Genomic DNA, 50,839 nt, shown 5'->3' with positions numbered 1-50,839 from the left:
CCCCTTTATTTTGCAAGGACTATTTTTCCCTACCGAGAAACATTTTACGCTTAGGACACATCATGTGTTCCCGCTGGGCCTTATTTCACGATATAGGCGCTCGTGATTTCCGCGATATACTGGATATGACGGTCTTTATTGCCGTTTTTGTCTGCTGGATACCATTTGCCTTCACGTTGAGCAAGGTTTTCCAAGGCTTCGACCTGACGGAAGAGAACCTTGCATTCAAAGGTTAGGGGAAGTTCCTTGAATGCCGGTGCCTTGACGGTTTCGCCCGGCTGTGCCGTCAGGTTCAGGGCCTTGATCTTATCAAGGTCACGCCCCGACTTTGACCCGCAGACCTTTATGATTTCAGGATCCACAGTGCCTAAGGGAACATTTACCGTAAATTCTCCCGATGCGTCGAGAAAGTCCCGGGTCAAGCGGCTTTCCCGCACATAGACTGTGAGGACGGGCTTGCCCCAGTTGGTGCCTAGGGCACCCCAGCCGATGACCATGGTGTTCATGGCGCCTTTTTTTCCCGTTGAAAGGAGAACCCCTTTGGGGAGGGCCTGCATCAAGGTTTCAGCATAGGAAAAAGGTTCAATGTGTTCATTCATGGGAATGTACCTTCTTTCTTATGATTCTTACATTTTCATTATAACAAAAGCTGTCAATGGTGCTTGCAAGGCCGGAAAGCCTTCGTTATACTGAAAGGGAAAATGGAAGGAGGATTCCTATGAAAAAGACTGTCGTTTCCCTTCTGATGGCTGGCCTGCTTCTTATTGGCGTGCCCGCCCTTGCGCAGGAAGGGGATCTGCCCGATCCCCAGTGGCAGGCTGTCGTCACGGAACAGGGCGGCACCCGCTGGGATCTTGATACAGCGACCATCATGAAGCGCGGTGAGGGCCGCGTGGCAGGCTTCCGCAAGACACAGACCGATGGGTCGTATGCGCTTACCCTCGGCCTTTTTATGAAGGACCGCCGTATGGCGCCTATTATGAAGCTTTCTGTAACGAAAGATCATGAAATCAAGGAGCGGTGGCGCGCGGAAAAAGAGGAGTGGGTGACCATTGAAACGGGTTCCGCCTTGGAGAAGGTTTATGACGCTGTCTGGAAGGCCCCCGTTTCTGAAACCCTTTCAAAAGACTCGAGCCACGCCTAAGGAAAGGAGCCGAAATGGGAAAGGAAATCGAAATGAAGCTCCTGACGACCCAAGCGGGATGCCACAGGCTCTTTACTTCAAGAACCGTCACGAAAACCGCTCTTTTGGCAACGAAAAAGCGCCTTACCCTTAACAATACCTACTATGATACAAAAGACGGTGCCTTGAGCCGGGAACGCATGGCCTACCGCGTGCGCGTCACCGATGGCCGCGCTTATGAAGCGACCATCAAGACAAAGGGCACATCCACAGGGGGCCTTTCCGTCCGCGGCGAATTTACTGTGTCCCTAAAGGACGAAAGGCCTGTGACGGAAGGCTTTCCTCCCGATGTGACAAGGCATCTTAAGGACCTGCTTCATGGGGAGTCCCTCCTTCCGACCGTTACCATCACTTTTTTACGCCATGCTATGGACCTTGCAGTAGGAAAAAGCCGCGTTGAGCTTTCCCTTGATGAAGGAATCATAGAAAGCGGCAGCCACTCCCAGCCCCTTAGGGAGGTTGAACTTGAACTCAAAGAAGGCGACCCTGCTGCCCTCTTTGTGCTTGTCAGCCAGCTTGCAGGGGAGCTTCCCCTTTATCCGGAAGACCGGAGCAAGCTCGAACGGGGACTTTCCCTTCTTGCAGGAAAGGAGCCCCTAGAGCCCTGCGGGGATGCTGTCAAAGTGTCCGAAACCTTTGCCGGAGCTGCCCCTTTCCTTCGGGAAACCCTTCACGACCTAGGTGTTTTCTTTAACGGTACCGGCAAGGGCGCACTCATTGCTGACCGACTGGTCCTTGCTGCCGATTTTTGGAAAGAAAAGGCCATGGGCGGGGACGAGGCGGTGCGCCTTCGGGAAGCAACAGACCATTTTGGAACGGATGACGCTGTCTATCTGGAAAAAGATCTTGAAGAGGGGCGGACCGCTGCGCTGCTTTGGCAGTGCCTGGCCAAGGTTTGCAGCAAATCCCATGAGGAAGAAAGCCGTTTCCAGGAGGAACTTCCCCGGGTAAAAAAATAAAAGTCAAAAAATCAAAAAAGTATTTGACATTTTGACTTTTGACGGGTACAATAAACCCAGGAAGTGCGAAATGACTTCCTGGGTCTTTTCCTTTTAAAGATCCTATTTTTTTAGAAGGGATGGGGCGACGTAAACCAAGTCAAGATCATGATGAGTTTTATGATGGCGTCTGGCAGGGCCCAGATGACAGCGACTGCAGCAAGGACGGCCAGAAGTCCTATGATGAGATAAAACTTCTTTGTGAAGCGGTCCATCAGGACTTCCGTATTGAGCAGCTCGTAGCAGCGCTGGAGCACCTTTAGTTTGGTGTCGATGTTTTCCCGCCATACATCAGCCCGCAAAAGATACATGTACCGGGCGTAGACGCGGGCGTTGAAGACATCCTCTGTAACCTGGAGGGCGTTATCCACATTGCTCGTAAGGACACTCATGTCGGCCATGACCTCCATGAGTTCATTGCGGACCTTGCGGAAGGTCTTAGCCTTACCGTGGGATCCGGGTTCCGTTGCTTTGTCGATTTCGTCGTATGTGCTGTCGATGGCCTTCCGGAGGGCATCATCGTAGTAGCGCAGTTCGAGGAACTGGGCATTGGCAAATTCAAGGAGATCTGGCAGGTCCGTGCTTCCCGTCCGGTCCAGCATGATTGCCGTATCCCACGTCAGGTAGATGACATCGTCCTTGCTGTAGGAGAAGCGATTTACGAGGGCATCCTTCCTCGTTTCTTCGCTGAGCGGCGTCTTGTCCTTCATGATGAGGGCCGCCAGGTCCCAATCAGGGAGCTTGTCCTTGAAATAGTAGACAACAAAATCTTCATCAAAGTCGGAAATTCGCATCTTCGTGCACGCCGGACGGATTGTATCTGTGACGGCGTCGATGTATTCACGGACCACGTTTTCCGGCAGGGAGTCGACAGCAATGGTCAGGTCTTGGTATTTTTCATAGGAAATGTTTTCCGGGACTTCTAAATGGAAGATGAGACTGACGACGCCAATGTCGAAGATGCGGGCCTTGATGACCGCTGTGTATTGGTCCCCGGCAAATTCCATATCATGGGTTCCCAGTTCAACAAGGACCGGGGGATTCTGGAAACTGATGGAGTTTGGCGCATTCTTTTCAAAGCGCAGACGGGACGCAATCTTGTTCCGGCTGGTCCAGATGGCTTCCACGACGTTGAGGTCGATTTCATCGGCGACGTCGAAAAGGTGGTAAAGGATAATGGATGAATTCATAAAAGCCTCCTTAACTAGGCAGCAGTTAAAGCAAAGTTCCTATCATCCTTTTTCGACAGCAGCCTTGTTTTTCCTTCCTATCAGGAAGATTACATAAAGGCGTTTTGCGCGCCTTCCCCTTCGGGGGATTGGTAACAGGGGTGTTTCCCCATTTTCGCGGCCCTTGGGCCCTTATCCATAGATATAAATTTTAGGCAGCATGCGGAGGTGTTTATGATGCAGCCAGAACGTTTCAGTGAAGAAGTCAAAAGTTTATTGGAAGCCAGTCAGCAGCAAGCTGTCATGAACTATAACCAAGAGGTGGGAACCGTCCATCTCCTGTCAGCCATGATGAGCGAACCTGATAGTTTCCTCCATTATGTCTTAAAGAGCCTTCATGTCGAGGAAAACGACTTCAGCCGTGACCTCAATCATTTGGTGAAGGCTGTCCCGTCCGTCAAGGGAACCGACCAGCTCAGTATGTCCACGGGGATGGCAAGGGTCTTTGCCCTAGCAGAAAAAGCAGCCGGTCAAAATAAGATTACCGGAGCCCATTTGCTTGCGGCCCTCTGTGAAGACGGCGACAGCGATGTGGTGTCCCTCTGCCGCAAGTACGGCATTACCCGTTCGGCCATCCGCGGTCTCGTCGATCGGTATGAAGGTGGCAAGGACAGCGAGGAAAACCGCAAGACCTTGGAAAAATATGGGCAGGACCTGACGGCCAAGGCCCGTAAGGGCGCCCTTGATCCGGTCATCGGCCGTGACGACGAAATCCGCCGTACCGTTGAGATCCTGTCTCGTCGGAAAAAGAACAACCCTGTTCTCATTGGGGAACCGGGTGTTGGCAAGACGGCTATTGTAGAAGGCCTTGCCCGCCGGATCGTGGCAGGTGACGTGCCCGAATCCCTAAAGAACAAGACCCTCTATGCCCTGGACCTTGCCTCCCTTGTTGCCGGGGCCAAGTACCGCGGCGAATTTGAAGAGCGCTTGAAGAAAGTCCTCAAGATCGTTGCCGATTCGGCCGGTCAGATCATCATGTTCATTGATGAGCTCCATACCGTCGTCGGAGCCGGTGCTTCCGAAGGGTCCATGGATGCTGGCAATATCCTGAAACCGATGCTGGCCCGCGGTGAGCTTCGCTGCATTGGGGCAACGACCCTTAATGAGTATCGGAAATATATTGAAAAGGACAGCGCTCTGGAACGCCGGTTCCAGCCCGTCCTTGTCAAGGAACCGAGCGTCGAGGACACGGTTTCCATCCTGCGTGGCTTGAAGGAACGCTATGAAGTCCATCATGGGGTCCGCATCAAGGATTCCGCCCTTGTGGCCGCGGCTGCGCTTTCAAACCGCTATATCAGTGAACGGTTCCTGCCGGATAAGGCCATCGACCTCGTCGATGAAGCGGCAGCCCGTCTGCGTACAGAAATTGATTCCATGCCGACGGAACTGGATGAAAGCCGCCGCCGTATGCTCCAGCTCCAGATTGAGGAACAGGCCCTTTCTAAAGAAGAAGATAAGCAGTCGGCTGACCGTCTCGAAAAGATCCGTGAGGAACTGAAAGAGATGAAAGCAAAGAATGATAAGATGACGGCTCGCTGGCAGGAAGAAAAGGCCGGTATTGCCAAGGTTCGCCAGGTCAAGAAAGCCATTGACCAGGTGAAGAAGGATATGGAAACGGCCGAGCACGATTATGATCTCAACAAGCTTGCCGAACTTAAGTATGGCCGTCTGCCGGATCTGCAGAAACAGCTCCAGGAACTTGAAAAAGAAGAACATGCAGAGGACCGTCTCCTCAAGGAAGAAGTCGACGAAGACGATATCGCCAAAGTCGTCAGCACCTGGACGGGGATCCCTGTGAGCCGTCTTATGGAAGGCGAAAAGAAGAAACTGGCGCACCTGGATGAAGTCCTCCATCAGCGGGTCATCGGTCAGGATGAAGCCGTGAAGGCTGTCTCCGAAGCCGTTATCCGCGCTCGCGCCGGTATCAAGGATCCTAATAAGCCCATTGGTTCCTTTATCTTCCTGGGTCCGACGGGTGTCGGCAAGACGGAACTTGCCAAGAGCCTTGCCGAGGTACTCTTCAACGATGAAAAGAGCATCATCCGCATCGATATGAGTGAATACATGGAAAAGCACACCGTAAGCCGCCTGATTGGTGCGCCTCCGGGATATGTAGGGTATGAAGAAGGCGGTCAGCTTACGGAAGCCGTGCGCCGTCATCCTTATTCGGTGATTCTTTTTGATGAAATCGAAAAAGCCCATGCCGACGTCTTCAACGTCCTCCTCCAGGTCCTTGATGATGGCCGCCTGACCGATGGCCAGGGCCGTGTCATCGACTTTAAGAATACCCTCATCATCATGACGAGTAACCTTGGGTCCCATGAAATCATGGAACATAAAGGTGAAATCAGCCATGAACAAGTGCGCAGTATGCTGATGAAGTTCTTCCGTCCGGAATTCCTGAACCGCGTGGATGATATTGTCGTCTTCAAACCGCTCGGCGAGGATCAGATCCGCAGCATTGTCCGCCTTATCCTGGGCCAGCTGGGCAAACGCCTGCAAAGTCAGATGGAACTCACCCTTGAGGCCACTGATGAAGCTGTCAATGCCCTTGCCAAGGAAGGCTTCGATCCTGCCTTTGGCGCTCGTCCGCTAAAGCGTCTCATCGTCCACAGCGTGGAAACCATCGTCAGCCAGAAGATTGTCCAAGGCGACATCGTAAGCGGCGATCATCTGAAAGTCGTCCTGAAAAACGGCAAGATTGATGTAGTAAAGGCATAAGTCCTGATTGCTGGGAAGGCGTTCTCCTTCCCAGCAATTTTTATGTCTAGGTTTTTTGGGGAAAAACCTTTGTGAACTCGTTGTAAATGAGTTCACAGAGTGGGGGTTCCGTTGTATAATAGAAAGGAATTTGATGAATCGCCAAGGAGGATTTCCATGAAAAAATTACTCACCCTTGTTACGCTTCTTATGACGCTCCTTGCCGTTCCTTTTACGGCAAGTGCAGAGCGCAGCGGCGCCAAAGCAAGCGGCGTTCCTTTCAATAAGACCAAGGTTGTCTATCTCAAGAGCCTCGAAAAGGCTGATGGGGAATTTGTCAAGAATAATCCCCAGTTCAGCCGTGATGAGGATGCGGTCCGCCTGACCTATCTCGGGCTCCAGAAATCCTTGAAGGATGAAGGCGTGACGCTTTATAACAATCCTGTCATGCTGCCTGACCGCTACCTGAGACAGACCCTGACCATGCAGGTCGTTGTCAATTTTGCCGGTACCGTGCCCCTCGAGGGAGAAGCGGCTCAGGAAGCCATCAAGGACAAACGGGAACCTGTGGAATCCCTGGCTTCCCTTTCTTTCCTTGTTACGAAAGGAGATGCACCGGTCTACCGTATGACCGACGTGCGCACGAGCAAGGAAAAGAACCTGGAAGAACTCATTCGGGATATGACAAAAGATGCAGCAAACGAAATCACGAATAATCGCATGAAACTAAAAGACGTAAAATAAGCTTGCCGAGAGGCTGTGAGAAATGAGCGCATCATTTCCTCGCAGTCTCTTTTTGTATGGCCAGGCGGTGGGAGGATTTTGATGCTGGGGTGCTATGACGCTGTGATGTTGGGCCGCTCTGCTGCTTTGTCACTGAAATCGGGGCAGCCGGATTCCTTACGTTGGGATTGGAGTCCCACAAAAGACTGTACTGCCTGCCCCAAACCGCCCCCTAACGGGGAAAAGGGGCCGCATTAAATTCACACCCAACCATGTTTCTTGGACGTTAGCTGTCGCTTCAAAAGCGTCCTTCGAAACTCCGGGCGAATCTGCCTGGCTCCTGCTCGTAAGGAAACGTCACGCTGCTTTTCATCCACTACCGAAAACGGGAAATTTTGTTGATAACTGCTTACGGATATTTTTACACAACATGAGTGCCCATAAATTTTGTTAGCGGCCCCGGCGTACACGAAAACGGGTCCTTTTGCGGCGGAGCATGCCATCATTGGCATCAGATCAATCTTTTAAAAGCCAATGACGACACAGGGCTTCATCGAATCGGCGCGATTTATGCGCCGAGTAAAACGACACACCTCTACCCTTGCGGCAAACCCATTTAAAAGATATAATTCTATGAGTATCATCGTGAGACCAGCCCGGTTACCCGCCCTGTGTCCCCCTTGAGGAAAGGATGGACGATATCTATGCCGATACCTCTTGCTCTTTGGGCTGCTGCCGGAATTGGAGCAGCGGGCATGAAGCTCTACCTGAACCTGAACAGTCCTGAAACCGTCGTGCACAATGCGACAGAGCGTTATAACGAAGAACGCTATAAATTCTATAAACAAATGGAAAGGCTCGTTCCTCTTATCGAGGAATTGGGCCGTTTGAAGTTATCTACGTGGTCCAAGTACACTGCGATGTTTGACACGCTGGATAAGATCATCAATCTCCCCGGTCATTATACCTACAAGAGCCACAAGAACCTCCACATGCTGCCCCAGGATGTGCGTAAGCTGCGGAAGGTGGCAGACGTCGTGAAACGGATCCATACGGACCATCTTGATATTGAAGGGACGGGCATGCTGACCATTGTGGCCCTTCAGGGCGGAGCGGCCAGTGATTACAGCCAGACGGCCCTGGCCGAAGGAGAGTCGCGCCTCATTCTCGAACAAATCATGGAACAGCCTCTTTATACATCTGAATGCGGCGTCCTTGACGAAGAGCAGGTCCTTTGTGCCGTCATGGATTTTCCTAAAGTCATGCCCCGTGGTTATTTCAAGGACCGTCATGGCAGGAAGCGGGAACGCAAGGTTTCCAAACGGGCGGCCCGTCGTTACAAGGAACTGACGGATAAGGAATCGGTCCGCCTTGCCGACGCGACAGCGCGGGCTGATCGCCTCTATCACGTTGTGACCCATGTCCTGGGCTATATGAAGCCGCTCAAGAAGGAACATGATGAACAGCTTGATTTTTTCACGGCACTCATCAAGGAAAACAATGATTACGATCAGTTTACGCTGGAACAGAAGGACCGTCTCAATTTTGGCGTTACCTTGGGTTTTGTCCTGCGTGAACTGGCCCGGACCGATATCATCATCAAAAACGGGAATGTTCCCATCATCAATACTTCGGCCCTGCGGGCGGTTTATGCCCGGGCCAAGGATCTGATGCCTGCGGAAGAAATGCCCTATCAGATATAAGAAAGGAAGAATTCCATGATCAGTACAAAAGGTTTCAAAGCCTACGATATCCGCGGCGTCGTTCCCAGCGACGTCAATGAAGAGCTTGCTTACGCCTTGGGCCGCAGCCTTGCCTTTTATCTCAAGGCAAAGACCCTTGTCGTAGGTCACGACATCCGTCTGAGCGGGCCCAGCCTGCGCGACGCCGCCGTACGCGGGATGCGTGACATGGGGACGAATGTCATCGATCTTGGTCAGTGCGGTACGGAAATGATTTATTTTGCGGTTTTTCATCTTAAGGCTGACGGCGGCATGATGATCACGGCAAGTCATAATCCTGCCGAATATAATGGCATGAAGCTTGTCCGCAGCGGTTCCCGTCCCATTTCGGGGGACACGGGACTGAAGGACCTTGCAGCCATGGTCGTAGATCCTGATTTTGAAACAAAATATCCCAAAGCCGCACAGCAGGGGAGCTATGAGCAGGTAGACATTGTCCCAAGTTATGTGGACCATCTCCTTAGCTATATCGATACCAAAGAGATTGCGACCCTAAACATCGTGGCTAATCCTGGAAATGGCGGAGCCGGTCCCATTGTAAAGGAACTGGCAAAGCACTTGCCCTGCCACTTTACGTATCTTAACGATACGCCGGACGGTCATTTCCCCAACGGCGTTCCCAATCCGCTCCTTGTTGAGAACCGTGATGCCACGAGCGACGCTGTCCGCCGGGAAGGGGCCGATCTTGGCATTGCTTGGGACGGGGATTTTGACCGCTGCTTCTTCTTTGATGAAAATGGACGCTTCATCGAAGGGTATTATCTTGTCGGTCTTTTTGCCTCTTACTTCCTCAAAAAGCATCCTGGCGCCAAGATTCTCTTTGACCCGCGTCTGATCTGGAATACGGAGGACATCATTGCCCGTGAAGGGGGATATCCTGTCCGCTGCAAGAGCGGTCATGCCTTCATCAAGGAATGTATGCGTCGGGAACATGTCCTTTACGGTGGAGAAATGAGTGCCCACCACTATTTCGCCGATTTTTCCTACTGTGACAGTGGGATGATTCCTTGGCTCCTTGTCATTTCTCTCATGTCGACATCGGGCCTTAGTCTTGCTGAAATGGTGGACGCCCGCATCCGCGAATATCCTTGCAGCGGGGAAATCAACCGCAAAGTGGGGGATGCCGATGCCATCATGGAATCCCTGTCGGCACGCTTTAAATCCGGCATCCAGGACCATATGGACGGGCTTAGCGTCGTCTATGATGAATGGCGCTTCAACCTTCGTAAGTCCAATACGGAACCCGTGGTGCGGCTCAATGTTGAAACAAGAGGAGATCGGGAACTTCTCGAACAAAAGACCCGTGAGCTTCTGGACCTCATCCAGGGCGAGAAAGCATAAGGAGGCAGCAGTATGAACGTTCTTGTTACAGGCGGGGCCGGTTACATTGGGTCCCATGTCATTGATGACCTCATCCAATCTGGTTATACACCGATAGTTTATGATAATTTCAGTACCGGCCATGCCGAAGCGGTTCCTGAAACGGTACAGCTCATCCAAGGGGATCTTCATGATTTCACCTTCCTGAAACATATCATGGGCCAATACGAAATCGATGCCGTCCTGCACTTTGCGGCAAGTTCCCAGGTCGGCGAGTCCATGGTCGATCCGGGAAAATATTACTATAACAATGTGGCTGGTACGTTGGGCCTTCTTGACGCCATGCGGGAAAGCGGCGTCGAGTTTATCGTCTTTTCGTCGACGGCGGCCGTTTACGGGGAACCGGACCAGGTTCCCATTACGGAAGACATGCCCCTTCATCCAACGAATGTCTATGGCCGGACAAAACTCATGATCGAAAACATGCTGCGGGACTACAGCATGGCCTACGGCCTTCGTTATGTAGCCCTGCGCTACTTCAATGCTGCTGGCGCGTCCCTTTTGGGAAATATCGGGGAAGACCATAATCCGGAAACCCATCTTATTCCCCTGACCATCCAAGCCGCCCTTGGTAAGCGTGATGCCATTTCCATCTTTGGCACGGACTACGATACCCCTGACGGCACGTGTCTTAGGGATTACATCCATGTGAAGGACCTGGCCTCTGCTCATATCCTTGCCCTGAACCATCTCGTCAAGGGCGGTGCAAGTCGGGTCTACAATCTGGGAACCAAAACGGGACTTTCTGTCCGGGAAATCATCAATGCCGTCAAGGAAGTAACGGGCCGTGACTTCATGGTAAAGGAAGAAAAACGCCGTGCTGGCGATCCTGCACGCCTCATTGCCTCCAGCGAAAAAATTGCAAAGGAACTCCATTGGAAGCCTGAACACAGCAGCGTCAAGGAAATTGTGGAAACGGCCTGGCGCTGGCATAGCGGCCATCCCAATGGATATCGCTGAGCCTTATGGATATCCTGGTAACCGTCGATCATCTCGCCAAAAGCTTTGGTGCCCATGATATCTTTGACAAGGTGAGCTTTACCATTCGCCAAGGGGAAAAGCTAGGCCTTGTCGGCGTCAACGGCAGCGGCAAGACGACGCTTCTGCGCTGCCTCATGGATCCCTCCTTTGCTGATAAGGGAACTGTCCAATATGCCGGAGAAATTCGCGTTGGCTACGTGGAACAGGGATTTGACAATATCGAAGACGAAACCATCTGGGAGTTCATGCTCCGTTCCTGCCCGGATATTCTTTCCCTCCGGGAAAAGATGAAGGACCTTGAGCGGGAAAGCGGCGAAAAGACCGGGGAGGCCCTAAAGGATGTCCTGGACCGCTACGGCCGTGTGGAAGCCCGCTATGCCCATTTGGATGGGTATCACTACGAAAATAACATCAAGCGGGTCCTGATTGGACTGGGCTATCCGGAATCCACTTGGGAGCACAACGCCCTGGCCCTTTCGGGCGGGCAGAAAACGCGCCTTCAGCTGGCGGCAGCCCTTGTCAATTCGCCGGACCTGCTCGTCCTCGACGAACCGACAAACCACTTGGATATTGTCATGAGTGAATGGCTTGAAAAATACCTCCGTGAGTTCCGCGGCGGTGTCCTCATCATCTCCCATGACCGGGCCTTCCTTGATGCCATTGCAGAAGGCATCCTTGAAATGGAAGGAGGGACCCTGCACCGCTATAAAGGAAACTATTCCCGCTATGTGGAGCAAAAAGAGCTCCAGGTCCTTTCCCAGACCCGGGCCTATGAAGCACAGCAGGAAACCATCCGACGCACGGAAGATTATATCCGACGCTATAAGGCGGGCATCAAAAGCAAGATGGCCCGGGGACGCCAGTCCCAGCTGGACCGGATGGAACGCATCGACGCGCCCATAAAGGAAGAATCTTTTACGCTGCGTCTGCCCCATGCCGCCGAATCAGCGGAAAAGGTCATCATGCTGGAACATCTTTCTGTTGGCTATGAAGGAAACGTCCTTTTGAGCGACATTGACCTTGTCCTGCGCCGTGGGGAAAAGGTGGCCATCATCGGGCCCAATGGGAGCGGCAAGTCAACCCTCCTAAAAACCATCCTTCAGGAGATTCCGCCCCTTCGCGGCGAAGCAAAGATTGGAAACCGTGTGAAGATTGGCTACTTTTCCCAAAGCTATGAGCGCCTTGAACCCCAACAGACCATTCTCGACAACTTCCTTACGGAGTATGGCCTGACGGATGAACAGACGCGCCGCCTCTTGGGCAGCATGCTCTTTCGTGGGGAAGACGTCTATAAAACCATCGGGAGCCTTTCCGGCGGTCAGAAAGCCCGTCTGGTCCTGTTGAAACTGGTCCTTGACGGCGCCAATTGCCTCGTTCTTGACGAACCGACAAACCATCTTGACATCATGGCCAAAGAAGCTGTCGAAGCCGCCCTAGAGACCTTTGACGGCACGGTCCTTCTCGTCACCCACGACCGCTATCTCGTTAACGAAGTGGCAGGCCGCATCTGGGCTGTTGAAAAGGGGCGCCTCACGAATTATAACGGCAATTTCGACTTCTATCTGGAAGAGCGGGACAAATGCCAACAGCGGGAAGCGTCGCTTCCAGAAGTCCCTCAGCGGGCACCGAAGGAAGAACCGAAAAAACTTGATGTGCCAAAGCGCCGTCCCCACGAGGAAAAATCCAAGAACCAGCGGATCTATACACCGGCCGAGGCAGAAAAACTCCTGCCCGAAGTGGAACTGAAGATCCGTGAACACGAGGCCCTGCAGAAGGTCCTAAGTCAGCAGATTGCCGATCCTGAAAACCAGATAGACCTCGAAAAAAGTGCGGCCCTTGCCGCGGAATACGAAAAGGAGCAGCAGCTCATTGACGGCTTCATGGAAAAATGGGAAGCCCTTATGGAGGCCCTTGAATGACAGCATTATCCATTGACAGTTTCATAAAAGCCCTGCAGGGCTATCACAGCGATACGGCCTTCAATCCATGGGCCGATTACGACCCCCAGTGTGACCTTGGGCCCCAGGCGCCCCTCATCCGGGCAGCCAATCTGAGACGCTATTTGACGCTCCGCAAGGAGGCCCGCTTTCTTTTCATTGCCGAAGGACTGGGCTACCAAGGCGGCCACTTTTCGGGCATGGCCATGACGAGTGAACGCATCCTTTTGGGTCATCACCCCAGCGTGCGGCCCCTTGTGGTTCTGGGCGAGGATTACCCTTACCAAAGGACAAGCAATCCTAAGTCGCCCCTGTTAAACCGCATGCAACGGGAAAAAGGCTTCAATGAACCGACGGCGACCGTCATGTGGGGGGAACTTGCGGCCCAGGAACTGGCCCCTTTCCAGACGATTTTGTGGAACATCTATCCCTTCCATCCCTATAAACCGTCGGGTATCCTGACAAACCGCACGCCGACGCCGAAAGAGCTTGACGAAGGCATTGTATTTGCCCGCATGATCCTTGCCCTTGTGCCGGGGATGCGCGTCATTGCCATTGGGCGAAAAAGTGCGGACACGCTCCAGAAGTATGGCGTAGCCTGTGAAGCGGTGCCCCATCCTTCCATGGGCGGGGCCACGCGCTTCCGCAGTGCTGTGGACGCCCTGTTTCAATCTAAATAGGCATTTTTGGAGGTAACATGGAAAGCACCATTGCCGGTATGACTAAGGAAGAAGTCCTCAAGATTTCCCTCACGTGCGGGAAACTGCTCCTGACAAGCGGCGCCGAAACCTATCGTGTGGAAGATACAATGACGCGCATCTGCGCCCTCAAGGATATGCAGATTGCTGCTGTCAGTACGCCGTCATGGATCATGGTGGGCGACGAAACCGTGGACGGGACCAGTATGGTCTCCCGCGTCACGCGGCGGGGGACGGATCTCACCCTCATCAGCGAAGTGAACAACATTTCCTATCATATGCCTACGTGGGACCATTCTTTTGCTGAGACCATGGCCATGCTTGATGAACTGAGTACCCGTCCGTCACCGACCGCACTCTACAGCATGGTTTGGTCCGGTTTTGCCGGCGGCTTTTTTGCCGGTGTCATTGGCGGCAATTTCTGGGATTTTGTGGCAGCCTTCTTGGGGTCCTTCCTTTCTATGGCCTTCATCTGCCTCGTGCGGCCCTTCCGCCCCAGTAGTTTTTGGGAAACGACCATGGCAGGCGTCATCATCTGTTTTGTCACCTATATGTGTCACCTGTTCATTCCCGGTGTCACTATGGAATTTGCCATTGGCGGCGGGATCATGCCCTATTTGCCCGGCATGGCCTTTACCAATGGAATCCGGGACTTTATGGCCGGTGACCTCATGAGTGGAACGAGCCGGGCCGGCGAGGCCATTTTCCTTGTTGGCGGCATTGCCATCGGTATTGCGGCCTTCCTTGGCATCGTCTATCTTTAAGGAGGACCGCCATGAACGTCATCCTGACCATCGTGATCAAGACCATCTGTTCCTTTTTCGGAACCGTGGCTTTTGGCAAGATTTTTAACTGTCCTAAACACTGTCTTTATAAAGCGGGATTTGTCGGCGCTGTTGGGTTTGGCGTCTACATCATTCTCCTCAGTGGTTTTGGCGTCAGTTCCATGCTCAGCAATTTTGCTGGAACCGTGGCCCTTTCCATCTGCAGTGAGCTCTTTGCCCGCTGGTACAAGGAACCTGTGCCTGTTTTTTCCATTCCCGGCGTCATTCCTCTTGTGCCGGGGCTGCCCCTTTATCGGGCCATGAACTATACGATGCAAAACGGCTACAGCATGGGCATGCATACCTTTGTTTCGGCGGCCCTTGATGCAACGGCTATCGCCATGGGTATTCTCCTTATCTCAGGTCTTGCCAAGGTTTATAAGACCAGTAAGCGCCTCGTATCGAAAAAGGTCCATCATTCCGATCGCTTGTAAAAAACGATTGCTTATAAAAAGCAGGAGTCCTTCCTTGGAAGGGCTCTTTTTGATTGGGCGCTTTACGATCTTTTGCCTTACCGTCTTTTGGCATCACAGCATCTTAGCTTCCTTCCATTCTTTCGCCTGACAGATAGAGGCGAAGGCTCGTGACAGCCCTTCAGAGCAGGCTATGAAGAAGAAAGCTCTTTGCACCCCGTAAGAAAAAAGACTATAATATCCCAAAAAGGAGGAATGCCCTATGGCCATCTATCATACGCTTACAAGAACCGTAAAGGAAAACCCCCGGACGGGAAGCATCATCAGTGATGCCATCATGGATCCCGAGACCCTCGGCAAGGGAGTCGAGATGTTTGCCCAGGTTACGCTGAAGCCAGGCTGTGCCGTTCCTATTCATCAGCATGTCGGCAACAATGAAACGTATTATCTGATTCAAGGCAGCGGTGAGTATACGGATGAAGATAAAAAAGTCACCGTCAAAGCAGGTGACGTGACCTTCTGCCCCGATGGCGGCACCCATGGCCTTTTGAATACAGGAAAGGACGATCTGGTCTTCATCGCCCTCATTGCTCATACCATCGCCTGAGTCAATGCTTCATATAAATGGCGCTGATATTACCCAAAAGGCCTATTCCGCATCATATAGGATGGATGACGCGCTAAATAAGCCTTTGACCATTCCTTTTAGGACGAAGCATGGCAAGGCGCTTACCGTGACGCCAAATGAAGTGCCAGTGCTTGTGCCGCAAGAAGACAGTAAGGCTCGGCGCACCTCTCGTGAGGAAAGGGGGAGCCATCCTTCTTGGCGAGGGCCGACCGGAGATGATAAGAATCGGCGTTCTTTATCGGGAAGCCCATGATCTTTTGGGTAAAACGGGCCATGAAAAACTCCAGGCCTTGTGCCTTATCAAAAGCCAGCCGGCATCAAAGAAAAGGAAATGATGAAGCGGAGGAGAAAGGATTGTTCTTTCTTTTCCGCTTCAATTTTTTAAAACGTCAATGAAAGTTTTAAATGAATATGATAAAATATATTTAAAATCCTCATAGGCAGCGTAACAATTTTCTTCTATTCCTCCTTAAAAATCCCTGAAATTGCACAGAAAAAGGCCATTTTGAGTGTCATATCAGGTCCGTGGCAGGCATACATGAAACACTAGGAACCGTGTAAACAAAGAATGGCATAAAATAAGGCATACAGCACCTAAAAATTTCTTGACAGGGTACGCGAGGAATGCTAGAATAGCATGGTGTCACAGGAGAAACTATGTCTTGACGGAGGTGCGCAATGTTTTTGGAAGAAGTAAAAAACGGCGCCCCGACTGTGGTTGGAGTGAAACAGACCCAGAAGGCCCTCGTCAAGGGAACTGCCCGCGGCGTCATCGTGGCGATGGATGCCAGTGATCACATCACAGGCCCCGTCAAGGCCTTGTGCGAGATCCATCAGGTTCCTGTGGAAACGGTCCCGACCATGCAGGAATTGGGCAAGGCCTGTGGGATCCACGTGGGAGCAGCCGTGGCGGCTGTTCTTGAAACTCGGTAAAATCTTCCGCTTGGGAGATTTTAATACATTAAATCTTATTCTTGAGAAAGGAGGTGCCGGAATGCCTACAATCAATCAGTTGATTCGTAAAGGTAGACAAGTTATTACTCAAAAATCCACGGCGCCAGCATTGAAAAATTCACCGCAAAAACGCGGTGTCTGCACGAGAGTGTACACCACCACTCCGAAGAAACCTAACTCTGCTCTTCGTAAGGTTGCTCGTGTCCGCTTGACCAATGGTATCGAAGTTACGGCTTACATTCCTGGTATTGGCCATAACCTGCAGGAGCACAGCGTAGTCCTCATCAGAGGCGGAAGAGTCAAGGACCTTCCTGGTGTTCGTTATCATATCATTCGTGGCGCATTGGATACTGCCGGCGTTGCTGACCGCAGCCAGGCTCGTTCCAAATACGGCGCTAAACGCCCGAAAGCAGCTAAGAAATAAGCACAATGCGTGAATGATTCATAACGAAGGAGGAATTACAGATGCCGAGAAAAGGTCCTGTAACGAAAAGAGACGTATTACCGGATCCAGTATATGGTTCCAAATTATTAACCAGATTCATCAACAAGATTATGCTCGACGGCAAAAAAGGTGTCGCTGAACGCATTGTCTATGATGCATTTGATCTGATCCATTCCAAAACGGGCAAAGACCCCATGGAAGTTTTCGATGCTGCCATGAAGAACGTCATGCCTACGTTGGAAGTTAAAGCTCGCCGCGTCGGCGGTGCCAACTACCAGGTTCCTGTTGAAGTCCGCGCTGACCGCAAGACCACTCTGGGAATTCGCTGGCTCGTCAACTATTCCCGCCTGCGTGGTGAAAAGACGATGTGCGAACGTGTTGCCGGCGAACTGATGGACGCTGCCAACAACACCGGTGCTTCTGTCAAAAAGCGTGAAGACACGCACAAGATGGCTGAAGCCAACAGAGCGTTTGCACATTATCGTTGGTAATCTTTACAACCAATCATTACAAGGAGGAGTAATCTGTGGGCAGAGAGTTTCCCTTAGATAAAATCAGAAATATCGGCATCATGGCACACATCGATGCTGGTAAGACGACCACCACGGAACGTATCCTGTTCTATACCGGTAAAACCCATAAAATCGGCGAAGTCCATGACGGCGCCGCGACCATGGACTGGATGGTTCAGGAACAGGAACGTGGGATCACGATTACTTCTGCTGCAACGACCTGTACCTGGAAAGGACATTCCATCAACATCATTGATACCCCGGGCCACGTTGACTTCACAGTTGAAGTTGAACGTTCCCTGCGTGTACTCGACGGCTCTGTTGCTGTATTCAGTGCCAAGGGCGGTGTTGAACCCCAGTCCGAAACGGTATGGCGTCAGGCAGAAGAATACAATGTACCGCGTATTGCGTACATGAACAAGATGGATACGACGGGCGCTGACTTCTTCAACGCCGTCCAGATGATGAAAGATCGTCTCGGCGCAAATGCTGTGCCTATCCAGATTCCGATGGGTGCTGAAGACCAGTTCAACGGTCTCATCGACCTCGTCAAGATGCAGGCTATCGTTTATGGCGATGACCTTGGCAAAGACGAAGAATTCGAACCGATTCCTGAAGAGTACGTCGAAGAAGCCCAAAAATGGCGCCAGAACCTCTTGGAAGCCGTTGCTGAAGGTGACGACGACCTGATGGAAAAATACCTTGAAGGCGAAGACCTCACGGAAGATGAAATCAACGCCACCATCCGTAAGATGACCTGTGCCTGCAAGATGTTCCCTGTCACCTGCGGTTCTTCCTATAAGAACAAAGGCGTGCAGCCTCTTCTGGATGCCATCATTGCTTACATGCCGGCTCCGACCGATGTAGCTGACATCAAGGGTGTGGATCCTGAAACGGGTGAAGAAACGACTCGTCCTTCCAGCGACGATGCTCCCTTTGCTGCCCTTGCCTTCAAGATCGCAACCGACCCCTATGTCGGCCGTCTGGCTTTCTTCCGTGTCTACTCTGGTAAGCTTTCTGCCGGCTCCTACGTCTACAACTCTTCCAAAGGCAAGAGAGAACGTATCGGCCGTATCCTGCGCATGCACTCCAACCATAGAACGGAAATCGAAGAAGTCTACGCTGGCGATATCGCAGCTGCCGTTGGTCTGAAAGATACGGGCACGGGCGATACGCTCTGCGATGAAAAGGCTCCGGTTATTCTCGAATCCATGGTCTTCCCCGAACCGGTTATTTCCGTAGCCATCGAACCGAAGACCAAGGCCGACCAGGAAAAGATGGGCATTGCCCTTGGCAAACTTGCTGAAGAAGATCCGACCTTCCGTGTCCGTACGGATCCTGAATCTTCCCAGACCATCATCTCCGGTATGGGTGAACTTCACCTTGATATCATCGTCGACCGTCTGAAGAGAGAGTTCCACGTTGACTGCACCGTAGGCAATCCGCAGGTTGCTTATCGTGAAACCATCCGCAAGGCTGTTAAGAGCGAAGGTAAATTCGTTCGTCAGTCCGGTGGTAAAGGTCAGTATGGTCACTGCTGGCTTGAACTGACTCCGCTCAAACCGGGCGAAGGCTTCAAGTTTGAAAACAAGATTGTCGGCGGTGCCATTCCTAAGGAATACATTGCACCTGTCCAGGCTGGTGTTGAAGAAGCCATGGAAAACGGTGTTGTGGCTGGTTATCCGATGGTTGATATCGGTGTTACCGTTTACGACGGTTCCTACCACGAAGTCGACTCTTCTGAAATGGCATTTAAGATTGCTGGTTCCATGGGCTTTAAGTCCGGTGCCGCCAAAGCTGACCCTGTTCTGCTCGAACCGTACATGAAAGTTGAAGTTACGGTCCCTGAAGAATACATGGGCGACGTTATCGGCGACCTGAACTCCCGCCGTGGCCGCATCGAAGGCATGGAAGCAAGAAGCGGTGCCCAAGTCATTTCCGCTTTCGTTCCCCTGTCTGAAATGTTCGGGTATGCAACGGACCTTCGTTCCAAGACCCAGGGCCGTGGCAACTACTCCATGGAAGTCGACCATTACGAAGAAGTTCCTAAGAACATCGCGGAAGCGATTGTTGCCAAAAATAAGGGAACGGCTGAATAAGCCCCAATTTTAGGAGGATTAGTACAATGGCTAAAGAGAAATTTGAAAGAACTAAACCCCATGTTAACATTGGTACCATTGGTCACGTTGACCATGGCAAGACGACCCTGACCGCTGCCATCACCAAAGTGCTGGCTGAAAAGGGCGGCGCCCAGTTCATGGACTACAACATGATCGATAAGGCTCCGGAAGAAAGAGAACGCGGAATCACCATCAACACCTCTCACGTTGAATACGAAACCGCTAAGAGACATTATGCTCACGTTGACTGCCCGGGCCACGCCGACTATGTCAAGAACATGATCACCGGTGCTGCTCAGATGGACGGCGCTATCCTCGTTGTTTCCGCAGCTGACGGCCCGATGCCCCAGACCCGCGAACACATCCTGCTTGCCCGTCAGGTTGGCGTACCTGCCATCGTTGTCTTCCTGAACAAATCCGACCAAGTTGACGATCCTGAACTGATCGAACTGGTTGAAATGGAAGTCCGTGAACTGCTGAGCCAGTACGACTATCCGGGAGATGAAATTCCTATCGTAGTCGGTTCCGCACTGAAAGCCCTGGAAGGCGACCCCGAACAGGAAGCCAACATCCTCAAACTGATGGATGCTGTTGACGAATACATCCCGACTCCGGAACATGACCTCACGAAACCGTTCCTGATGCCTGTCGAAGACGTCTTCACCATCACCGGCCGTGGTACGGTTGCAACGGGCCGTGTTGAACGTGGCGTCATCAAAGTCGGCGACACCGTAGAAATCGTTGGTCTGAAAGAAGAAAAGAAACAGACCGTTGCTACGGGCCTTGAAATGTTCCGTAAGACCCTGGATCAGGCTGAAGCCGGTGACAACATCGGTGCCCTGCTCCGTGGTATTGAAAGAAACGAAATCGAACGCGGCCAGGTCCTGTCCAAACCGGGCTCGATCCATCCGCATACGAAATTCAAAGGTCAGGTTTACGTACTGACCAAAGAAGAAGGCGGCCGTCATACTCCGTTCTTCAACGGCTACCGTCCTCAGTTCTACTTCAGAACGACCGACGTTACGGGCGTAGCTGAACTGCCGGAAGGGACCGAAATGGTTATGCCTGGCGACAACATCACCATGGATGTTGAACTGATCACGCCGATCGCTATCGAAAAAGGTCTGCGCTTTGCTATCCGCGAAGGCGGCCGTACCGTTGGCGCTGGTGTTGTTACCGAAATCGAAGAATAATCTTCGGAAAATCTTTAAAGCCCAAGCGAGGGGCTTGACAAAAGCCCCTCACTTCTTTATGTTATTATGGGCCCGCGATGAGGCAAGAGATGGCTTCCGTCCGAGAGGTCAGGAAGGGAACTTTTGCTGAGTATGTCCGTTCATTGAAACGTGGCGATTGGAGGAATTAAGCACAATGGCAAAGACTCAAAAAATCCGTATACGCCTGAAAGCGTATGACTACAAAGCACTGGACCTGAGCGCTTCCAAGATTGTGGAAACGGCAAAACGTACCGGTGCACAGGTTTCTGGTCCGATTCCGCTTCCTACGGAAAAGAACATCTACACGATCCTGCGTTCCCCTCATGTCAACAAGGACTCCCGTGAACAGTTCGAAATGAGAACCCACAAGAGACTCGTTGATATCCTGGAACCGACACCTAAGACGATCGACGCACTGACCCGCTTGGATCTTCCTGCTGGTGTAGATATTGAGATCAAAGCGTAAGGAGGTGCGATGATGGCTAGAGGAATCTTAGGTAAAAAATTAGGCATGACCCAGATTTTCGAAGCTGACGGTACGCTCGTCCCTGTAACCGTTGTTGAAGCAGGTCCCTGCGTGGTGCTTGCAAACAAAACGGAAGAGAAGGACGGCTACAACGCCATTCAGCTCGGATTTGGTGATATCAAAGAAAAACACGTAAATAAACCCATGAAGGGTTTCTTCGACAAGGCTGGTGTCGCTCCTGTCAAATTCGTACGGGAATTCCGTCTTGCTGAAGCTTCTGAATATAAAGTCGGCGATAAGATTGCAGCTGACATCTTTGCAGCTGGCGATCTCGTTGACGCCATCGGCGTTTCCCGCGGTAAGGGCTTCGCTGGTACGATTGAACGCCACAACTTCGCTCGTGGTCCTATGAAACACGGTTCCAAGAGCCACCGTGAACCGGGCTCCAACGGTCCGATGCATTCCGGTCCTGGCGGACGTGTCATCAAAGGCAAGAAGCTTCCTGGCCGCTTGGGTGGTCAGAGTGCGACCGTTCAAAGACTGACGATTGCCAAAGTGGATGCAGAACGCAACCTCATCATGGTCAAGGGTTCTGTTCCTGGTGCCGCTGGTACCTTCCTGATGCTTAGAGACACGGTTCGTCCCGTTGTCAAAAAAGCTGACAAGAAATAATTCGAAAGGAGGGCGTTACAATGCCGAAAGTTGCAATTTACGATCTGACCGGTAAAAAGACCGGTGAAGAAATAGAATTGATGGATTACGTCTTTGGCGTAGAATTCAACGAAGCCGTTGTCCACCAGGCTGTTGTTATGCAGCAAGCCAATGAACGTCAAGGCACCCATGCTACCAAAACCCGCGGTATGGTCCGTGGTGGCGGCAGAAAGCCTTGGAAACAGAAAGGTACTGGCCGTGCCCGTGCCGGTTCCGTTCGTTCCCCTCTGTGGGTTGGCGGCGGTACCATCTTTGGACCGAGCCCCCGCAGCCATGCCATCGATATGCCCCGCAAAGCCCGTCGTCTTGCTATTCGCTGCGCACTGAGCTCCAAGGTTGCTGATGGCTCCCTCGTTATCGTCGATGGTCTTACCTTTGCCGATAACAAAACCAAGAACACCGTTGAAATGCTCAAAGGCTTCGAAGCTTCTGACAAAAAAGCCCTGATCATCACGGACGGTGAAAACGAAAACGTTGAACTTTCTTCCCGCAACATCGAGAAAGTCAAAGCACTCAGCAATGACTGCCTGAATGTTTTCGATATCCTGAATGCAGAAAAAGTACTGCTGGCCAAAGATGCCGTAGCTAGAATTGAGGAGGTGCTCGCATAATGGCTGCTAATCCTCGCGACATCATCATTAGACCTATCGTTACCGAAAAGACTTCTGATATGATGAAGGACAACAAATACACTTTCCAGGTAGCTATGGGAGCTAACAAGACTGAAATCCGCCAAGCCATTGAAGCCATCTTCGATGTCAAGGTTGTTAACGTCAATACTGTCCGCGTTGAAGGCAAGAAAAAACGCATGGGCAGATTTGAAGGTAAGCGTTCCGATTACAAGAAAGCAATTGTAAAGCTCGCTAGTGGCAATACGATTCCGCTCTTCGAAGGAATGTAATTCGTCTAAGGAGGTCAAAACATGGCTATTAAAAGCTTTAATCCGTATTCTCCTTCTAGACGCAGCATGACTGTGTCCACCTTTGAAGAGATTACGACGGATAAGCCCCATCGCCCTTTGGTTGTCAAACTGAACAAACATGCCGGCCGCAACTACACCGGTAAGACCACGGTCCGTCATCAGGGCGGCGGCCACAAGAGACAATATCGTATCATCGATTTCAAACGCACGAAGGACAATATCCCGGCTAAAGTGGCTACGATCGAATACGATCCGAACCGTTCTGCCAACATTGCCCTTTTGAACTATGCTGACGGCGAAAAACGCTACATTCTGGCTCCTCAGGGCCTGAAGGTCGGCGATGTCGTCGTGAGCGGTCCCGAAGCTGATATCAAGGTTGGCAACACGCTGCCGCTCCTTAATATCCCCCTCGGTACCATGGTCCACAACGTCGAAATGAAAATCGGCAAAGGTGGTCAGCTTGGCCGTTCTGCTGGCGCTGGTATCCAGCTCATGGCTAAAGAAGGCAGCTATGCCCTGCTCCGTCTCCCCTCTGGTGAGCTCCGTCAGGTCCATATCAACTGCCGTGCAACCATCGGTGAAATCGGCAACCTGGATCACGAAAACCTGACCCTTGGTAAAGCCGGCCGTTCCCGTTGGCTTGGTGTCCGTCCTGCTAACCGCGGTGTTGCGATGAACCCGAACGACCATCCGCATGGCGGCGGTGAAGGTCACTCCCCTGTTGGTCGTAAGCGTCCTGTTACTCCTTGGGGCAAGAGTGCTTTTGGTACTCGTACCCGGAAGAACAAGAAAGCTTCCAGCAAACTGATCCTGAAACGCAGAACGAAATAACCAAGTACTGGGAAAGGAGGCATAACCCGTGTCCAGATCTGTAAAAAAAGGACCGTACGTCCAGGAAAGCCTGAAAAAGAAAATTGATGCCCTGAATGCTGCAGGGGAAAAGAAAGTCGTCAAGACTTGGAGCCGCAGCTCTACGATTCTCCCTGAATTCCTGGGGCATACCATTGCTGTTCATGACGGCCGCAAACATGTCCCCGTCTACATTACGGAAGATATGGTTGGCCATAAACTCGGCGAATTTGCACCGACCCGCCTCTTCAGAGGCCATGGTGATAAAGCGGCTGCTGTCGCTGGTAAATAAGTAGGGGAAGGAGGAACCATACGATGGAAGAAGCTAAGGCTGTTGCCAAATATATCCGCATCGCACCGCGCAAACTGCGCATTGTGATCAACCTCATCCGCGGCAAGTCCGTGAACGAAGCATTCGCAATCCTCAAGTACACCCCTAAGGTTGGTTCTGAAGTGATTGAGAAGGTGCTTCGCTCGGCTGTTGCCAATGCGGAACATAATTTCGACATGAACGTTGATAATCTGGTAGTGTCCAGCGCATTTGTGGACCAGGGTCCGACCATGAAAAGAATTCATCCACGCTCCCGTGGACAGGCATTCAAGATCCTGAAACGCTCCAGTCACGTGACTGTTGCTGTATCCGAAAAATAATCATCCTGTCAGAAGGAGGGAATGAATAGTGGGTCAGAAAGTTAATCCACATGGTTTTAGGGTTGGCGTAATCAATGATTGGGATTCCAAGTGGTTCGCCGACAAAGACTATCAAAAGTATCTTTTGGAAGATATCAAAATCCGTGAATTCATTAAAGATAAACAGTTCCAGGCTGGCATTTCCCGTGTAGCCATCGAAAGAACCGAACAAAAGATGCGTATTTCCATCTACACGGCTAAACCGGGTATTGTTATTGGCCGTCAGGGCAGCAACATCGAGCTCCTCAAGAAGGACCTTGCTAAACTGACCGACAGCAAACTGGACATCAACATCATCGAGGTCAAATCCCCCGATATGGATGCTACCCTCGTTGCTGAAAACGTAGCTGGCCAGCTGGAACGCCGTATCGCATTCCGCCGTGCCATGAAACAGTGCGTAGGCCGTACCATGCGCCTTGGTGCAAAAGGGATCAAAATTACCTGCTCCGGCCGTCTTGGCGGTGCTGAAATTGCTCGTACCGAATCCTATCGTGACGGCAGCATTCCCCTGCACACCCTGCGTGCCAACATTGACTATGGTACCGCTGAAGCCCATACCACCTATGGCCGTATCGGCATCAAGGTATGGATCTACAAAGGTGAAGTTCTCCCGACTGTGAAAGCAGCCGCTAAGAAAGAAGCTCCTGAAGGGCATGAAGGAGGGGCGAAATAATGTTATTACCAAAGAGAGTACAGCATCGTAAACAACATAGAGGACGCATGAAGGGCCGCGCAATGCGTGGTAATCGTGTAGCACACGGCGAGTATGGGTTGGTTGCCCTGGAACCGTCCTGGATCACCAACCGTCAGATCGAAGCTGCCCGTATTGCTATGACCCGTTACATCAAACGTGGCGGTCAAGTCTGGATCCAGATTTTCCCGGACAAACCTGTCACCGCTAAAGCCGCTGGCTCCCGTATGGGTAGTGGTAAAGGTTCCCCTGAATACTGGGTTGCCGTTGTCAAACCGGGCCGCGTGATGTTCGAAATGGCTGGCGTAACGGAAGAAGTTGCTCGCGAAGCGATGCGTCTTGCTGGCAACAAACTGCCGATCAAGACCCGTTTTGTTAGCAAGGAACAGCTGGATGCCGAAGTCACCGCGCGTGAAAATGGAGTAGGTGGTGAAGCTTAATGAAAACTAAAGAAATCAGAGAAATGTCTGGCAGCGATCTCGATGCAAAGCTGGCCGGCTTGAAAGACGAACTTTTCAACCTGCGTTTTCAAATGGCGACGGGACAACTGGAAAACCCCATGAAGATCCGTGAAGTCAAGAAGTCCATCGCCCAGATCAAAACGATCCAGAGAGAACGCGAGATTAACTCCTAATTGGAGTTATACCTAAGCGAAGGAGGCAACATTTCGTGGCTGAAGAAAGAAACATGCGTGTTACGCGTACGGGCAAAGTCGTTAGCGACAAGATGCAAAAGACCGTAGTGGTCGCCATCGAACGTCTGGTTCAGCATCCCCTCTATAAAAAAGGCGTAATGCATACCATCAAATTGAAGGCTCATGACGAAAACAACGATGCACATGTTGGTGATACCGTTAAGATTGCGCAGACCCGTCCTTTGTCCAAGGATAAGTGCTGGCGTGTCGTTGAAATCGTTGAACGCGCAAAATAAGATTGACTGATAGACTGCTGGGCTGTCTTGCTCAGCAAGGGAGGTAAACCATGATTCAACAACAGACGGTGCTGAATGTTGGCGACAATACCGGTGCCAAGAAGATTATGTGTATCCGCGTATTGGGCGGTTCTTATCGTAGATACGCCAATATCGGTGATGTGATTGTAGCTGCTGTTAAGGATGCAACACCCGGTGGCGTTGTCCAAAAAGGTCAAGTTGTAAAGGCTGTTGTCGTCCGTTCCGTTAAAGGCACCCGCCGTGCTGACGGTTCCTACATTCGTTTCGACGAAAACGCAGCTGTCGTGATCAAAGACGACAAGAGCCCTGTGGGCACTCGTATTTTTGGACCAGTTGCACGTGAACTTCGTGAAAAAGATTACATGAAGATCATTTCCCTGGCCCCGGAAGTACTCTAAGAAGGAGGTATCGCGAACATGACCAAATTACACGTAAGAAAAGGCGATACCGTTGTGGTACTCGCCGGCAAAGATAAAGGCAAGGAAGGCAAAGTCGTAGCGGCTTTCCCTAAAAAAGGCAAAGTTACCGTTGAAGGCGTCAGCGTTGTGAAGCGCCACAGCAAACCGAGCCAGAAAAACCCGCAGGGCGGCATTGTGGAAAAGGAATCCCCGATTTCCTCTTCCAACGTCATGATTGTCTGCCCGGCCTGCAAGAAACCGACCCGTATTAAGAAAGTGGCTGTTGGTGACGGATTCGCCAGAGCTTGCAAGAAATGCGGCGAAGTCATCGATAAATAATACGGGAAGGAGGAGAACAAATGGCAACCAGATTGCAAGAAAAATATACTTCCGAAGTCTGCAAAGGCTTAATGGAAAAGTTCAATTATAAGAATGTCAACGAACTTCCGAAACTGGAAAAAGTTGTCATCAACATTGGCTGCGGCGATGCTGTCACCAACAGCAAAGCCATCGATTCCGCAGTTGAGGACCTGACCGTTATTTCCGGCCAAAAACCTCTCATCACGAAAGCCAAGAAATCCATCGCTGCTTTCAAACTGCGTGAAGGCATGCCGATTGGTGTCAAGGTTACGCTCCGCGGCAGCCGCATGTATGAATTCCTTGATAAATTCATGAACATCGCTCTTCCTCGAGTCCGTGACTTCCGTGGTGTCAATCCCCAGTCCTTTGACGGTCGTGGCAACTACTCCATCGGCCTCAAGGAACAGCTGATTTTCCCGGAAATCGACTATGATAAGGTTGATAAAGTCCGCGGCATGGACGTAATCATCGTTACGACGGCTAAGAGTGACGAAGAAGGCAGAGAGCTCTTGAGACTGCTCGGTATGCCGTTCAGTGCGTAAGGAGGAGTAAAACCGTGGCAAAGACCGCATTGATTGAGAAATGGAAAGCGGAACCTAAGTTCAAGGTTCGTCAATATAACCGCTGCAAGATTTGTGGCAGACCGCACGCTTACATGCGCAAGTTCGGCATTTGCCGTATCTGCTTCCGGAAATACGCTTATGAAGGCGCTATCCCCGGTGTTAAAAAAGCAAGCTGGTAAGAGCGCAAATTCAGGAAGGAGGATATTCGCAAATGACTATGACTGATCCGATTGCCGATATGCTTACGCGCATCCGTAATGCAAACTCGGTTCATCACGATAAAGTTGAAATCCCCTGTTCCAAAATCAAGACTGCCATTGCAGAGATTTTGAAGAACGAAGGTTTCATTAAAGATTTCGAAGTCGTTCCCGGAAAGCATCAAGATGTGATCCGCGTACTTCTGAAATATGGTCCGAACAAGGAACATGTTATTTCCGGCATTAAACGTATCTCCAAACCCGGCCTCCGGGTTTACTCCCAGAAAGACCAGCTGCCTCGCGTACTGGGTGGCCTGGGGATCGCTGTTATCTCCACCAGCAAGGGCATGATGACCGACAAGGCTGCCCGCAAGGCTGGACTTGGCGGCGAAGTCATCGCTTACGTTTGGTAAGATCATCCTAGGACCGGAGGTGCTTATAAGTGTCAAGAATTGGTAAGAATCCGATTACCGTCCCTGATAAGGTTACGGTAACCGTGAACGATAATCTGGTCACCGTCAAGGGACCGAAAGGCGAACTTTCCCGCCAGATCAACAAAGAAATTAGCGTGGAACTCAAAGACGGCATCATCACCGTGAGCCGCCCCAGCGATGATAAGACCCATCGCTCTCTCCACGGCCTGTCCCGTACCCTGATCAACAACATGATCATCGGTGTTACGGAAGGCTATTCCAAGAGCCTGGAAATTCAGGGTGTTGGTTACCGTGTTGCTAAACAGGGCAAGGCCATCAGCTTTACGCTCGGCTTCTCCCATCCCTGCGTCATGGAACCGCCCGAAGGCATCACCTTTGATGTTCCTGGTCCGAGCCAGATCGTCGTATCCGGTATCGACAAGGAAAAAGTGGGTGCTGTTGCCGCTGAAATCCGCAGCCTGCGTGCTCCTGAACCTTATAAAGGCAAGGGTATCCGTTACGTTGGCGAACATATCATCCGCAAGGTTGGTAAAGCGGGCGCCAAAGGCAAGAAGTAATTTCTAGAAGGAAGGAGTGAATCTCTTGCTGAACAAGAAAGATAAGAACGCTGCACGTCAGAAACGTCACGTGCGCATGCGCAGAAATATTGTGGGTACTGCTGAAAGACCCCGTTTTAACGTATATCGCTCCCTGAGCAACATCTATGCTCAGATCATCAACGATGAAACCGGCGAAACCCTCGTCGCTGCTTCCACGGTTGAAAAGGCCAACAAAGAAAACTACGGCGGCAACATCGAAGCAGCCAAGGTTGTTGGTGCTGAAATCGCCAAGAAAGCCCTTGAAAAAGGGATCAAGACCGTTGTGTTTGACCGCGGTGGTTACCTGTACCATGGCCGTGTAGCTGCTCTTGCAGAAGCTGCTCGCGAAGCTGGCCTGGAATTTTAACAGAGGGAGGACATTTAAGTGGCTAATTTTGAAAAACAAGATGACGGCTTCAAAGAAAGAGTCGTCTTCATTAACCGCGTAGCTAAAGTCGTCAAAGGCGGACGTCGTTTCTCCTTCTCTGCTTTGGTTGTTGTCGGTGACGAAAATGGCAAAGTTGGCATGGGCATGGGCAAAGCTGCCGAAGTGCCTGAAGCCATCCGGAAGGGTGTGGAAGATGCCAAGAAGAACCTTATCACGGTTCCGATGAAGGGCTCCACCATTACTCATGAAATCATCGGCATCTTTGGTGCTGGCCGCGTCCTTCTGAAACCGGCTGCCCCTGGTACCGGTGTTATCGCCGGCGGCCCCGTCCGTGCCGTCCTGGAACTGGCTGGTGTCAAAGACATCCTCACCAAATCCCAGGGAACTTCCAACCCGAACAACGTTGTTCGTGCAACGCTGGAAGGCCTGAAGCTCCTGAAAAATGCTGCAGATGTTGCTGCCCTGCGCGGTAAGACTGTAGAAGAATTGTTAGGCTAAGGAGGACAGCGAGATGGCACAAGTTAAAATCACGCTTACCCGTAGCTTGATTGGTTATCCGAAAGACCAGCGCGCAACCGTTAAGGCCCTGGGCTTGGGTAAGATCCGTACCAGTGTTGTAAAAGAAGATAGTGCTTCCCTCCGTGGCATGCTCCACAAGGTCGCACATCTTGTTGAAGTCGAAGAAGTCAAGGCTTAAGGAGGGCTTGCGATGTATCTGCATGAATTAGCACCCGCTCCTGGCTCCAAGAAATCCCGCGTCCGTGTTGGCCGTGGTCTTGGTTCCGGACTGGGCAAGACATCCGGTAAAGGCCAAAAAGGTCAGAAATCCCGTAGTGGCGGGGTAAAACGTCCTGGATTCGAAGGTGGCCAGAAGCCGTTATACCTGCGTCTGCCGAAACGCGGTTTCTACAATAAATTCGGCGCTCATTACACCGTTGTAAATGTCGAGGAACTGAATCGCTTTGACGACGGCGCAGTGGTCGATCCTGTATCCCTTATCGAAGAAGGTATCGTCAAGAACGTTCGCGACGGTATCCGCATCCTCGGTAACGGCGAACTTACGAAGAAGCTCACCGTCAAGGCTTGTGGCTTCAGCAAGACCGCAGAGGAAAAGATCGTTGCTGCCGGCGGTAAAGTAGAGGTGATCTAATTGGCTTCAGCCCTTGATAACCTGATGCAGGCTACAGAACTCCGAAAGAAGTTGTCTTTTACACTTGCGATGTTCATAGTATTCAGGGCTGGAACGCAAATCCCCGTTCCGGGGGTCAATGCAGCCATGATCGAACAGCTTTTCAATAATGGGAACCTGTTCGGGCTGCTCGACTTGTTCTCCGGCGGCGCACTCAGCAAATTCTCAATATTTGCTATGAGCATTACTCCTTATATCAATGCGTCGATCATCACTCAGCTTTTGACCGTGGTCATCCCGACCTTGGAAGAATGGTCCAAGGAAGGAGCAGAGGGCGCCAAGAAGATCAATAAGATCAACCGCTACGCAGCAGTGGTCCTTGGTGTGATCCAGGCAATCGGCATGGCGTATGGCCTCCGCGTTGCCGTTAATAACCCGACCTTCTTCTCCTACCTCACCATTGTCGTCTCCCTGACGGCAGGCACGATCCTTCTCATGTGGATCGGTGAGCAGATTACGGCGCGAGGGATCGGAAACGGGATCTCGCTGATCATTTTCGCTGGTATCATTTCAAGGCTTCCGAGTGGAATGGCCGTTATGTATCGGTACTTACAAGCCGGAACCATCAACATCTTCAATCTCCTGATTTTCGCTGTCCTGGCTGTACTTATGGTGATGTTTGTCGTAGCGATCACCGTCGCTTACCGCAAGATTCCTGTCCAGTACGCCAAGCGTGTTGTTGGGCGCAAGATGTACGGTGGCCATACGACCTATATTCCGCTTAAGGTTAACCAAGCCGGTGTCATGCCTATCATCTTCGCCTCTTCCGTATTGATGTTTCCTGTAACGATTGCCCAGTTTATCCAGGTTCCCTGGGTGCAGAAGGTAGCCAGCTACCTCCAGTGGGGCACTCCGCTGCAGACAACACTGTACGTACTGCTCATCCTGTTCTTTACTTACTTCTATACGGCAGTAAGCCTCAACATCCCTGAGATGTGTGACAACATCAAGAAGTACGGTGGGTTCATTCCGGGCCTTCGCCCTGGCAAGCCGACCATTGCTTACCTTGATAAGATCATGAACAGGATCACCTTGGCAGGGGCCGTATTCCTCGCCTTCATTGCGGTGATGCCAAACCTCATCGTGTGGTTGACGGGAATCTCCGGCATCTACTTTGGCGGTACGGCACTCCTCATCGTTGTTGGTGTTGCCCTCGATACGATGAAGCAGGTTGAATCCATGGTACTGATGCGTCATTACCAAGGCTTCATGAAATAGGAGAGAAAATATGCATATTCTTTTAATGGGACCTCCCGGCGCAGGCAAGGGAACCCAAGCAGAAAAATTAGTTGCCGACTTCCCAATTCCCCATATTTCCACGGGAGATATGTTCCGTGCGGCTGTGAAAAATGGAACGGAACTGGGCAAGGAAGCCAAGAAATATATGGACGCCGGCGGACTGGTGCCCGACGAAGTCACCATTGGAATCGTACGGGAACGCCTGAGCCAGCCGGACTGTGTCAAAGGATTCATCCTGGATGGATTCCCACGCACGAAGGAACAGGCTGCTGCTCTTGATGACATCCTGAAGGACCTCAAGATCGAGCTTGACGCCGCTGTGAACATTGCTGTTCCCGACGCCGACCTTGTCAGCCGCGTAACGGGCCGCCGCATCTGCAAGGCCTGTGGCGCAACCTTCCATGTTGCCTTCAATCCTCCCAAAAAGGAGAATGTCTGTGACAAATGCGGTGGATCTCTCTACCAGCGGGATGATGACAAGGAAACGACTGTAAAGAAACGTTTGGAAGCGTATCATAGCCAAACAGCTCCTCTGATTGCGTATTACAAAGCTGCCGGCGTGTACAAGGAAATCGATGGCACCCAGCCCATTGACAAGGTCTATGCTGACGTTGTCAAGGCTGTAAAGGGTAAGTAAGGAGGCAGGATTGTGTCGAAACAAGATGCTATTGAAGTAGAAGGTACGGTCCTTGAATCCCTGCCTAATGCCATGTTCCGGGTCAAACTGGAAAATGACCACGAAATCCTTGCCCACATTTCTGGCAAAATACGTATGAACTTTATTAAGATCCTCCCTGGCGACAAGGTCACTGTCGAACTGACGCCTTATGACCTCAACCGGGGCCGGATTACTTATCGGTTTAAATAAGAGGATTGGCAAGAGGAGGTTCAGCAACAATGAAAGTTAGACCGTCTGTAAAACGCATTTGCGAAAAATGCAAGATCATTAAGCGCAAAGGCCGCGTTATGGTCATTTGCGAAAACCCGAAACATAAACAAAGACAAGGTTAAGAAGGAGGTGCTTTGAATAATGGCTCGTATCGCCGGTGTAGATTTGCCGAGAGATAAGCGTGTTGAATATGCTCTGCCGTATATTTACGGTATTGGCCTGACCCTTTCCCGCGAAATCCTGGAAAAGACTGGGATCAACCCGGATACCCGTGTCCGTGACCTGACGGAAGCTGAAATCGCAAAGCTTCGTGAGCTCCTGGACCACGAATATAAAGTAGAAGGTGACCTCCGCCGTGAGGAATCCCTGAACATCAAGCGTCTGGTGGAAATTGGCTGCTATCGTGGCCGTCGCCACAGAGCAGGTCTGCCTGTTCGTGGTCAGAACACCAAGAACAACGCCCGTACTCGCAAAGGCCCCAAGAACGTTGGCGGCAAGAAGAAATAATCGTAAGGAGGGATCAGACGAGTGGCTGGTAAGAAAGTTGTCCGTAACAAACGGAAAGTAAGCAAAAACATTGAAGCTGGTGTGGCACATATTCGTTCCACCTTTAATAACACCATCGTAACGATTTCCGATACGACCGGTGCAGTCCTCAGCTGGGCATCCGCAGGCGGCATGGGCTTCCGCGGTTCCCGTAAGAGCACTCCCTTCGCAGCTCAGATGGCTGCCGAAACGGCTGCTAAAGCCGCTATGGAACATGGCCTGAAGAGAATCGAAGTCTTCGTCAAGGGCCCGGGTGCTGGCCGTGAAGCCGCAATCCGTGCACTGCAGGCCGCAGGTCTCGAAGTTGAATCCATCAAGGACGTAACTCCGATCCCGCACAACGGCTGCCGTCCGCCTAAACGCAGAAGAGTATAATGGAGGTGAAGTGTTAGATGGCTATTGATAAGACTCCTGTTCTGAAAAGATGCAGATCCTTGGGCATGTCTCCGGCTTTCGTCGGTGTGATGAAAGAATCCCACCGTCAGCCGAAACGTCAGTTCAAGAAGAAGAGCGAATACGGTATGCAGCTGGCTGAAAAACAGAAAGCCAAGTTCATCTATGGCATTCTGGAAAAACAGTTCCGCGGCTACTATGAAAAAGCAAAGAAAATGGAAGGCATCGCTGGTACCAACCTGCTGATCCTCCTGGAACGCAGACTGGACAACGTTGTGTACCGTCTGGGTCTTGCTCGTACGCGCCGTCAGGCTCGTCAGCTCGTTACCCATGGTCACATTGCCGTAAACGGCAAGCGCCTGGATATCCCTTCTGCGCTCGTCAAAGCCGGTGATGTTGTTTCCGTTATGGAAGGAAGCCGCAGCTCCGCTTACTTCAAAGGTATGGCAGAAACCCTCGGTAAGAGCGCTGTTCCTGCTTGGATCTCTGTAGATGGACAGAACCTCAGCGGAAAGGTTGACCGTCTGCCTGTTCGTGATGAAATCGATGTTCCTATCGAAGAACAGCTCATCATCGAACTGTACTCCAAGTAATCTTATACTGTTCTCCACAATAGATACTGCGTATTGTGGTAATGCGCAAAAGGAGGCTTCCGCATGAAGGAAATTGAAAAACCGAGCCTTGTTATCGACGAAATTTCCCCTGATGGACGATACGGAAAGTTTGTCTGGGAACCTTTGGAACGTGGATACGGTATTACCTTAGGCAACAGCCTGCGTCGTGTGCTCCTGTCCTCCCTGTCCGGCATGGCCGTCACGGGAATCAAGATCGATGGTGTGCTCCATGAGTTCTCCACCATCGAGGGGGTACGGGAAGACGTCGCAGATATCGTTTTAAACATCAAAGCCTTGTGCTTCAAGGTGAACCTGGATGACCAGGGCACCTACGAACCCAAGACTTTCTATATCAAGAAGTCCGGCGAAGGTGAAGTGACCGGTGCCGACATCATTACCGACCAGGATACGGAAGTTCTGAATCCGGAGCTGCACATTGCAACCCTCGACAAGAACGCCAACCTGAATATGGAAATCTATGTCGATATCGGCCGCGGCTACGTCTCAGCTGACAAGAACAAATCCAAGGATCAGCCCATTGGATTCATTCCTGTCGACTCCATCTATTCCCCGATCACGCGCGTCAAGTTTGGCGTCACCGACACCCGTGTCGGCAACGTCACCAACTATGACCGCCTGACCCTGGAAGTTTGGACCGACGGCAGCTTGGGACCGGATGAAGCCGTGACGAGTGCTGCTGAAATCCTGATCAACTACCTGGCCCTCTTCAAGACCACCAACGTTCCCAAGATCCAGGGGAGCGAAGAAAGTGGCAAACCTGATGAGGAAGGAACGAAATCGTCCGTGCTCCAGATGTCCATTGACGATCTGGACCTCACCGTCCGTTCCAACAACTGCCTCAGACGGGCCGGCATCAACACGGTAGAGGATATCATCAACAAGACGGAAGACGAGCTCATTTGCGTCCGTAACCTCGGAAGCAAATCCTTGGAAGAAGTCAAGAACAAGATTGAGGAACTGGGCCTTCACCTGCGCAGCTCCGACGAAGAATAATAGGAGGAAGACGAAACATGGCATACAGAAAATTGGGCCGCAGCTCCAGCAACCGGAAAGCGCTGTTCCGTAGCGTCCTGACCGCCTTCTTCAAAAACGAGAGAATTGAGACCACTGAAACCAAAGCCAAGGAAATCAGCGGTCTGGCAGAAAAACTCATTACGACGGCCAAAACCGATGACCTGGCTAGCCGCCGTAAAGTTCTGGCCTTCCTCGTAGATGAAGAAGCCACGAAGAAACTCTTCGAAGTCATTGCCCCGAAATATAAGGAACGCAATGGCGGTTATACCCGCATCTACAAGACCAGCCCTCGCCGCGGCGATGCTGCTGATATGGCCATCCTGGAACTCATCTGATTGGGTCTCAAGGCATAAGGAACCCCCTGCATGCGTCAGCATGCAGGGGGTTCCTTATTTTGGGGTCAGCCCAAAAATCGGGCTGAATTGATGCTGTGATGCTAAAAGACTAGAGGCAAAAGACCTTGGGGCACCGCCCCAAACCGCCCTTCGGGAGGGGGCGGAACTTAATTCGCCCTCAAACATGTTTCTCGGACTTCCGCTTCGCTCCAAAAGCGTCCTTCGAAACTCCGGGCGAATGGTCCTCACTACCGTTCGTAAGGAGACGTCGCTGCGCTCCTCATCCACCACCATAAAGGAGGTCATGTTATGACCTCACTTGATGGTCTCCCGCCTTGGTAAGGCGGAACGGCTTTCGCCGTCTCTAAGGCGAAAAGACAGTACGGGAACAGTACGATGCAAAATGTATCGTACCTAAAGAAAAAGAATATAAAGTAAGCCCCACCCCGAACTAAGACACGCGTTCGGGGTGGGGCTTTAATTATTTTACTTCATGTACCTTTTGTTTTCTTCGGAGCTTTGTTGTTGCCATGAAATATAGAAACGATACTTCTCCCAGCACTATTCTTCGCCCTACGGTCTTTTGCCTCAGTGATCGATTTCTCCGAAATCGATTCGCCTCGCCAGGGTGGTAAGTCCATCGCCAATCGATTCGCGAGCTGCTAGTATCATCGGACCGGCGGAGGCTCGAGACAGCGTGACGGAGCCTTATCTCCCTCCACTCATCTTTCATAACTCTACAAATCTTGCAATTTTTTAGAAAATTGATTTTTTCATGATTTTCCCCCTTAAAATAATAAAAATAAAAATAGATACGAAAATAGGGCCTAAAATTTCTTTATACGAAACTTTAGAATTTTTCCATTTCTTTTCAGGAAATGAAGGCCCTTTTGACCGGACGGCTGGAAGTAGGTAAGATAGAGACAACCTAAGAGTAATGCGCATTGAACTCTACCTAATCAAGATTGCTCAAATATCCGTTTTCTATGAGGAGGGTTCACATGAGTGGAAAATTAGAAAAGAAAATAGGCATCGGCAACATCATCGGCCTCGGTGTGGGCGGTGCTGTCGGTGCGGGCATCTTCGTCACCTTGGGTTCAGCCATTGCGCTGACAGGGCGCTCTGTAGTTCCTATCACCATCTTGTGTGTATTTTATATGCTCCTGGCTTATTGGTATAATCTGGCCTTATCGAGCATCTTCATCATCAAGGGCGGCGACTACAGTATGCGTGGCATGCTTCTTTCCCCGCTCCTTACGGGCTACGGCGGTTGGACCAATGTCATCTGGGCCTTCGGTTTCACAGGCTATTCCATGGCCTTGACTCACTATCTAGGTAGTCTCTGGCCGGTTCTCATTGAACATGAAATGGCTGTAAGCCTTGTCATTCTTAGTCTTCATTTTCTTTTGACCATTCGAGGTAACCGCATTGTCACCCTTTTCCAGAATGTGGCGACGGCCCTCCTTGTCATGGCCATGGCCCTTTTCATCGTCCTCGGTCTTCCGGAAGTCAACTTTTCTGTTTTCTTTGATCCTGCTGTTGACGGAGGCTTCTTTCACGGCGGCGTTGCGGGCATCATCAGCGCCGTTGCCATCATGGGCTTTGCCTGCCAGGGAACGACAATGGGCCCTGTCGGTGTTGTGCCCATTGCCAAGGACCCGAAACGCTCCATTCCTTATGGCATCATCTATACTTGTCTTGTTGTTTCCGTTATTTACGGTCTCATGAGCCTAGTTGCTTCGGGAATCCTTCCCTATGACCAGATTGCTGGCAAGAATCTCAGTGTTGTTGCTTCGTCCTTCCTCAGTCACGGACTATTTGGCTTCTTTATCATCGGCGGCGGTGTCTGCGCTATCATCTCTTCTTTCTTAAGTGTTCTCGTCATGATCCGCGAGCCCCTTATTCAGATGGGTAATGACGGCTGGCTGCCTGGGTTCCTCAAGCGTCAGAACAAGGATCATTATCCCTATGGTGCCTACCTGCTGGTTTATGTCCTTGCGGCGATTCCTATTATTACGAAGATGGATTTCAACAACGTTATCAGCATGCTCATGATCCCCTGCATGTTCATCAATGCCTATCTCAATGTGGCCTGCATCAAGATTCCAAAACTTTACCCCGAACAGTTCGCCAATCGCTCCCTGCCCCTTTCCCTTGGTGCCTATAAAGCATGCTGCATCCTTGGCGGATTCAGTGCCTTTATGGTGGCCGTGACGCTACTGAAGGATATGCAGGCCCAAGATGCCGTGGTTGCTCTGATTGTCCTTGTCGTTCCGCTCGCACTTAGCTACCTTGCCCTGAAGACGGGTCGTGTGGACCGAGCTGTCCTCTTGAAGCGCCGCCAGGAAATCATTGACGAGGAAACGCGGGGTGCTTGCTAAGGCACGCTGTTACTTAGCTTGTTATGTAAGGAGGAATTACTATGTATAATTTTGATGAAATCGTTGACCGTCGTCACACCAATGCCCTCAATACGGATGGTTTCCGTGGGTATATCTTCCATGACTTTGAAGGAAAAAAGAAATTTCCCTTCAAGGATGATGAATTCATTCGTATGTGGGTAGCCGACATGGAATTTGCCATGTGTCCAGACATCATCCAAGCCATCAAGGATCGTGCTGACAGACGAATTATGGGCTATAGCCAGGTCTTTGAGCCGTCTTTCTTTGAAGCCTACAACAACTGGAACGAAAAGATGTATGGCTGGCGTTACCCACGGGAAGAGATTTGCTTTTCCCTGGGCATCATTCCTGCCCTTTATCAACTGATTGGGATTCTCTTAGGACCGGAAGATGCAGCCATCATCAACACACCGGCTTATGGTTATTTTCAGCACCCCGTTGACTATAACCATAAGCACGCCATTCATAACAAACTGGTGTGGGACAAAGAAGGCAACTGGTCCATCGACTTTGACGCCCTGGAACGCGACGCCGCCAATCCCTTTGCCAAGGTTCTCATTTGGTGCAATCCTCATAACCCGACAGGCCGTGTCTGGACCGAAGAGGAACTGCGTAAAGTCGCTGCTATTGTGGAAAAATATAACCTTTGGATTATCAGTGATGAAATCCACTGCGACATTATACGTCAAGGGGTAAAACACATCCCTATGGCTAAGATTATGCCGGATTATAAAAAGCTCATTGTCTGCACGTCGGCATCGAAATGCTTCAATATGGCAGGGCTGATGTTCGCGGAAATCGTTATCCGGGATAAACACCTCCGTGATATCTATGTGGCCTATACGGACAGCTATGCTATGAACGTTAACCCCCTGTCCATTGCAGCCCATGAAGCAGCCTATCGTCATGGCTATGAGTGGCTTAATGAACTGAAGACCTATCTTGACGGTAACTTTGCCTTTCTAAAGGGCTTCCTCACCAAGGAATTTCCGAAGATTGTATACAATATCCCTGAAGCCACCTACCTTGCCTGGGTCGATATGAACCCATACTTGGGCGATGTCGAAAATATTCCTGATTTCATGGCAAATGAAGCCGGCGTTCTCCTTGAAGGTGGCGATGCCCTCTTTGTCGATAATGCAAAAGGCTTTATTCGCCTCAACCTTGCCATGCCAAAAAGCATCATCAAGACCGGTCTGGAACGGATCCGTGATGCTGTAAAAAAACATAACGCCAAATAAAGGAGGTATAATGATGAAGAAAATTGTAACGGAAAAAGCACCGGGCGCCATTGGCCCGTACTGCCAAGGTGTTGTTCATGGAGACCTTGTGATCACCTCTGGACAGATTCCTGTTGATCCCAAGACGGGTTTTGTGCCGGAAGGCATTGCCCGCCAAGCTGAGCAGAGCTGCCAAAATGTCGGCGCCGTCTTGGAAGCGGGGGGGAGTGACTTTGACCACGTCCTCAAGACGACCTGTTTTCTTGCCAGTATGGATGACTTTGCTGCCTTTAACGAAGTGTATGGCAAGTATTTTGTCTCAAACCCAGCACGTAGCTGCGTTGCCGTAAAGACCCTTCCTAAAGGGGTGCTCTGCGAAATTGAGGCAACGGCTGAAATGAAGTAATCTTTTGGTGGCAGTCTTTTACCTTTAAATGAGGTGCTCCTACAGAAATGCTTTGGGGCATTGCCCCTTTCCATCAGGAGGAACGGTGCGGTTTATTCTCCCCCTTAGGGACCGTACTGAATCCCTCTCACAGAAAAAAGACCTGAGAAGAAAGAACCTTCCTTTCTTTTCAGGTCTTTTGCTGTTTTCTTAGGTTACGGTAAACATATTGAAATATTTCAGACGGCGAATATCTTCTTTGGAGATACGCAGGTTTTTAATAAGAGATTCGTCTTCTTTAAGCGGCCTTTTTGAAAAGAGCATCTTTACAGCAACGGGCATGAAGGGACGGGCGGAGACGCCGTTCCAAAGGCCCCAGTGCGTGTCGGATTCCAAGAAGGATGACGGAATCTGGATACTCGCTTTTTCTGTCGGCGTATGCTCATTTGCAAGTTCCATAATGGATAGGACGTCGAAATGCTCAATGTAGCCAAAATAGATGTTTTCCGCGTTTTGGTAATGGTTCCAATCCTTGAAGTTCATATAGAGGGCCACTTGCTGGCGGTTGGGAGAAAGGGGCGCGTGAAGATCAAAGACGCAGCGCGTGAGCTGATTGTTCCGGCCGTCAAACCAGTAGCTGTAAAACTGGCTGAGGCCCTTGAAAAAGGTGGGAATACCATGCTGCTCCGGCTCTTCATATCCTTCCACTGTGGGCGGAAGGAGCTGCTCCATCCGGACGTGAAGGGCAAGGGCCAGCTGCTTGAGCGTATCAAGGTCGATGGCAATCTCGCCTTTTTCGTATTTGGAGAGGGTGGCCTTGCTCTTATAAATGAGGCGGGCGAGCTCTTCCTGATTGAGGCCGCGGCTCTTTCTGAAATCATGGATCCGTTTACCTATTTCTTTTGTGAGTTCTGACATGGTCGAGGACTCCTTTCAAAGCATAAGATAGAGTGGAGACAAGGCTGGTCGGCGTTCCCGCGTATATTCTTTAGCGGTTCAGCAATCCTTTTCCTCCTGATAGGCTTCATCCCTTTTTCTGATACACCATTTCCCCGCCTACAAAGGTCATCTTCACGTCAAACTTTTCGTCAAAGAGGGTCATGTCGGCCAGTTTGCCTTTTTCAAGGGAGCCCATCGTCTCATAGACGCCCAGTTCCTTGGCGGGATTGACCGTTGCCATGCGGATGACATCGGCAAGGGGAAGACCTGTGGCCTTCAGGAAATGATGGAGACTGTGTTCCATGGTGTCGACGCTTGCTGCAATGGTTCCGTCTGCGAGAAGCGCTCTTCCGCCGAGGACGTAAACTGTCTGTCCGCCGAGTTCACTGATGCCGTCGCCTTCCATGGCAGCCCGCATGGAATCGGTCACGATGACAATCTGGTCCGGTCCCTTGACTTTTGCCAAAAGGCGCAGGACCGCATCGTGGATGTGCAGCCCATCAGAGATGATCTCCGTTGCCACCGGAAGCGTCAGGGCTGCGCCGACCATGCCTGGTTTACGGTGATGAAGGGGACTCATGGCATTGAAGGTATGGGTGATGTGGCTGGCCCCTGCCTTGATGGCCCGGCTGGCTTCTTCATAGGTTGCACCGGAATGACCGAGGGAAACGATGATCCCTTTTTTGCAGCATGAATGGATAAACGCCATGGAAGAAAGTGTTTCCGGGGCGATGACAAGGACCTTGATGACGTCGCAGTAGGGACGGATCCGTTCCATATTGGCCGATTGAATCTCTTCTGCTTTTTGCGATCCCCGGTAACTGCCGGAAATAAAGGGCCCTTCCAGATAGGCTCCCAGGACACGGCTGCCGGGGCAGGGGACTTCCATGGCCTTACGAACGTTTTTGAGCGCTTTTTGAACGATGGGCCATACCCTTGTCATTGTCGTCGGTAAAAATGCCGTAACGCCGCATTCTGGAAGTCTCCGGCAGAGGATTTCCATGGAGGAGCGGGTTCCGTCCATTGTATCGGCCCCGCCGCAGCCATGGATGTGCATATTGATGAAGCCTGGGGAAAGATAGGCCCCCTTGGCGTCAATGCTTTCCGTTCCCTCCGGTAGGGGGCTTCCTGCTGGGAGGATGTCATAGATATGGGTTCCAAAAAGGAGCGTCTGTCCCGATAGGACGGTGTGTGGTAAAATAAGTTTGCTGTTGATGATGGCTTGCATAGCGATACTCCTTTGCAATCTGCCCAATGGCTTATTGATTTCCTCTTAATTATACCCCTGAAAGAGGTCGGAACTTATGCTGAATTTAGAAAAACTTTCGACTGAAGCCCGTAACCCTGCTTCCAGTCGGATTGACAAACTCGATACGCTGTCCATGATGCGTGTCATGAATGATGAAGACCAAAAGACGGCCCTTGCCGTCAAGGCCATCCTGCCGGATATTGCACGGGCTGTTGATGTGATTGCGGACCGGCTCAAAACGGGCGGCCGGCTCTTTTATATGGGAAGCGGGACGTCTGGCCGGCTCGGCATCCTTGACGCTGCGGAATGTCCTCCCACCTACAGTACAGACCCGGAACTTGTCCAAGGGCTTATTGCCGGCGGCAAGGAAGCCATTTTCCGGGCCCGGGAAGGGGCCGAAGATTCACCTGAAGAAGGGGCCAATGACATTACCCGTCATGACCTGACGGAAAAGGACGTCCTTGTGGGCATTACAGCGTCAGGCCGCACGCCCTACGTCCTTGGCGGCATGAAAGAAGCCCGGCGCCGCGGCGCTTTTGTTATGGGTCTTGCCTGTTCCAAGGATCCTGAGATTGCTCGCGTTGCGGACCTTATGCTCATCTGCCTTCCCGGTCCGGAAGTCGTGACGGGGTCGACGCGCATGAAGGCGGGAACGGTGACCAAGATGATCCTCAACATGCTTTCTACGGGCACCATGATTCGTCTTGGCAAAGTGCGGGGCAACCTCATGATTGACGTGAAGGCAACCAATGAGAAACTAAAGGAACGGGCAACGCGCATCGTCATGACCGTGACCGGAATGGACCGGGCCGCGGCGGAAAAGGCCCTTAAGGAATCAGGAGGCTGTGCGCGTCTTGCTGTTGAGCATTGGGAGGAGGCCAGCCATGACTCGTGAAAAAGAGACGGCCCAAAAAATCTACGCCATCGTAGGTCCCAAGGACAATATTGAAACGGTGACGCACTGCATGACGCGTCTGCGCCTGCACCTGGTAAAGGACGCGGACCTTGCTGAGCTGAAAGCCATTCCTGGCGTCCTCGGCGTCAACCAAAACGGTGATGAACTCCAGATTGTCCTAGGGCCGGGAAAAGTCAACCGCGTGGCTGATGCGTTTTCGGCTCTTCTTGATAGTGCGGAAGCGCCCACGTCCAAGGAAACAAAGGAGACGCCCCAAGCGGCAGCCGGTCTTTTTGGCGCCCAAGGAAAGGTGGGGGACGGCAAAGCCCTCCATGAAGCCATTCGGCAAAAAAACGCCACACCGGCAAAGGCCTTCCTGCGCAAAGTGGCGTCCATCTTCATGCCCCTTATTCCGGGCTTTGTGGGCTGCGGCTTTTTGACGGGGCTGTTAGGAATCATCAAGTTCTATGATCCCACCCTGCTCGCACTGACACCGCTTCGCATCCTGCTCCTAGCGGGAAGCGCCATCTTTCAGTCCATGAATATCCTTGTTGGCTGGAACGCGGCCAAGGTCTTTGGTGGAACGCCCGTCATCGGCGGCATCTTGGGAGCCCTCATTTCCCATCCAGGGTTAGCTGAAATTTCCTTGTATGGAGGCCCTCTTACACCCGGGCGGGGCGGCGTCATTGCTGTCCTTCTGGTCACGCTTCTTGCCGCATATGGGGAGCGGAAGCTGCGGAAAATCGTGCCGCCTGCTTTTGACCTTTTTGTGACGCCGACGCTTGTCATTCTTGTCATGTCCCTCCTAGCCCTGTACGTTCTCCAACCTGTTGGCGGCGTATTGGCAGAAACGATTGGGCGGGGTGCTTCCGAAGCGGTCGAGCGGGGAGGCGCCGTAACGGGACTGTTTTTGGGCGGTTTATTCCTGCCCTTTGTCATGATGGGGATCCATCAGGGCCTTACGCCTATCCATGCCGAGCTCATCAACCAGTTCGGCTATACCATCCTGCTTCCCATCCTTGCCATGGCCGGTGCTGGGCAGGTGGGGGCCTCGCTGGCCGTCTATGTAAAGTCGCGGAATCCCCGTCTCAAAAAGATTGTCGCCTCTTCTCTTTTTGTTGGCATAATGGGTGTGGGAGAGCCCCTTATCTATGGCGTGACCCTTCCGTTGGGGCGCCCTTTCATCGGGGCCTGCATCGGCGGGGCCATTGGCGGCGCAATCCAAGCGGCATTTCATGTGGGGGCCTTTTCTTTGGGGATTTCCGGTCTCCCCCTGATGCCGAGTACGACCCATCCCCTGATGTACGCAGCAGGACTTGCCGCAGCTTATGGGGGCGGCTTTATTGCCACTTGGCTCTTGGGGTTTGAGGACCCTGCTTAAATGAAAGGAGAGGCATCATGGAAAAAGGAATTTCCCTATATCCCGGTCTAGGCATGAAGCAGGAGGAACTTCTTCACCGAGTGGAAGCGGCCGCTGCAAAAGGGCTGGACCGAATCTTTTTGTCCCTGCATATTCCGGAGACCGATGGGGACCAGTTTGAGTCCGATCTTTCCGCTCTCTTGGCTGAGGCGCAAGCGCACGGCCTGGCCGTTGTCGGGGATCTTGTCCCGGGCCGGAAGATCCCTGATGCCCTGACCCACCTGCGTCTTGATGACGGGTTTACGGCAGATGACATTTGTGCGTTTGGAAAACACCATCCCCAAAAGACGCTTATTCTTAATGCATCGACCGTGACGGAACCTTTTCTCCAGTCCCTCCTGGCTGCAGGAGTTGACCTAAGTCGCGTGGAAGCGCTCCACAACTTTTATCCGCGCCCCCATACGGGGCTGTCGGCAAACTTTTTGGCTCGTCAAAATGCATGCTGCCACCATTATGGCATTCGGACAGGGGCCTTTGTGCGGAGCTTTGGTCACTGCCGCGGTCCGCTTTTTAAGGGACTTCCCACTCTTGAAAGGCATCGGACCCTGGATTTTTCCCTGGCCCTGCAGCATCTGAGGCTCCTTGGAACCGATGCCTTTTATATCGGGGACGACGGAGCAACGGAAGAAGAACTGGACGCCCTAGCCAAACTGGATGACGTCCTTACCCTTACGCTGGTTACGGAAAAAATCACGGCCCTTCATGAAAAACTCGCCGCCTGTACCTTTACCCTGCGGCCCGATGAGGCCGAAGAGGTCCTGCGTGCCCAAAATAGCCGGGTCCTCTTTAAAGGAATGGATATCCCGCCCTTTACCATGAAATACCGGCCGCAGGGTACGGTGACCCTCGATAACCGTCTTGCCGGCCGTTATGCTGGTGAAGTCGAGCTGACCCTTACAGACCTTCCCGCCGATTCCAGCGTCAACGTCATGGGGCGGGTGCGCGCCGACGAACGGTTCCTGCTGGGACTCATGCGGGGCGGGCAGCGGTTTAGATTCAGCCTCGTCACAAATGCCGCCCCGACTGGAATCAAGAAGTGATTCCCCTGCCTTGGAAAAGGAGGGGGAAGGCAAGGGCCCCAAGGTTTGTCGGAAAAATAGGTAAAGAGAGCGTACCCTATTTTGCGTAACTTGGATTGTCCCCAATAGGGTACGCTTCTTTTTTACTGTTCAGGTTGACTTGAATCTAAAAATAGCCTGTTTTTTCTATAAATCACCTTATTTCCTTTAATTTTCCTGATTTTGAAAATGAATTGCGAATATTTTGCTTCTATATTCATCCTCACGTTGCAAATCTTCTATTTTTGCGATATGATAGGCCTGTAGATGGGACTGCAGAGACCCCATCTTTTTCATTATGGCAAAAAGGAGGTCACATCATGAAAAAGAACAAGAACCAGCATCGCGTGCAGGATATCCTGAAGCTCATCCGTACGGAAAGGGATCCCTACTTTCTGGAACGGGCCCTTGACAGCTACCACGATCACGATATAGCCGATGTGCTCCCTCTATTAAACCCGCCTGAATGGAAGCGGCTGGCAGGTCTTCTGCCGCCTCCCTATCTTGCCGACCTGATGGAATATGTCGATGACAAGGAGCCCCTTTTTGAGGTCCTGCCAGCCGAAAGGGCAGCAGCCATCCTCACCCAGATGGAGCCTGACGAAGCCGTCGATTTTCTGAAGGAAACCCAAAGTGCCCAAAAAGAAGCCTGGATGGCGCATTTGGATGAGGCGACACGGCAAAAACTGACGCGTCTGGCCGCCTATGATGAAGATACGATTGGTTCCCGGATGACGACAAACTTCGTTGCCGTCGAGGAAGGCCTTGACGTTCCTTCCGTTATGCGCACTGTTGTGCGGGAAGCGGCTGATCATGATGAAATTGCGGTCATCTATGCCCTCAATGAACGTGCTCACTTTGCCGGCGCCTTTTCCCTCAAGGACCTCATCATTGCTAGACGGGATACTCCCCTTAGCGAGATCATCGTGCGAGGATACCCTTACGTTTATGCCAGTGAAAAGATCAGTGACTGCCTGCAGCTGATTGAAGAATACAGCGAAGCTTCCATCCCCGTCCTATCATCGGACCATCGGATCCTTGGCGTTGTAACCGCAAATGACGTAGCGCAGCTCCTTGATGATGAAATGGGCGAAGACTACGCTAAATTGGGCGGTCTGTCCGCTGAAGAAGACCTGAATGAACCGCTCATAACGTCCATCAAAAAACGGCTGCCTTGGCTTATTCTGCTCCTTGGCTTGGGCCTTGTCGTTTCAAGCGTCGTCAGTCTATACGAAAACGTCGTGGCAAAGCTGACCCTCATCATGGCCTTTCAATCCATGATTCTTGATATGTCGGGAAATGTTGGGACCCAGTCGCTTGCCGTGACCATCCGTGTCCTCATGGATGAAGAATTGAAACCGGGGGACAAATGGCGGCTCATCCGCAAAGAAGGAGGCGCCGGCTTCTTCAATGGCCTTATTCTCGGATGTATTGCCGTTATTGGCATTGGTCTTTATATCTATGCGGCCAAATCCTACGATGCCTTTACCGCCTTTGGCATATCGTCCTGCATTGGCCTTTCCCTGATCCTTGCCATGTTTATTTCAAGTCTTGTGGGAACGATGGTTCCTATGGGATTCAAAAAGATCCATATTGATCCGGCCGTGGCCTCGGGCCCGCTCATTACGACCGTTACGGACCTTGTGGGTGTCGTGACCTATTATACCCTGGCGTGGGCGATGCTGGTGCATGGATTGGGGCTGTAAGCGCGTAGGCACCAGCAACTAAAGGCGGCAGTCTGCTGAATCTGTGTGCCCCCATTGTCCTATGAAAGAAGCGAAGGAAATGGTGGGGGACTGCATCCCTGATTCAAGGGGCAGCCAGCCATATAACGCGTCATACGCATCAGTGCCCGTTTGACTGCAGGTAGATGATATTTAAAAAAGAATCACCATAAAAAAATAGCCACCGAACACGTTACATGGGTTCGGTGGCTATTTCGACAAAATGAAGCATGATGTATGATGGCTGGGATGGCCTTACTTTGCTGCGAGTGACTGAATTGTTTTGCCGTTTGGTGTCTCCTTCGGACTTTTTCTCACAGTCTATCGCCTCATGACTGTTTGCCTTCAGTGCTTTCGCCTCAGAGACGGAAAACTTCGTTCCGCCTTGTCAAGGCGGAGGACCAAAAGTCATTTGGTGCTGCCTAACAGCAGGACCGCGTGACCAAACATTCAATTCGGTCTCCACACTTTGCCTCTTTTCCTTTCGGTTCCTCTTCCATCCTCTTTTTACAGGGCTTCAGCTGCAATGCATCATGTCCCCATTGCTCTTAAAAGAATCTTTTCCTGAGTAGTGGGGACACGTCATTTCATCGACTCGGCGCATCCTGTGCGCCGAATAAAAAGTGCAGGAAGGGGTGGGGCCAATTCCGCAAATCTTTTCTCCAGCACTTTTGGACCTATCGTTCGCTTTGAAGTTTTTCGGTTTTCTCTTAGAAGTTGAATCTCATGCCTACATTCCATTGCCAGTTTGTGTGGAAGCCGCTGCCAGTGCTGCGTTCCACATCGCAGTAGAAGTGGCTGTTCTTTCCCATTTGGAAGGCGGTACCGATTCCGTACATGAACCAAGTATCACTGAAGTCTTCGTCGATGTGGACACGCCCTTCCGGACTGGTCATCGTTATCCCGCCATTACCGGCAAAGTCATGATACCAGTTGGCCTTGAAATAGACCTTGCTTTTTTCACCCAGATCTTTTCCGAAGTTAAAGCCAATACGCCCGATGGCGCTGCGGATGCCGTCTTGATCGACGTTGACGCCATTGGAGGTCGTATACTTGTCGCCGCCGAAATATCCCAAGGAGAGCTGGGTCTGCGGCTCGATGTACCAACCGTCGCTGGAAAGGGACTTCTTGCGGCCATATTCAGCACTTAGGGCAACGCCTGTATTGGCAAAATCGCCGCGGATCTTTTCACCCTCTTCGGCGTAGGCAGTGTAATCCGTATTGTAGTGGCCTACTTTGAAAACAAGATCGAGGTAGTGTCCCTTATTGCGAATATCCGTGCTGTAAAAGGAGAGGGCACCGCCATGGCTGCCGCCAGTGCCTCTGTGGTAGGAACCGTCGCCATCGAGGTAGCTGAAGGAAACACCCTGGTAGCGGGTCACATCCTCTTTCTTTTTAGTGATTTCGTCGTAGCCCAGCTCATAGTGGCGGTATTTGTTTTCAAAGCCATATTTCCCGTTGAGACCAAGTTCACCGCCCTTAACGCGGGCCCAGATGCCTGTTTCCTTTTCTCCGTTGTGACGCAGCTCACCCATGCGCTGCAGGAGTTTATCTATCTCTGTGCGCCATGTGTAGTAGACAAGGCCATGGGAGGCTGCCGTCTCTTCTACTGTAGGTGTCGGCTTTTCTTCTGGTTCAACGTGGTAGACCCGGTTGAGATACCAGTCTGTTTCATAGCCTTCTTCTTCACTTTCCTTGCTTTGAAGTTCATACCGCGTATAGAAAAGGCTCCCTTCCCTGTCTTTTGCTGTAAAGGTACCATCACCATTGACGGTTGCAAGGACAAGACCATTGCCTTCTGTCGTATTTTCTTCCGGGACGTAGCCATCTTTTTGATAGATATCAAGATACTGATTGCCTGTAAAGTTTCTGCCGACATATACGCGGTCTGCTTCCATGCTGCGCACATCGATGTCTTCCTTGAAGGTACCGCCTTGTCCAGAGAGGGTATCTGCATAAATCCAGCTATAGTCGTTGCCGTCAGCCCGCATATCGACAATACCGTCGTTTTTTATGGTCAGGTTCGTGACTTTGGAGTTCTTTGTCATTTCCCATAGGGCCCCATTGCTGAAAGTGAAGTTAAGGGTCCCGGTTGAGGCACTTCCATTTTTATACATGGACCAGCCGTGAAATCTTGAATCAGCATTGGTAAAGTTCATGTTGATAAGGGCTTCTGCATTTTTATTATTTCCCCCTAAGGCATAAACATTCCCATTTACATTGAGTGTTTTGCCTTGGTCCTTACCCGTTTCATCGCTGTTGATATTGATGGTCGCTGTATCATTTATTCCCCAAGCATAGACTGCGTAAGAGGGAGTATCATTTTTTCCTGTAGCCCTAAGGGTCATTTTATCGGCGTTCAGGTCGATGGTATTTCCTTTGGTCAAGGTCACCGTATCGTCTTTCGGAGGAATATTGGAACGGTTGCCTGTCGCGTAGACGGCAATGACATCATCTGCATCGCTATGGGATGCAATATCAAGTTGGGAACCGTCAATCTTGATATGCCCATTGGCGGCCACCGTTAGTGCAGAGTTTGCATACCAGGGAATGGAAGAGTCATTGGAGTCTGTCGTGATTGTCGTGTTTTCGGCTTGGATATTGATTGTCCCATGATTCCAGGCGTAAAGACCGTTTATGTAGCGGTTGTCATAACCGGATTCTCCCATAGCTTTGGCTGCAATGGTCAGGTTTTTGACTTTATCCGTAAAATTAACATCAGCAATTTGGGTATAAATGCCAAAGACCATGGGCTTTCCTTCACCCGTAACAAATATTCCTGTCGTAGGGCTATTGAATTGGACTTGTTCATAGGGCGAAGCCGCAATTTTTCCGCTCTTATAAACACCCTGGGCATTGACCCCATAAATGCTTTTTCCATTTCCAACCGTATTTTTTGAAGTGGCATTTAGCTGTGTTTCCTCACCGCTAAAGATGATCTTCCCAACATCCACGCTGACAGCACTGCCATTCATGTTGCTATATTCATTAAGGCTTGTTGTCGCATAGACATTACTCTTAAATTCTGCTTTTGAAGAATAGTTAACACGCAGTGCATTTGCTACGGTACCAGGTTTGGTGGGTTTCGTCTTGGAATCATAGGAAGCTGTCAAATAAGTATTTTTATTATTGAAAATAACCGTTGCGTCGTATTCGCTTGCAGAAGGTGACGAATGGCTCCCTTGGACGTAAAGGCCATAGGGGCTGTTGTTTCCAAATTGGCTGGGATCATCTGCATCAAAGGTGCCCGTGAGGTGGATGGTGTCTCCTTCAAAGTAAACATAAGTCGGGGTAATATTTTTCGATTCAATTTTAGTTCCTTGGATATAGGCTCCACAGGCGCCTACCCGATAGGATGCGGGTCCATTTTTATGGGTGATCCGGAGGTCTCCTTTGGCATGAAGGATGCGATGTTCATTATTTTTTTGGGACTGGACGAATATCCCTCCCTCCAGGTTATCGCTTTCCTTGGATCCATCAAACGTAAAATCCAGACCGTCATTGAACGTATAAGCTCCGTCCGTATTACGCCAGGTCGTGTTTGATGTATCTGTAATGTTGATGGGAGCGGCAGCTGATGCGAGAGGCATGAAAGGCGGCCGAGTACCACAAGCGGAGATTGCCGTAAGGACTGTCAGGATCATGGATTTTGAAATTGGCACAGACATGATTTTTTCCTCCGTATTTAGATTTAATTATAGATATTGAACGCTGAACTTATAGTGCAATTTATTGAATTATACTGTAAATAATAATTAAAGTAAATAGACTGTAAAAATAGAAATAAATATATATATTTTATTCATAGTCCGACTAAGTAAGAAAATGTAATATTCATTTAATTAATCATTAAGTTAAATTCAAAGTGATACAATAACAGGAACGCTCACGATCTTTTGTCGCTTCTTAACATACTTCGAACATAAATTTTTACCCGCGCCATATAAGCGTTTTTGGCTAATGGCACATGAGTCTATGGTGTGCCCATTTTTTTATGGTCTTTACTTGATGTATCCCGTTATTTCGCATAAAGGAAGAATTTTTCAGGAAAAGCGATTTTATATAGCGGTGGGCACCTTGCCAAAGATGGGGAGGAGGCGCAAGAAGGTTTCCCAACGCAGTTTGTGTATGTTAAGGAGATTGAGGCCGTAGGCGATAAAGTAGATGGGTGTATATGGGCCGAGTAAAAAGAAAAGGGGCCCGACGTCTCATTACGAGCGGCAAGGGAGGAACATTTTTCGATGGGGCATAACCGCTCATCGCAAGACGCTCCCAACGCGATTTGGCTGCAGGACCGTGTGACCAAAAAATCAATTCGGCACCCTCCCGTAGGGTGGTTTGGCACCGGCGTTCTGATCTTTCTTCTATTTACTTGATTCGAATGGGGCTCAGATTGGTTCAGATGCTAGGAAAAAAGCTGCAGGCTGA

General features: G+C 51.1%; 60 protein-coding genes. 54 read left to right on the top strand and 6 right to left on the bottom strand.

The genetic code is table 11. The features are described from left to right. Positions 1 to 80: 80 nt before the first annotated feature. Entirely contained in the window at positions 81 to 599 is a 519-nt protein-coding gene (locus tag QZQ08_RS03880; protein ID WP_296328119.1) for a flavin reductase family protein, read from the bottom strand. Positions 600 to 718: 119 nt separating this feature from the next. On the opposite strand from QZQ08_RS03880, the gene QZQ08_RS03875 reads away from it, so the two are divergent. Both QZQ08_RS03875 and QZQ08_RS03870 read left to right on the top strand, forming a co-directional pair. Next, the gene (locus QZQ08_RS03875; protein ID WP_296328116.1) at positions 719 to 1,144 is read left to right on the top strand and encodes a hypothetical protein; all 426 of its coding nucleotides are present in this window, start codon (positions 719 to 721) and stop codon (positions 1,142 to 1,144) included. A 14-nt stretch (positions 1,145 to 1,158) separates the two neighbouring features. Then, a complete protein-coding gene (locus tag QZQ08_RS03870) occupies positions 1,159 to 2,142 on the top strand; it encodes a CYTH domain-containing protein (protein WP_296328114.1) in 984 nt (327 codons plus the stop codon). 110 nt (positions 2,143 to 2,252) lie between these two features. Here QZQ08_RS03870 and QZQ08_RS03865 read toward each other — a convergent pair whose 3' ends face one another. Then, complete coding sequence (locus QZQ08_RS03865) at positions 2,253 to 3,371, bottom strand: hypothetical protein (RefSeq protein ID WP_296328111.1); 1,119 nt, start codon at positions 3,369 to 3,371, stop codon at positions 2,253 to 2,255. 216 nt (positions 3,372 to 3,587) lie between these two features. Between QZQ08_RS03865 and clpB the strand changes: the two genes are divergently transcribed. From clpB to QZQ08_RS03815, 10 genes are all read left to right on the top strand, one after another. Beyond that, on the top strand, positions 3,588 to 6,131 hold the full coding sequence (gene clpB / locus QZQ08_RS03860; RefSeq protein WP_366140929.1) for an ATP-dependent chaperone ClpB: 2,544 nt from the start codon (positions 3,588 to 3,590) through the stop codon (positions 6,129 to 6,131). Between the two features lie 156 nt (positions 6,132 to 6,287). Next, complete coding sequence (locus tag QZQ08_RS03855; RefSeq protein WP_296328105.1) at positions 6,288 to 6,854, top strand: hypothetical protein; 567 nt, start codon at positions 6,288 to 6,290, stop codon at positions 6,852 to 6,854. Between the two features lie 683 nt (positions 6,855 to 7,537). After that, positions 7,538 to 8,536: a hypothetical protein gene (locus QZQ08_RS03850; RefSeq protein WP_296328101.1), complete on the top strand. Its 999-nt coding sequence runs from the start codon at positions 7,538 to 7,540 to the stop codon at positions 8,534 to 8,536. Positions 8,537 to 8,551: 15 nt separating this feature from the next. Next, on the top strand, positions 8,552 to 9,916 hold the full coding sequence (locus QZQ08_RS03845; protein ID WP_296328099.1) for a phosphomannomutase: 1,365 nt from the start codon (positions 8,552 to 8,554) through the stop codon (positions 9,914 to 9,916). A 12-nt stretch (positions 9,917 to 9,928) separates the two neighbouring features. Continuing rightward, positions 9,929 to 10,915, top strand: coding sequence for a UDP-glucose 4-epimerase GalE (gene galE / locus QZQ08_RS03840; RefSeq protein WP_296328096.1), 987 nt, complete (start codon positions 9,929 to 9,931; stop codon positions 10,913 to 10,915). Between the two features lie 5 nt (positions 10,916 to 10,920). Further along, a complete protein-coding gene (locus tag QZQ08_RS03835) occupies positions 10,921 to 12,855 on the top strand; it encodes an ABC-F family ATP-binding cassette domain-containing protein (protein WP_296328093.1) in 1,935 nt (644 codons plus the stop codon). Further along, on the top strand, positions 12,852 to 13,553 hold the full coding sequence (locus tag QZQ08_RS03830; RefSeq protein WP_296328090.1) for a uracil-DNA glycosylase: 702 nt from the start codon (positions 12,852 to 12,854) through the stop codon (positions 13,551 to 13,553). Before QZQ08_RS03835 ends, QZQ08_RS03830 begins: the two co-directional genes overlap by 4 nt. Positions 13,554 to 13,570: 17 nt before the next feature. Further along, positions 13,571 to 14,335, top strand: a complete 765-nt coding sequence (locus tag QZQ08_RS03825; protein ID WP_296328088.1) for a threonine/serine exporter ThrE family protein — start codon at positions 13,571 to 13,573, stop codon at positions 14,333 to 14,335. An 11-nt stretch (positions 14,336 to 14,346) separates the two neighbouring features. Then, the gene (locus QZQ08_RS03820; protein ID WP_296328085.1) at positions 14,347 to 14,829 is read left to right on the top strand and encodes a threonine/serine exporter family protein; all 483 of its coding nucleotides are present in this window, start codon (positions 14,347 to 14,349) and stop codon (positions 14,827 to 14,829) included. Positions 14,830 to 15,070: 241 nt separating this feature from the next. Next, positions 15,071 to 15,415, top strand: coding sequence for a cupin domain-containing protein (locus QZQ08_RS03815; protein ID WP_296328082.1), 345 nt, complete (start codon positions 15,071 to 15,073; stop codon positions 15,413 to 15,415). Positions 15,416 to 15,537: 122 nt separating this feature from the next. On the opposite strand, the gene QZQ08_RS03810 is transcribed toward QZQ08_RS03815, so the two are convergent. Continuing rightward, entirely contained in the window at positions 15,538 to 15,711 is a 174-nt protein-coding gene (locus QZQ08_RS03810; protein ID WP_296328078.1) for a hypothetical protein, read from the bottom strand. 403 nt (positions 15,712 to 16,114) lie between these two features. On the opposite strand from QZQ08_RS03810, the gene QZQ08_RS03805 reads away from it, so the two are divergent. The 38 genes from QZQ08_RS03805 to QZQ08_RS03620 all read left to right on the top strand — a co-directional run bounded on the left by QZQ08_RS03805 (position 16,115) and on the right by QZQ08_RS03620 (position 39,147). Then, the gene (locus QZQ08_RS03805) at positions 16,115 to 16,369 is read left to right on the top strand and encodes a ribosomal L7Ae/L30e/S12e/Gadd45 family protein (protein ID WP_296328074.1); all 255 of its coding nucleotides are present in this window, start codon (positions 16,115 to 16,117) and stop codon (positions 16,367 to 16,369) included. Positions 16,370 to 16,430: 61 nt separating this feature from the next. Then, a complete protein-coding gene (gene rpsL, locus QZQ08_RS03800) occupies positions 16,431 to 16,814 on the top strand; it encodes a 30S ribosomal protein S12 (RefSeq protein ID WP_296328129.1) in 384 nt (127 codons plus the stop codon). Between the two features lie 41 nt (positions 16,815 to 16,855). After that, on the top strand, positions 16,856 to 17,326 hold the full coding sequence (gene rpsG, locus QZQ08_RS03795; protein ID WP_296328072.1) for a 30S ribosomal protein S7: 471 nt from the start codon (positions 16,856 to 16,858) through the stop codon (positions 17,324 to 17,326). A gap of 35 nt (positions 17,327 to 17,361) precedes the next feature. Continuing rightward, positions 17,362 to 19,446: an elongation factor G gene (gene fusA / locus QZQ08_RS03790; RefSeq protein WP_296328070.1), complete on the top strand. Its 2,085-nt coding sequence runs from the start codon at positions 17,362 to 17,364 to the stop codon at positions 19,444 to 19,446. 26 nt (positions 19,447 to 19,472) lie between these two features. Then, positions 19,473 to 20,660, top strand: a complete 1,188-nt coding sequence (tuf, locus tag QZQ08_RS03785) for an elongation factor Tu (protein WP_296328068.1) — start codon at positions 19,473 to 19,475, stop codon at positions 20,658 to 20,660. A gap of 175 nt (positions 20,661 to 20,835) precedes the next feature. Beyond that, entirely contained in the window at positions 20,836 to 21,147 is a 312-nt protein-coding gene (gene rpsJ / locus QZQ08_RS03780) for a 30S ribosomal protein S10 (protein ID WP_009015390.1), read from the top strand. 12 nt (positions 21,148 to 21,159) lie between these two features. Next, positions 21,160 to 21,819: a 50S ribosomal protein L3 gene (gene rplC, locus QZQ08_RS03775; protein WP_297899413.1), complete on the top strand. Its 660-nt coding sequence runs from the start codon at positions 21,160 to 21,162 to the stop codon at positions 21,817 to 21,819. Positions 21,820 to 21,839: 20 nt separating this feature from the next. Next, positions 21,840 to 22,469, top strand: a complete 630-nt coding sequence (gene rplD / locus QZQ08_RS03770; protein ID WP_296328062.1) for a 50S ribosomal protein L4 — start codon at positions 21,840 to 21,842, stop codon at positions 22,467 to 22,469. Further along, positions 22,469 to 22,759 carry a 50S ribosomal protein L23 gene (gene rplW / locus QZQ08_RS03765; RefSeq protein WP_296328059.1) on the top strand — a complete coding sequence of 97 codons (291 nt, stop codon included), beginning with the start codon at positions 22,469 to 22,471 and terminating at the stop codon, positions 22,757 to 22,759. The genes rplD and rplW overlap by 1 nt, the downstream gene beginning before the upstream one ends. A 21-nt stretch (positions 22,760 to 22,780) precedes the next feature. Then, positions 22,781 to 23,611 carry a 50S ribosomal protein L2 gene (gene rplB / locus QZQ08_RS03760; RefSeq protein WP_009015386.1) on the top strand — a complete coding sequence of 277 codons (831 nt, stop codon included), beginning with the start codon at positions 22,781 to 22,783 and terminating at the stop codon, positions 23,609 to 23,611. 28 nt (positions 23,612 to 23,639) lie between these two features. Further along, a complete protein-coding gene (rpsS, locus tag QZQ08_RS03755) occupies positions 23,640 to 23,921 on the top strand; it encodes a 30S ribosomal protein S19 (protein ID WP_009015385.1) in 282 nt (93 codons plus the stop codon). Positions 23,922 to 23,944: 23 nt separating this feature from the next. Continuing rightward, complete coding sequence (gene rplV / locus QZQ08_RS03750) at positions 23,945 to 24,280, top strand: 50S ribosomal protein L22 (protein ID WP_009015384.1); 336 nt, start codon at positions 23,945 to 23,947, stop codon at positions 24,278 to 24,280. Positions 24,281 to 24,308: 28 nt separating this feature from the next. Further along, the gene (rpsC, locus tag QZQ08_RS03745; RefSeq protein WP_296328051.1) at positions 24,309 to 24,992 is read left to right on the top strand and encodes a 30S ribosomal protein S3; all 684 of its coding nucleotides are present in this window, start codon (positions 24,309 to 24,311) and stop codon (positions 24,990 to 24,992) included. Further along, the gene (gene rplP, locus QZQ08_RS03740; protein WP_009015382.1) at positions 24,992 to 25,450 is read left to right on the top strand and encodes a 50S ribosomal protein L16; all 459 of its coding nucleotides are present in this window, start codon (positions 24,992 to 24,994) and stop codon (positions 25,448 to 25,450) included. The genes rpsC and rplP overlap by 1 nt, the downstream gene beginning before the upstream one ends. Beyond that, a complete protein-coding gene (gene rpmC / locus QZQ08_RS03735) occupies positions 25,450 to 25,644 on the top strand; it encodes a 50S ribosomal protein L29 (RefSeq protein ID WP_009015381.1) in 195 nt (64 codons plus the stop codon). The genes rplP and rpmC overlap by 1 nt, the downstream gene beginning before the upstream one ends. 35 nt (positions 25,645 to 25,679) lie before the next feature. Next, positions 25,680 to 25,940: a 30S ribosomal protein S17 gene (gene rpsQ / locus QZQ08_RS03730; protein ID WP_009015380.1), complete on the top strand. Its 261-nt coding sequence runs from the start codon at positions 25,680 to 25,682 to the stop codon at positions 25,938 to 25,940. A 50-nt stretch (positions 25,941 to 25,990) separates the two neighbouring features. Further along, positions 25,991 to 26,359 (top strand): 50S ribosomal protein L14, encoded by a 369-nt coding sequence (gene rplN, locus QZQ08_RS03725; protein ID WP_009015379.1) that lies wholly within the window; start codon positions 25,991 to 25,993, stop codon positions 26,357 to 26,359. Positions 26,360 to 26,377: 18 nt separating this feature from the next. Further along, positions 26,378 to 26,698 carry a 50S ribosomal protein L24 gene (gene rplX / locus QZQ08_RS03720; RefSeq protein ID WP_009015378.1) on the top strand — a complete coding sequence of 107 codons (321 nt, stop codon included), beginning with the start codon at positions 26,378 to 26,380 and terminating at the stop codon, positions 26,696 to 26,698. A 20-nt stretch (positions 26,699 to 26,718) separates the two neighbouring features. Then, on the top strand, positions 26,719 to 27,261 hold the full coding sequence (gene rplE / locus QZQ08_RS03715) for a 50S ribosomal protein L5 (protein ID WP_009015377.1): 543 nt from the start codon (positions 26,719 to 26,721) through the stop codon (positions 27,259 to 27,261). 14 nt (positions 27,262 to 27,275) lie between these two features. Then, on the top strand, positions 27,276 to 27,461 hold the full coding sequence (locus QZQ08_RS03710; RefSeq protein ID WP_009015376.1) for a type Z 30S ribosomal protein S14: 186 nt from the start codon (positions 27,276 to 27,278) through the stop codon (positions 27,459 to 27,461). 32 nt (positions 27,462 to 27,493) lie between these two features. Further along, positions 27,494 to 27,892, top strand: a complete 399-nt coding sequence (gene rpsH, locus QZQ08_RS03705; RefSeq protein ID WP_009015375.1) for a 30S ribosomal protein S8 — start codon at positions 27,494 to 27,496, stop codon at positions 27,890 to 27,892. Positions 27,893 to 27,921: 29 nt separating this feature from the next. Then, a complete protein-coding gene (gene rplF / locus QZQ08_RS03700) occupies positions 27,922 to 28,470 on the top strand; it encodes a 50S ribosomal protein L6 (protein ID WP_296328035.1) in 549 nt (182 codons plus the stop codon). Positions 28,471 to 28,495: 25 nt separating this feature from the next. After that, positions 28,496 to 28,858 carry a 50S ribosomal protein L18 gene (gene rplR, locus QZQ08_RS03695; RefSeq protein ID WP_016459951.1) on the top strand — a complete coding sequence of 121 codons (363 nt, stop codon included), beginning with the start codon at positions 28,496 to 28,498 and terminating at the stop codon, positions 28,856 to 28,858. An 18-nt stretch (positions 28,859 to 28,876) separates the two neighbouring features. Beyond that, on the top strand, positions 28,877 to 29,377 hold the full coding sequence (rpsE, locus tag QZQ08_RS03690) for a 30S ribosomal protein S5 (RefSeq protein ID WP_296328031.1): 501 nt from the start codon (positions 28,877 to 28,879) through the stop codon (positions 29,375 to 29,377). Positions 29,378 to 29,390: 13 nt separating this feature from the next. After that, positions 29,391 to 29,576, top strand: a complete 186-nt coding sequence (gene rpmD, locus QZQ08_RS03685) for a 50S ribosomal protein L30 (protein WP_009015371.1) — start codon at positions 29,391 to 29,393, stop codon at positions 29,574 to 29,576. Positions 29,577 to 29,588: 12 nt separating this feature from the next. Continuing rightward, the gene (rplO, locus tag QZQ08_RS03680) at positions 29,589 to 30,029 is read left to right on the top strand and encodes a 50S ribosomal protein L15 (RefSeq protein WP_009015370.1); all 441 of its coding nucleotides are present in this window, start codon (positions 29,589 to 29,591) and stop codon (positions 30,027 to 30,029) included. Continuing rightward, positions 30,030 to 31,286: a preprotein translocase subunit SecY gene (gene secY / locus QZQ08_RS03675; RefSeq protein ID WP_366140916.1), complete on the top strand. Its 1,257-nt coding sequence runs from the start codon at positions 30,030 to 30,032 to the stop codon at positions 31,284 to 31,286. It abuts the gene before it with no gap. Between the two features lie 10 nt (positions 31,287 to 31,296). After that, positions 31,297 to 31,944 (top strand): adenylate kinase, encoded by a 648-nt coding sequence (locus QZQ08_RS03670; protein ID WP_296328023.1) that lies wholly within the window; start codon positions 31,297 to 31,299, stop codon positions 31,942 to 31,944. 12 nt (positions 31,945 to 31,956) lie between these two features. After that, positions 31,957 to 32,175, top strand: a complete 219-nt coding sequence (infA, locus tag QZQ08_RS03665; protein ID WP_009015367.1) for a translation initiation factor IF-1 — start codon at positions 31,957 to 31,959, stop codon at positions 32,173 to 32,175. A 29-nt stretch (positions 32,176 to 32,204) separates the two neighbouring features. Continuing rightward, a complete protein-coding gene (gene rpmJ / locus QZQ08_RS03660) occupies positions 32,205 to 32,318 on the top strand; it encodes a 50S ribosomal protein L36 (protein WP_009015366.1) in 114 nt (37 codons plus the stop codon). Positions 32,319 to 32,337: 19 nt separating this feature from the next. Next, on the top strand, positions 32,338 to 32,703 hold the full coding sequence (gene rpsM, locus QZQ08_RS03655) for a 30S ribosomal protein S13 (RefSeq protein WP_009015365.1): 366 nt from the start codon (positions 32,338 to 32,340) through the stop codon (positions 32,701 to 32,703). A gap of 21 nt (positions 32,704 to 32,724) precedes the next feature. Beyond that, positions 32,725 to 33,117, top strand: a complete 393-nt coding sequence (gene rpsK, locus QZQ08_RS03650) for a 30S ribosomal protein S11 (protein WP_009015364.1) — start codon at positions 32,725 to 32,727, stop codon at positions 33,115 to 33,117. 17 nt (positions 33,118 to 33,134) lie between these two features. Further along, the gene (gene rpsD, locus QZQ08_RS03645) at positions 33,135 to 33,728 is read left to right on the top strand and encodes a 30S ribosomal protein S4 (protein WP_296328014.1); all 594 of its coding nucleotides are present in this window, start codon (positions 33,135 to 33,137) and stop codon (positions 33,726 to 33,728) included. A 63-nt stretch (positions 33,729 to 33,791) separates the two neighbouring features. Next, complete coding sequence (locus tag QZQ08_RS03640; protein ID WP_009015362.1) at positions 33,792 to 34,763, top strand: DNA-directed RNA polymerase subunit alpha; 972 nt, start codon at positions 33,792 to 33,794, stop codon at positions 34,761 to 34,763. Positions 34,764 to 34,780: 17 nt separating this feature from the next. Further along, positions 34,781 to 35,119, top strand: coding sequence for a 50S ribosomal protein L17 (gene rplQ, locus QZQ08_RS03635; protein ID WP_009015361.1), 339 nt, complete (start codon positions 34,781 to 34,783; stop codon positions 35,117 to 35,119). Between the two features lie 1,001 nt (positions 35,120 to 36,120). After that, a complete protein-coding gene (locus tag QZQ08_RS03630; protein ID WP_296328006.1) occupies positions 36,121 to 37,500 on the top strand; it encodes an APC family permease in 1,380 nt (459 codons plus the stop codon). A 41-nt stretch (positions 37,501 to 37,541) separates the two neighbouring features. Continuing rightward, positions 37,542 to 38,762, top strand: a complete 1,221-nt coding sequence (locus QZQ08_RS03625) for a MalY/PatB family protein (RefSeq protein ID WP_296328002.1) — start codon at positions 37,542 to 37,544, stop codon at positions 38,760 to 38,762. A gap of 13 nt (positions 38,763 to 38,775) precedes the next feature. Continuing rightward, entirely contained in the window at positions 38,776 to 39,147 is a 372-nt protein-coding gene (locus QZQ08_RS03620; protein WP_296328121.1) for a RidA family protein, read from the top strand. Between the two features lie 189 nt (positions 39,148 to 39,336). Here the strand turns inward: QZQ08_RS03620 and QZQ08_RS03615 are convergent, their stop codons facing one another. Both QZQ08_RS03615 and nagA read right to left on the bottom strand, forming a co-directional pair. Beyond that, positions 39,337 to 40,044 (bottom strand): helix-turn-helix domain-containing protein, encoded by a 708-nt coding sequence (locus QZQ08_RS03615; RefSeq protein ID WP_296327997.1) that lies wholly within the window; start codon positions 40,042 to 40,044, stop codon positions 39,337 to 39,339. A gap of 106 nt (positions 40,045 to 40,150) precedes the next feature. After that, the gene (nagA, locus tag QZQ08_RS03610; RefSeq protein WP_296327994.1) at positions 40,151 to 41,293 is read right to left on the bottom strand and encodes an N-acetylglucosamine-6-phosphate deacetylase; all 1,143 of its coding nucleotides are present in this window, start codon (positions 41,291 to 41,293) and stop codon (positions 40,151 to 40,153) included. A 76-nt stretch (positions 41,294 to 41,369) separates the two neighbouring features. Between nagA and murQ the strand changes: the two genes are divergently transcribed. From murQ to mgtE, 4 genes are all read left to right on the top strand, one after another. Further along, positions 41,370 to 42,209, top strand: a complete 840-nt coding sequence (gene murQ, locus QZQ08_RS03605) for an N-acetylmuramic acid 6-phosphate etherase (protein WP_296327991.1) — start codon at positions 41,370 to 41,372, stop codon at positions 42,207 to 42,209. Further along, positions 42,199 to 43,590 (top strand): PTS transporter subunit EIIC, encoded by a 1,392-nt coding sequence (locus QZQ08_RS03600; protein ID WP_296327989.1) that lies wholly within the window; start codon positions 42,199 to 42,201, stop codon positions 43,588 to 43,590. The genes murQ and QZQ08_RS03600 overlap by 11 nt, the downstream gene beginning before the upstream one ends. A 17-nt stretch (positions 43,591 to 43,607) precedes the next feature. Next, on the top strand, positions 43,608 to 44,669 hold the full coding sequence (locus QZQ08_RS03595; protein WP_296327986.1) for a MupG family TIM beta-alpha barrel fold protein: 1,062 nt from the start codon (positions 43,608 to 43,610) through the stop codon (positions 44,667 to 44,669). Between the two features lie 338 nt (positions 44,670 to 45,007). Then, on the top strand, positions 45,008 to 46,393 hold the full coding sequence (gene mgtE / locus QZQ08_RS03590) for a magnesium transporter (RefSeq protein WP_296327984.1): 1,386 nt from the start codon (positions 45,008 to 45,010) through the stop codon (positions 46,391 to 46,393). 728 nt (positions 46,394 to 47,121) lie between these two features. Here mgtE and QZQ08_RS03585 read toward each other — a convergent pair. After that, entirely contained in the window at positions 47,122 to 50,079 is a 2,958-nt protein-coding gene (locus QZQ08_RS03585) for an autotransporter outer membrane beta-barrel domain-containing protein (RefSeq protein ID WP_296327981.1), read from the bottom strand. Between the last annotated feature and the right edge of the window lie 760 nt (positions 50,080 to 50,839).

Source organism: uncultured Acidaminococcus sp. (assembly GCA_900538365.1).
Lineage (GTDB): Bacteria > Bacillota > Negativicutes > Acidaminococcales > Acidaminococcaceae > Acidaminococcus.
Note: the sequence above shows the minus strand (reverse complement) of the source record. Positions and strands in the feature narration are given on the sequence as shown.

What these genes read in the sequence shown, in the direction of transcription:
- rpsD (WP_296328014.1), top strand. Translation starts at nt 33,135, where the DNA reads ATGGCTATTGATAAGACTCCTGTTCTGAAAAGATGCAGATCCTTGGGC.
- rpsG (WP_296328072.1), top strand. Translation starts at nt 16,856, where the DNA reads ATGCCGAGAAAAGGTCCTGTAACGAAAAGAGACGTATTACCGGATCCA.
- rplO (WP_009015370.1), top strand. Translation starts at nt 29,589, where the DNA reads ATGTATCTGCATGAATTAGCACCCGCTCCTGGCTCCAAGAAATCCCGC.
- rplN (WP_009015379.1), top strand. Translation starts at nt 25,991, where the DNA reads ATGATTCAACAACAGACGGTGCTGAATGTTGGCGACAATACCGGTGCC.
- rplB (WP_009015386.1), top strand. Translation starts at nt 22,781, where the DNA reads ATGGCTATTAAAAGCTTTAATCCGTATTCTCCTTCTAGACGCAGCATG.
- QZQ08_RS03855 (WP_296328105.1), top strand. Translation starts at nt 6,288, where the DNA reads ATGAAAAAATTACTCACCCTTGTTACGCTTCTTATGACGCTCCTTGCC.
- QZQ08_RS03845 (WP_296328099.1), top strand. Translation starts at nt 8,552, where the DNA reads ATGATCAGTACAAAAGGTTTCAAAGCCTACGATATCCGCGGCGTCGTT.
- QZQ08_RS03620 (WP_296328121.1), top strand. Translation starts at nt 38,776, where the DNA reads ATGAAGAAAATTGTAACGGAAAAAGCACCGGGCGCCATTGGCCCGTAC.
- rplX (WP_009015378.1), top strand. Translation starts at nt 26,378, where the DNA reads ATGACCAAATTACACGTAAGAAAAGGCGATACCGTTGTGGTACTCGCC.
- QZQ08_RS03865 (WP_296328111.1), bottom strand. Translation starts at nt 3,371, where the DNA reads ATGAATTCATCCATTATCCTTTACCACCTTTTCGACGTCGCCGATGAA.
- QZQ08_RS03600 (WP_296327989.1), top strand. Translation starts at nt 42,199, where the DNA reads ATGACTCGTGAAAAAGAGACGGCCCAAAAAATCTACGCCATCGTAGGT.
- galE (WP_296328096.1), top strand. Translation starts at nt 9,929, where the DNA reads ATGAACGTTCTTGTTACAGGCGGGGCCGGTTACATTGGGTCCCATGTC.
- QZQ08_RS03810 (WP_296328078.1), bottom strand. Translation starts at nt 15,711, where the DNA reads ATGGCCCGTTTTACCCAAAAGATCATGGGCTTCCCGATAAAGAACGCC.
- clpB (WP_366140929.1), top strand. Translation starts at nt 3,588, where the DNA reads ATGCAGCCAGAACGTTTCAGTGAAGAAGTCAAAAGTTTATTGGAAGCC.
- nagA (WP_296327994.1), bottom strand. Translation starts at nt 41,293, where the DNA reads ATGCAAGCCATCATCAACAGCAAACTTATTTTACCACACACCGTCCTA.
- rplW (WP_296328059.1), top strand. Translation starts at nt 22,469, where the DNA reads ATGGCTGCTAATCCTCGCGACATCATCATTAGACCTATCGTTACCGAA.
- QZQ08_RS03880 (WP_296328119.1), bottom strand. Translation starts at nt 599, where the DNA reads ATGAATGAACACATTGAACCTTTTTCCTATGCTGAAACCTTGATGCAG.
- QZQ08_RS03815 (WP_296328082.1), top strand. Translation starts at nt 15,071, where the DNA reads ATGGCCATCTATCATACGCTTACAAGAACCGTAAAGGAAAACCCCCGG.
- rpsL (WP_296328129.1), top strand. Translation starts at nt 16,431, where the DNA reads ATGCCTACAATCAATCAGTTGATTCGTAAAGGTAGACAAGTTATTACT.
- rpsJ (WP_009015390.1), top strand. Translation starts at nt 20,836, where the DNA reads ATGGCAAAGACTCAAAAAATCCGTATACGCCTGAAAGCGTATGACTAC.
- rpmC (WP_009015381.1), top strand. Translation starts at nt 25,450, where the DNA reads ATGAAAACTAAAGAAATCAGAGAAATGTCTGGCAGCGATCTCGATGCA.
- rpsM (WP_009015365.1), top strand. Translation starts at nt 32,338, where the DNA reads ATGGCTCGTATCGCCGGTGTAGATTTGCCGAGAGATAAGCGTGTTGAA.
- QZQ08_RS03615 (WP_296327997.1), bottom strand. Translation starts at nt 40,044, where the DNA reads ATGTCAGAACTCACAAAAGAAATAGGTAAACGGATCCATGATTTCAGA.
- QZQ08_RS03625 (WP_296328002.1), top strand. Translation starts at nt 37,542, where the DNA reads ATGTATAATTTTGATGAAATCGTTGACCGTCGTCACACCAATGCCCTC.
- QZQ08_RS03850 (WP_296328101.1), top strand. Translation starts at nt 7,538, where the DNA reads ATGCCGATACCTCTTGCTCTTTGGGCTGCTGCCGGAATTGGAGCAGCG.
- QZQ08_RS03825 (WP_296328088.1), top strand. Translation starts at nt 13,571, where the DNA reads ATGGAAAGCACCATTGCCGGTATGACTAAGGAAGAAGTCCTCAAGATT.
- QZQ08_RS03630 (WP_296328006.1), top strand. Translation starts at nt 36,121, where the DNA reads ATGAGTGGAAAATTAGAAAAGAAAATAGGCATCGGCAACATCATCGGC.
- rpsH (WP_009015375.1), top strand. Translation starts at nt 27,494, where the DNA reads ATGACTATGACTGATCCGATTGCCGATATGCTTACGCGCATCCGTAAT.
- rplV (WP_009015384.1), top strand. Translation starts at nt 23,945, where the DNA reads ATGGAAGAAGCTAAGGCTGTTGCCAAATATATCCGCATCGCACCGCGC.
- QZQ08_RS03585 (WP_296327981.1), bottom strand. Translation starts at nt 50,079, where the DNA reads ATGTCTGTGCCAATTTCAAAATCCATGATCCTGACAGTCCTTACGGCA.
- rplP (WP_009015382.1), top strand. Translation starts at nt 24,992, where the DNA reads ATGTTATTACCAAAGAGAGTACAGCATCGTAAACAACATAGAGGACGC.
- rplQ (WP_009015361.1), top strand. Translation starts at nt 34,781, where the DNA reads ATGGCATACAGAAAATTGGGCCGCAGCTCCAGCAACCGGAAAGCGCTG.
- QZQ08_RS03670 (WP_296328023.1), top strand. Translation starts at nt 31,297, where the DNA reads ATGCATATTCTTTTAATGGGACCTCCCGGCGCAGGCAAGGGAACCCAA.
- rplE (WP_009015377.1), top strand. Translation starts at nt 26,719, where the DNA reads ATGGCAACCAGATTGCAAGAAAAATATACTTCCGAAGTCTGCAAAGGC.
- murQ (WP_296327991.1), top strand. Translation starts at nt 41,370, where the DNA reads ATGCTGAATTTAGAAAAACTTTCGACTGAAGCCCGTAACCCTGCTTCC.
- QZQ08_RS03830 (WP_296328090.1), top strand. Translation starts at nt 12,852, where the DNA reads ATGACAGCATTATCCATTGACAGTTTCATAAAAGCCCTGCAGGGCTAT.
- QZQ08_RS03870 (WP_296328114.1), top strand. Translation starts at nt 1,159, where the DNA reads ATGGGAAAGGAAATCGAAATGAAGCTCCTGACGACCCAAGCGGGATGC.
- QZQ08_RS03875 (WP_296328116.1), top strand. Translation starts at nt 719, where the DNA reads ATGAAAAAGACTGTCGTTTCCCTTCTGATGGCTGGCCTGCTTCTTATT.
- QZQ08_RS03595 (WP_296327986.1), top strand. Translation starts at nt 43,608, where the DNA reads ATGGAAAAAGGAATTTCCCTATATCCCGGTCTAGGCATGAAGCAGGAG.
- rpmD (WP_009015371.1), top strand. Translation starts at nt 29,391, where the DNA reads ATGGCACAAGTTAAAATCACGCTTACCCGTAGCTTGATTGGTTATCCG.
- QZQ08_RS03820 (WP_296328085.1), top strand. Translation starts at nt 14,347, where the DNA reads ATGAACGTCATCCTGACCATCGTGATCAAGACCATCTGTTCCTTTTTC.
- rpmJ (WP_009015366.1), top strand. Translation starts at nt 32,205, where the DNA reads ATGAAAGTTAGACCGTCTGTAAAACGCATTTGCGAAAAATGCAAGATC.
- tuf (WP_296328068.1), top strand. Translation starts at nt 19,473, where the DNA reads ATGGCTAAAGAGAAATTTGAAAGAACTAAACCCCATGTTAACATTGGT.
- rplC (WP_297899413.1), top strand. Translation starts at nt 21,160, where the DNA reads ATGGCTAGAGGAATCTTAGGTAAAAAATTAGGCATGACCCAGATTTTC.
- mgtE (WP_296327984.1), top strand. Translation starts at nt 45,008, where the DNA reads ATGAAAAAGAACAAGAACCAGCATCGCGTGCAGGATATCCTGAAGCTC.
- QZQ08_RS03805 (WP_296328074.1), top strand. Translation starts at nt 16,115, where the DNA reads ATGTTTTTGGAAGAAGTAAAAAACGGCGCCCCGACTGTGGTTGGAGTG.
- rplD (WP_296328062.1), top strand. Translation starts at nt 21,840, where the DNA reads ATGCCGAAAGTTGCAATTTACGATCTGACCGGTAAAAAGACCGGTGAA.
- QZQ08_RS03835 (WP_296328093.1), top strand. Translation starts at nt 10,921, where the DNA reads ATGGATATCCTGGTAACCGTCGATCATCTCGCCAAAAGCTTTGGTGCC.
- QZQ08_RS03640 (WP_009015362.1), top strand. Translation starts at nt 33,792, where the DNA reads ATGAAGGAAATTGAAAAACCGAGCCTTGTTATCGACGAAATTTCCCCT.